53 protein-coding genes and 1 pseudogene (2 of these 54 only partly in view) are annotated in these 56706 nt (G+C 68.0%); 32 read left to right on the top strand and 22 right to left on the bottom strand.

Annotated elements, in window-relative coordinates; all coding sequences use genetic code 11:
• A protein-coding gene (locus ABD116_RS01025) for an electron transfer flavoprotein subunit alpha/FixB family protein (protein WP_343963751.1) crosses the window boundary here: on the top strand, positions 1-565 show its 3' portion. It extends 383 nt beyond the left edge of the window; only the last 565 of its 948 coding nucleotides appear in the window; its start codon lies off the left edge, out of view; its stop codon occupies positions 563-565.
• Between the two features lie 23 nt (positions 566-588).
• Here ABD116_RS01025 and ABD116_RS01020 read toward each other — a convergent pair whose 3' ends face one another.
• Entirely contained in the window at positions 589-798 is a 210-nt protein-coding gene (locus ABD116_RS01020; RefSeq protein WP_343963749.1) for a hypothetical protein, read from the bottom strand.
• A gap of 74 nt (positions 799-872) precedes the next feature.
• Positions 873-2537 (bottom strand): amidase, encoded by a 1665-nt coding sequence (locus ABD116_RS01015; protein ID WP_343963747.1) that lies wholly within the window; start codon positions 2535-2537, stop codon positions 873-875.
• Positions 2538-2745: 208 nt separating this feature from the next.
• Between ABD116_RS01015 and ABD116_RS01010 the strand changes: the two genes are divergently transcribed.
• Both ABD116_RS01010 and ABD116_RS01005 read left to right on the top strand, forming a co-directional pair.
• Positions 2746-3105, top strand: coding sequence for a hypothetical protein (locus tag ABD116_RS01010; RefSeq protein WP_343963745.1), 360 nt, complete (start codon positions 2746-2748; stop codon positions 3103-3105).
• A gap of 1 nt (position 3106) precedes the next feature.
• Positions 3107-3748: a hypothetical protein gene (locus ABD116_RS01005; RefSeq protein ID WP_343964227.1), complete on the top strand. Its 642-nt coding sequence runs from the start codon at positions 3107-3109 to the stop codon at positions 3746-3748.
• On the opposite strand, the gene ABD116_RS01000 is transcribed toward ABD116_RS01005, so the two are convergent.
• The 10 genes from ABD116_RS01000 to ABD116_RS00955 form a co-directional block, all read right to left on the bottom strand.
• Entirely contained in the window at positions 3716-5395 is a 1680-nt protein-coding gene (locus ABD116_RS01000; protein WP_343963743.1) for a PucR family transcriptional regulator, read from the bottom strand. The genes ABD116_RS01005 and ABD116_RS01000 overlap by 33 nt on opposite strands.
• Positions 5396-5490: 95 nt before the next feature.
• Complete coding sequence (gene menC / locus ABD116_RS00995) at positions 5491-6597, bottom strand: o-succinylbenzoate synthase (protein WP_343963741.1); 1107 nt, start codon at positions 6595-6597, stop codon at positions 5491-5493.
• A complete protein-coding gene (locus ABD116_RS00990) occupies positions 6597-7547 on the bottom strand; it encodes a GNAT family N-acetyltransferase (RefSeq protein WP_343963739.1) in 951 nt (316 codons plus the stop codon). The genes menC and ABD116_RS00990 overlap by 1 nt, the downstream gene beginning before the upstream one ends.
• On the bottom strand, positions 7544-8665 hold the full coding sequence (locus ABD116_RS00985; RefSeq protein WP_343963737.1) for a M20 family metallopeptidase: 1122 nt from the start codon (positions 8663-8665) through the stop codon (positions 7544-7546). Before ABD116_RS00985 ends, ABD116_RS00990 begins: the two co-directional genes overlap by 4 nt.
• A complete protein-coding gene (locus ABD116_RS00980) occupies positions 8662-12000 on the bottom strand; it encodes a serine hydrolase (RefSeq protein ID WP_343963735.1) in 3339 nt (1112 codons plus the stop codon). Before ABD116_RS00980 ends, ABD116_RS00985 begins: the two co-directional genes overlap by 4 nt.
• A complete protein-coding gene (locus ABD116_RS00975; RefSeq protein WP_343963733.1) occupies positions 11997-12773 on the bottom strand; it encodes an ABC transporter ATP-binding protein in 777 nt (258 codons plus the stop codon). The genes ABD116_RS00980 and ABD116_RS00975 overlap by 4 nt, the downstream gene beginning before the upstream one ends.
• On the bottom strand, positions 12770-14743 hold the full coding sequence (locus ABD116_RS00970; protein ID WP_343963731.1) for a dipeptide/oligopeptide/nickel ABC transporter permease/ATP-binding protein: 1974 nt from the start codon (positions 14741-14743) through the stop codon (positions 12770-12772). The genes ABD116_RS00975 and ABD116_RS00970 overlap by 4 nt, the downstream gene beginning before the upstream one ends.
• Positions 14743-15729, bottom strand: a complete 987-nt coding sequence (locus ABD116_RS00965) for an ABC transporter permease (protein WP_343963729.1) — start codon at positions 15727-15729, stop codon at positions 14743-14745. Before ABD116_RS00965 ends, ABD116_RS00970 begins: the two co-directional genes overlap by 1 nt.
• Entirely contained in the window at positions 15726-17309 is a 1584-nt protein-coding gene (locus ABD116_RS00960; RefSeq protein WP_343963727.1) for an ABC transporter substrate-binding protein, read from the bottom strand. The genes ABD116_RS00965 and ABD116_RS00960 overlap by 4 nt, the downstream gene beginning before the upstream one ends.
• 18 nt (positions 17310-17327) lie before the next feature.
• Positions 17328-18716: a serine hydrolase domain-containing protein gene (locus tag ABD116_RS00955; RefSeq protein WP_343963725.1), complete on the bottom strand. Its 1389-nt coding sequence runs from the start codon at positions 18714-18716 to the stop codon at positions 17328-17330.
• Between the two features lie 98 nt (positions 18717-18814).
• On the opposite strand from ABD116_RS00955, the gene ABD116_RS00950 reads away from it, so the two are divergent.
• The 8 genes from ABD116_RS00950 to ABD116_RS00915 all read left to right on the top strand — a co-directional run bounded on the left by ABD116_RS00950 (position 18815) and on the right by ABD116_RS00915 (position 26993).
• On the top strand, positions 18815-19552 hold the full coding sequence (locus tag ABD116_RS00950) for a nucleotidyltransferase domain-containing protein (RefSeq protein ID WP_343963723.1): 738 nt from the start codon (positions 18815-18817) through the stop codon (positions 19550-19552).
• On the top strand, positions 19549-20751 hold the full coding sequence (locus tag ABD116_RS00945) for a cysteine desulfurase family protein (protein WP_343963721.1): 1203 nt from the start codon (positions 19549-19551) through the stop codon (positions 20749-20751). The genes ABD116_RS00950 and ABD116_RS00945 overlap by 4 nt, the downstream gene beginning before the upstream one ends.
• Positions 20751-21839 (top strand): tRNA 2-thiouridine(34) synthase MnmA, encoded by a 1089-nt coding sequence (gene mnmA, locus ABD116_RS00940; protein WP_343963720.1) that lies wholly within the window; start codon positions 20751-20753, stop codon positions 21837-21839. The genes ABD116_RS00945 and mnmA overlap by 1 nt, the downstream gene beginning before the upstream one ends.
• A gap of 15 nt (positions 21840-21854) precedes the next feature.
• Positions 21855-22091: a DUF1272 domain-containing protein gene (locus tag ABD116_RS00935; protein WP_343964225.1), complete on the top strand. Its 237-nt coding sequence runs from the start codon at positions 21855-21857 to the stop codon at positions 22089-22091.
• Complete coding sequence (locus ABD116_RS00930) at positions 22088-23095, top strand: uroporphyrinogen decarboxylase/cobalamine-independent methonine synthase family protein (protein WP_343963719.1); 1008 nt, start codon at positions 22088-22090, stop codon at positions 23093-23095. Before ABD116_RS00935 ends, ABD116_RS00930 begins: the two co-directional genes overlap by 4 nt.
• A gap of 31 nt (positions 23096-23126) precedes the next feature.
• Positions 23127-25256: an NAD-dependent DNA ligase LigA gene (gene ligA / locus ABD116_RS00925; protein WP_343963717.1), complete on the top strand. Its 2130-nt coding sequence runs from the start codon at positions 23127-23129 to the stop codon at positions 25254-25256.
• Positions 25257-25337: 81 nt separating this feature from the next.
• The gene (locus tag ABD116_RS00920) at positions 25338-26762 is read left to right on the top strand and encodes a hypothetical protein (RefSeq protein WP_343963715.1); all 1425 of its coding nucleotides are present in this window, start codon (positions 25338-25340) and stop codon (positions 26760-26762) included.
• A 6-nt stretch (positions 26763-26768) separates the two neighbouring features.
• Positions 26769-26993 carry a hypothetical protein gene (locus ABD116_RS00915; protein ID WP_343963713.1) on the top strand — a complete coding sequence of 75 codons (225 nt, stop codon included), beginning with the start codon at positions 26769-26771 and terminating at the stop codon, positions 26991-26993.
• Between the two features lie 64 nt (positions 26994-27057).
• Here the strand turns inward: ABD116_RS00915 and ABD116_RS00910 are convergent, their stop codons facing one another.
• A complete protein-coding gene (locus ABD116_RS00910; RefSeq protein ID WP_343963711.1) occupies positions 27058-27702 on the bottom strand; it encodes an amino acid-binding protein in 645 nt (214 codons plus the stop codon).
• A 189-nt stretch (positions 27703-27891) separates the two neighbouring features.
• Here ABD116_RS00910 and gatC point away from each other — a divergent pair, with 189 nt between their 5' ends.
• From gatC to gatB, 3 genes are read left to right on the top strand one after another with little or no spacing between them, the layout of a single operon-like run.
• Positions 27892-28227, top strand: coding sequence for an Asp-tRNA(Asn)/Glu-tRNA(Gln) amidotransferase subunit GatC (gatC, locus tag ABD116_RS00905; protein WP_425552043.1), 336 nt, complete (start codon positions 27892-27894; stop codon positions 28225-28227).
• Complete coding sequence (gene gatA, locus ABD116_RS00900; protein WP_343963707.1) at positions 28227-29732, top strand: Asp-tRNA(Asn)/Glu-tRNA(Gln) amidotransferase subunit GatA; 1506 nt, start codon at positions 28227-28229, stop codon at positions 29730-29732. Before gatC ends, gatA begins: the two co-directional genes overlap by 1 nt.
• Positions 29729-31231, top strand: coding sequence for an Asp-tRNA(Asn)/Glu-tRNA(Gln) amidotransferase subunit GatB (gatB, locus tag ABD116_RS00895; protein ID WP_343963705.1), 1503 nt, complete (start codon positions 29729-29731; stop codon positions 31229-31231). Before gatA ends, gatB begins: the two co-directional genes overlap by 4 nt.
• 56 nt (positions 31232-31287) lie before the next feature.
• Here gatB and ABD116_RS00890 read toward each other — a convergent pair whose 3' ends face one another.
• Together ABD116_RS00890 and ABD116_RS00885 are read right to left on the bottom strand one after the other, a co-directional pair.
• A complete protein-coding gene (locus tag ABD116_RS00890; protein WP_343963703.1) occupies positions 31288-31755 on the bottom strand; it encodes a general stress protein in 468 nt (155 codons plus the stop codon).
• Positions 31756-31820: 65 nt separating this feature from the next.
• A complete protein-coding gene (locus tag ABD116_RS00885) occupies positions 31821-32930 on the bottom strand; it encodes a PQQ-dependent sugar dehydrogenase (protein WP_343963701.1) in 1110 nt (369 codons plus the stop codon).
• Between the two features lie 103 nt (positions 32931-33033).
• Between ABD116_RS00885 and ABD116_RS00880 the strand changes: the two genes are divergently transcribed.
• From ABD116_RS00880 to ABD116_RS00865, 4 genes are all read left to right on the top strand, one after another.
• The gene (locus tag ABD116_RS00880) at positions 33034-33507 is read left to right on the top strand and encodes a hypothetical protein (protein ID WP_343963699.1); all 474 of its coding nucleotides are present in this window, start codon (positions 33034-33036) and stop codon (positions 33505-33507) included.
• Between the two features lie 64 nt (positions 33508-33571).
• Positions 33572-34303 carry a peptide deformylase gene (locus ABD116_RS00875; RefSeq protein ID WP_343963697.1) on the top strand — a complete coding sequence of 244 codons (732 nt, stop codon included), beginning with the start codon at positions 33572-33574 and terminating at the stop codon, positions 34301-34303.
• Between the two features lie 76 nt (positions 34304-34379).
• The gene (locus tag ABD116_RS00870; RefSeq protein WP_343963695.1) at positions 34380-34763 is read left to right on the top strand and encodes a hypothetical protein; all 384 of its coding nucleotides are present in this window, start codon (positions 34380-34382) and stop codon (positions 34761-34763) included.
• Positions 34760-35314, top strand: coding sequence for a hypothetical protein (locus ABD116_RS00865; protein ID WP_343963693.1), 555 nt, complete (start codon positions 34760-34762; stop codon positions 35312-35314). The genes ABD116_RS00870 and ABD116_RS00865 overlap by 4 nt, the downstream gene beginning before the upstream one ends.
• A gap of 68 nt (positions 35315-35382) precedes the next feature.
• Here the strand turns inward: ABD116_RS00865 and ABD116_RS00860 are convergent, their stop codons facing one another.
• Positions 35383-36672, bottom strand: coding sequence for a class I SAM-dependent methyltransferase (locus ABD116_RS00860; RefSeq protein ID WP_343963691.1), 1290 nt, complete (start codon positions 36670-36672; stop codon positions 35383-35385).
• A complete protein-coding gene (locus ABD116_RS00855; RefSeq protein ID WP_343963689.1) occupies positions 36669-38048 on the bottom strand; it encodes an FAD-binding oxidoreductase in 1380 nt (459 codons plus the stop codon). The genes ABD116_RS00860 and ABD116_RS00855 overlap by 4 nt, the downstream gene beginning before the upstream one ends.
• Before the next feature lie 214 nt (positions 38049-38262).
• Here ABD116_RS00855 and ABD116_RS00850 point away from each other — a divergent pair, with 214 nt between their 5' ends.
• The 3 genes from ABD116_RS00850 to ABD116_RS00840 all read left to right on the top strand — a co-directional run bounded on the left by ABD116_RS00850 (position 38263) and on the right by ABD116_RS00840 (position 40647).
• Entirely contained in the window at positions 38263-39192 is a 930-nt protein-coding gene (locus ABD116_RS00850; protein ID WP_343963687.1) for a 2-hydroxyacid dehydrogenase, read from the top strand.
• Between the two features lie 79 nt (positions 39193-39271).
• Complete coding sequence (locus ABD116_RS00845) at positions 39272-40363, top strand: WD40/YVTN/BNR-like repeat-containing protein (RefSeq protein ID WP_343963685.1); 1092 nt, start codon at positions 39272-39274, stop codon at positions 40361-40363.
• Entirely contained in the window at positions 40363-40647 is a 285-nt protein-coding gene (locus tag ABD116_RS00840) for a ubiquitin-like small modifier protein 1 (RefSeq protein ID WP_343963683.1), read from the top strand. The genes ABD116_RS00845 and ABD116_RS00840 overlap by 1 nt, the downstream gene beginning before the upstream one ends.
• 44 nt (positions 40648-40691) lie before the next feature.
• On the opposite strand, the gene ABD116_RS00835 is transcribed toward ABD116_RS00840, so the two are convergent.
• Positions 40692-41219 (bottom strand): CHAP domain-containing protein, encoded by a 528-nt coding sequence (locus tag ABD116_RS00835; RefSeq protein WP_343963681.1) that lies wholly within the window; start codon positions 41217-41219, stop codon positions 40692-40694.
• A gap of 258 nt (positions 41220-41477) precedes the next feature.
• Between ABD116_RS00835 and ilvD the strand changes: the two genes are divergently transcribed.
• The 6 genes from ilvD to serA all read left to right on the top strand — a co-directional run bounded on the left by ilvD (position 41478) and on the right by serA (position 49904).
• Positions 41478-43163 carry a dihydroxy-acid dehydratase gene (gene ilvD, locus ABD116_RS00830; protein ID WP_343963679.1) on the top strand — a complete coding sequence of 562 codons (1686 nt, stop codon included), beginning with the start codon at positions 41478-41480 and terminating at the stop codon, positions 43161-43163.
• 238 nt (positions 43164-43401) lie between these two features.
• Positions 43402-45150, top strand: coding sequence for an acetolactate synthase large subunit (locus tag ABD116_RS00825; RefSeq protein ID WP_343963677.1), 1749 nt, complete (start codon positions 43402-43404; stop codon positions 45148-45150).
• Positions 45151-45813 (top strand): acetolactate synthase small subunit, encoded by a 663-nt coding sequence (gene ilvN, locus ABD116_RS00820; protein WP_425552032.1) that lies wholly within the window; start codon positions 45151-45153, stop codon positions 45811-45813.
• A 54-nt stretch (positions 45814-45867) separates the two neighbouring features.
• The gene (ilvC, locus tag ABD116_RS00815) at positions 45868-46887 is read left to right on the top strand and encodes a ketol-acid reductoisomerase (RefSeq protein ID WP_343964223.1); all 1020 of its coding nucleotides are present in this window, start codon (positions 45868-45870) and stop codon (positions 46885-46887) included.
• A gap of 111 nt (positions 46888-46998) precedes the next feature.
• A complete protein-coding gene (locus ABD116_RS00810) occupies positions 46999-48192 on the top strand; it encodes a S1 family peptidase (protein ID WP_343963675.1) in 1194 nt (397 codons plus the stop codon).
• A gap of 113 nt (positions 48193-48305) precedes the next feature.
• Entirely contained in the window at positions 48306-49904 is a 1599-nt protein-coding gene (serA, locus tag ABD116_RS00805) for a phosphoglycerate dehydrogenase (RefSeq protein ID WP_343963673.1), read from the top strand.
• 143 nt (positions 49905-50047) lie between these two features.
• On the opposite strand, the gene ABD116_RS00800 is transcribed toward serA, so the two are convergent.
• Positions 50048-50923, bottom strand: a complete 876-nt coding sequence (locus ABD116_RS00800) for a LysR family transcriptional regulator (protein ID WP_343963671.1) — start codon at positions 50921-50923, stop codon at positions 50048-50050.
• Between the two features lie 97 nt (positions 50924-51020).
• On the opposite strand from ABD116_RS00800, the gene ABD116_RS00795 reads away from it, so the two are divergent.
• Positions 51021-51662: a dihydrofolate reductase family protein gene (locus ABD116_RS00795; RefSeq protein ID WP_343963669.1), complete on the top strand. Its 642-nt coding sequence runs from the start codon at positions 51021-51023 to the stop codon at positions 51660-51662.
• Positions 51659-52411 (top strand): annotated as a pseudogene (gene rarD / locus ABD116_RS00790) (EamA family transporter RarD); the annotation flags it as partial. The gene ABD116_RS00795 and the pseudogene rarD, both read left to right, overlap by 4 nt.
• 103 nt (positions 52412-52514) lie before the next feature.
• Here rarD and ABD116_RS00785 read toward each other — a convergent pair.
• Positions 52515-53330: an aldo/keto reductase gene (locus ABD116_RS00785; protein WP_343963667.1), complete on the bottom strand. Its 816-nt coding sequence runs from the start codon at positions 53328-53330 to the stop codon at positions 52515-52517.
• A gap of 126 nt (positions 53331-53456) precedes the next feature.
• Positions 53457-54023 carry an O-methyltransferase gene (locus tag ABD116_RS00780; protein WP_328326545.1) on the bottom strand — a complete coding sequence of 189 codons (567 nt, stop codon included), beginning with the start codon at positions 54021-54023 and terminating at the stop codon, positions 53457-53459.
• Positions 54024-54281: 258 nt separating this feature from the next.
• Here ABD116_RS00780 and ABD116_RS00775 point away from each other — a divergent pair, with 258 nt between their 5' ends.
• The 3 genes from ABD116_RS00775 to ABD116_RS00765 are packed head-to-tail and all read left to right on the top strand — an operon-like array spanning position 54282 to position 56618.
• Positions 54282-54434, top strand: coding sequence for a hypothetical protein (locus ABD116_RS00775; protein WP_343963662.1), 153 nt, complete (start codon positions 54282-54284; stop codon positions 54432-54434).
• On the top strand, positions 54431-55480 hold the full coding sequence (locus ABD116_RS00770) for a 3-isopropylmalate dehydrogenase (RefSeq protein ID WP_343963659.1): 1050 nt from the start codon (positions 54431-54433) through the stop codon (positions 55478-55480). Before ABD116_RS00775 ends, ABD116_RS00770 begins: the two co-directional genes overlap by 4 nt.
• A gap of 46 nt (positions 55481-55526) precedes the next feature.
• Positions 55527-56618, top strand: coding sequence for a branched-chain amino acid aminotransferase (locus tag ABD116_RS00765; protein WP_343963656.1), 1092 nt, complete (start codon positions 55527-55529; stop codon positions 56616-56618).
• Positions 56619-56645: 27 nt separating this feature from the next.
• Here ABD116_RS00765 and ABD116_RS00760 read toward each other — a convergent pair whose 3' ends face one another.
• Positions 56646-56706, bottom strand: partial view of a hypothetical protein gene (locus ABD116_RS00760; protein ID WP_343963653.1) — the 3' end only. The gene runs 368 nt beyond the window's last position; only the last 61 of its 429 coding nucleotides appear in the window; its start codon lies off the right edge, out of view; it ends in the stop codon at positions 56646-56648.

Below are 56706 nucleotides of genomic sequence, written 5' to 3'. Positions count from 1 at the left end.
GTTCGCCGGCAACTACTCGGTCCAGGCCAAGGTCACCCACGGCACGCCGATCATCACGGTCAAGCCGAACGCTGCGACCCCGGAAGCGGCCGAGACCTCGCCGGAGGTGGAGGAGTTCGACGTCACGATCTCCGACGGCGCGAAGACGGCCCGCATCACCGACTCCAAGCCCCGCGAGGCGACCGGTCGTCCGGAGCTGACCGAGGCCGCGATCATCGTCTCCGGTGGCCGCGGTACCGGTGGTGACTTCAGCCCGATCGAAGCCTTCGCCGACTCGTTGGGCGCAGCGGTTGGCGCCTCCCGGGCGGCAGTCGACTCGGGTTGGTACCCGCACGCCTACCAGGTGGGCCAGACCGGCAAGACCGTGTCGCCGCAGCTCTACATCGCTGCGGGCATCTCCGGCGCCATCCAGCACCGGGCCGGCATGCAGACCTCGAAGACCATCGTCGCCATCAACAAGGACGAGGAAGCCCCCATCTTCGAGCTGGTCGACTTCGGCGTCGTGGGCGACCTCCACAAGGTCCTCCCCGCCACCACCGAAGAGGTCACCAAGCGCAAGTCCTGAACCATCTGAACCAGATGAAGTGATCAGCGCCCGGTCCGGCCCCGCCGACCGGGCGCTGTCGTCCGCGAGTTGCTGATGATCAGGCCGGTGGCGCTGGCGAACCTGATTCGTTCGACCGGGTCGGCGATCTCATACCGCGGCTGCTGCCAGTCCCGCTCGGCCAGCGGCGTCTGGTCGGAGGCGACCCCGCCGCTTCGCCTCGCGCGGAGCCAGTAGCCGGTCGCCGCCGCCATCGGCGCGAGTCGTCCGCGCCGCCGGCGAGCGTGCGGTGCCAGACGTTCCGGCGTTCGCGAGTTCGTGTGTTGGGTTAGAGGCCGATGTCGGCTGGGCGGTAGGTGGGGGTGTGGCGGGCTTGGGATTTTTGTTCGTAGGCGTGGGCCAGGCGAAGGAGTACTGGTTCGGACCAGGCTGTGCCGATGAAGGTGATGCCGACGGGGAGGCCGAAGGCGAAGCCGGCGGGGACGTTGATGGCGGGGTAGCCGGCCAGTGCGGCGGGGGTGGAGCTGCCGCCCAGGTAGTTGTCGCCGTTGATGAGGTCGATCTTGCCCGGGGGTGCGCTGGTCGGCATCACGAGGGCGTCGAGGCGGTGCTGGCGTAGTACGGCGTCGATGCCTTCGGTGCGGGACAGCCGGTGGTTGGTGGCCAAGGCCGCGCGGTACTCCGCGTCGGAGAAGTCGAGCGCCTGGATGGCCTCCAGCCCGTCTTGGCGCACGTAGAGCAGCTCGCGGTCGGCGTGCTCGCGGTTGAAGGCGATCAGTTCGGGCAGGCTGCGCGGGTGGTCGCCTGGAGTTGTGGACAGGTATCGGTTGATCGCTCGCTTGGCCTCGTACGCCTGCACGACGATCGAGGTCTCGGTGTCCTCGAGTTGCTGCGCTGTCGGGATGTTGGCTGGGTCGACGATTGTGGCGCCGGCCTTTCGCATCACCTCGATCGCCTGCTCGGCGATCTCGTCGGCGTGGCTGCTGTACCCGAAGTACACCTCACGCGGTACGCCGATCCGCGCGCCCCGCAAGCCGTCGTCGTCGAGGAACTGCGTGTAGTCCAGGTGCAAGTGCCCGCGACTCGCCTTCGTCGCCGGATCCCGCTCGTCGACTCCGGCCAACGCGCCGAGCACGATCGCGGCGTCGCGGACGGTGCGGGCGATGGGGCCGACGCTGTCCTGGCTCGGTACTCCTTGGATCATGCCGGCGCGGCTGATCAGACCCACGGTGGGTTTCACACCCACGACCGAGTTGGCTGCGGCCGGGTCGACGATCGAGCCGTTGGTCTCAGTGCCGATCCCCGCGACGCAGAGGTTCGCGGCGGCCGCTACCGCCGTACCGGAGCTGGATTCGCTTGGGGATCGGTCGAGCTTGTACGGGTTGCGCGTCTGGCCGCCGCGGGCGCTCCAGCCGGGGTGATGGGTAATCGAGATGCCGCCGGCCCACTCACTCAGGTTGGTCTTGCCGAGCAACACCGCACCGGCCGCCCGAAGCTTCGCCGCCACGGCCGAATCCACCTTTGGCCGTCCGCCCTCCAACGCGAGCGAGCCGGCCGTCGTGTGCATCCGATCCGCTGTATCGAAGAGGTCCTTCATCAACATCGGCAACCCATGAAGCGGACCACGAACCCCACGTGTACGCCGCTCCGCATCCAGCCGCCGCGCCTCGCGCATCGCATCAGGATTGACCTCAATCACGGCCCGCAACCCAGGGCCGCGCCGATCGATCCTCTCAATCCGCTCCAGGTAATACCGAGTCAGCTCCACAGCAGAAATCCGCCCCACCACCATCTGATGGGCAAGCTCGGCGATCCCAGGACCATCCGGCTGCGCTCCCGCAGCCTGCGTCGCCGTGCCCTGGGCCGCCCGGCCCTGTGTCGCCGTCCCGCCGGCTGCCGCGTCCGTTGCGGACGTCACCCAGGGCGCCGTCGCGGCGGCTAGGCCCATCGCCAGTACTCCGCGCCGCCCGGGCGTGCTTCGCTCAAGCCTCATGTCCCACCTCTGCAGGGTCGTCGAGATCCACTCCCTCAAGCACACCGTCCAGTCATGCCGTCGGACATCACCTGCCCGCTACGGCTCCGGTAGCCCTGGCGCTACCCGGGTCCGCCGGGTGGCTTGCCGTCCGCGCCGGCGTCGGGCGTGAGGTGGGTCACAGGAGTCGTGCGGGCCGGGGGCGGCCCGTGGTGGGGTCGAGGGAGCGGTGATCTCGACGAAGGGGAGCGGGATGGCGGATGTGGACGCGGGTATGAGCGCGGGTGCCGGTGTGGATGTGGGCGCGGGGTTGGTGTTGCCGGGGGAGGAGGCTGTTGGGTTGATGGAGTTTTGTGGGGTTGGTGGGCAGGATCGTGAGGAGATGCTGGCGGCTCGGCCGGATGCTGTGAGAGAGCCGGAGTGGTGGGCGGTTACGGCTGCGTTGGCGGAGAGTGTTGTGCGGGAGATGGAGATGGCGGTTCCGTCTACTGGGTTTGAGGCTTGGCCGGCGGTGCCGATGGAGTCTTCGGCGGCGGGGTTGTTTGCGGGGGGCTTGGGCGTTGCTGGCTTGTGTTTCTCGGTTGGTTGAGGTGCATGCGCGGCGTGGGGTGCCGGAGGCGGTGACCAGGGCGACGGTGTCGGCGCTGGGTGGGGTGATGAGTACGCATCGGCAGATCTTCGGGCGGGCGGGGGTGGGGCTGATTCCGTTGTGGAGTCCGCCGTTGCGGTTCCGGGGGACGGATTTCGAGATCGGGCGGCATGCTTTCACGCGGGCTCAGCTGGGGATCGGCGACGGCGTTTCAGGTCACGTACTGATGATGCACATCCCGCCGACCGGGCGGCTCGATGCGCAGGCGTCCGAGGAGTCGGTTGCCCAGGCGACACGGCTGTTCGAGCGGTGTTATCCCGAGGAGCCCGTCGCCGCGTTCGTCTGTCACTCGTGGCTTCTCGATCCGGATCTCGCCGACTACCTGTCCGCGGACTCCAACATCATCCGATTCCAGCGGCGCTTCGATCTGCTCCCGCAGCTGCCCATGAAGGACCCGAGCGAGGGCGACCGCGAGATGATGCGGCTCGGCCTGCATCTCTCGGTACCTGACGATGGCCCGCTCACGGAGGACGACCTGGATCGAGTGCCCCAAGAGACCTCGCTGCAACGGGCCTTCGTCTCCCACCTCCGCGCCGGCGAACACTGGCAACTACGAACCGGCGTCCTCCGCAAGCCGAGCTGAGGCCGCACCTCGAGAAGGCCGAGGTGGGCTGACGACGCGGAGTTGGAGCATGGCGGCGAAGCGGGCTTCGGGGTCGTCGAGGTCGAGGGCGCCGACTTCGGCGAGGCGGCGGAGACGGTACCGGAAGGTGTTGGGGTGCACGTAGACGGCGGCGGCCGCGGCGATGACGTCGCCGAAGGCGTCCAGCCAGGCTCGCAGGGTTTCGACCAGGTTCGTGTTGTGCTCGCGGTCGTACGCGACCAGGCGCGCGATCGGGCCTGTCGGTTGATCGCCACGGGCCTCGATGAGGTCTCGCAGTTCGAGCAGGAGCGATTCGACATGTACGTCGGCCAGCCGGGCGACCCGCTGTGAGCCGCGGGCTGTTCGGAGTACCCGGAGAGCCCGGTCAGCGCCGGCGCGGGCGTGGGGGAGACGGGAGGTTTCGCGTACCACCGGACCGACGCCGATCGTCGCGGTGACGCGTTCGCCGATCCGGTCGAGGAAGTCCTTGGCGATCCGTACTGCGTTCTCCTCGCCATCCGAGCGATCGGCGCGGACTGGCATCAACCCGTAGGCGACATCGCCGACCAGCGCGGCGGCCGAACGCGGATGGACGGCACCGAGATGCATCGCGAACGCGTCGGCCAGCCGCTGCCGCTCGGTGGCCAACCCGGCCTCGCCGACCAGCGAGTCGGAGACGGGAACAGCCAGAGCCAGTACTACGACAGGCTGGTCGGTCAGGCCCAGACGATCGAGCGCATCGCGGGCTCCGGCGCCGCCTTCGAGCGCAGTACTGACCAGATCGGCGCGGAGTCGGCGCTCGACGTCGGCGCCGGCGCGGATGCGGAGCATGTGAAGGGCGACGAGCTTGGCCGCGTCGCAGAGTGCCTGGGTGCGTTCCTCGCTGAGCGGGTCGCGGACGGCGGCCCAGATCGAGCCGAGGATCTCGTCGCCGGCACGGACGGCGACAGCGACGCGGGGAAGGGTGATTTCGCCTTTGGTGACAGGCAATGGGGGGATGTAGACCGGCTGATCGGTTCGGTACAGGTCGCGGAATACGCCTCGCTCGTTGAGCAGCCGGGAGTAGCGCTGCGGCACCTGGCGGCCGAGGACGGTCTCGACCCGGGCGGGGTCGGCTTCGTCCTGGCGGTTGGAGAAGGCGAGGACGCGGGAGCTGCGGTCCTCGATGGTGATCGGCGCGTCGAGGAGGGCGGCGGCCGCGTTGGCGAGGGCGAAGAGGTCGCCGGAGGGCATCCCGCCGAGGGTTTCCGGCTCGGCCACTCCGACGTCGCCGTCGGCGAGGAGCGATCTCAGGAGTACTGCGAGCTGGTCCCAGGAGGCGCCTCGGGTAAGACCGAGCAGGGCGACGCCGGACTCGGTGACCGCGTTGGTGATCGCCTCGTCGGGGGCGATCGGGGAGCGGACGACGAGTCCGGCGGCCTGCTGGCGGCCGAGGTCGCGCAGTACCCAGGAGATGACCGAAGGTTCCTGCAGACCGACGCCGAGGACGAGCGCGTGGCGGGGGAGCACCGGCTCGTCGAGTGGGTCGTGGATGACGACGCCACCGATCTCGGCCGGCTGGTCGGGGTCACCGTGGACGAGTTCGAGCAGGGTGGCGCCCAGATCGTCGAGCACCCGGCCGAGGCTTGCACGTGGTCGATTCGTCACGGAAGGCAGCACCTTTCCGAACTTAGAAGCCGGGAACCCAGTCTAGTTCGTCCAGGTGCACAATTTCAGCCCCTGATTTAGTCCGTTCCGACAACTTACAGCGGGAGCCACTCGGTGGTGGTGGTTGCTGCCGCCAGTTGGTCGGGGAGGGGGTCGATGCCGATGCCGGGGGTCGTGGGGACGGGGAGGTGGCCGTTGTCGAGCGTGAACGGGGTGGTGATGTCGGTTTGGTAGTAGCGGCTCGAGGCGGAGGTGTCGCCGGGGAGGGTGAAGCCGGGGAGGGCTGCGAGCGCAACGTTGGCGGCTCGGCCGAGGCCGGTTTCGAGCATGCCGCCGCACCAGACGGGGATGCCGTGAGCTACGCAGACGTCGTGGATGCGGACGGATTCGAGGTAGCCGCCGACTCGGCCGGGTTTGATGTTGATGATCGAGCACGCGCCGAGAGTGATCGCGGCGGCGGCTGCGCGGGCTGAGGTGATGGATTCGTCGAGGCAGACGGGGGTCTTGATCGAGCGGGCGAGTTCGGCGTGGCCGAGGATGTCCTCCTCGTCGAGGGGTTGCTCGATCAGGAGGAGGTTGAAGGGGTCCAGTCTGGCGAGGTGGCGGGCGTCGGACACCGAGTAGGCGGTGTTGGCGTCCACTTGCAGCAGGATGTCGTCGCCGAAGCGTTCGCGGACCGCGGCGACCGGGTCGATGTCCCAGCCGGGTTGGATCTTGAGCTTGATGCGTAGGTAGCCCTCGTCGAGGTAGCCGCCGACTGCGTCGAGTAGTTCGGGGATCGAGTTCATGATGCCGACCGAGACGCCGCAGGGGACGCGGTCGTGGACTGCGCCGAGTTCGCGTGCCAGCGGGCGGCCTTCGGCTCGCAGCTCGGCGTCCAGTACGGCGGTCTCGAGCGCGGCCTTCGCCATCCGGTGGCCGTGGAACTTGGCCAGCGCCGGCGCGACGCCGACGGCCGATAGGCGTTCGACAGCACCCAAGGCCGGTACGAAGAAGCGTCGCAGTACGTCGATCGCGCCGTCCACGTACTCCGATGAGTAGAGCGGCCCGCTCATCGCGACGCACTCGCCCCACCCCTCCGCCTCGGTGGACACGACGCGGACCAGCAACGCGTCGCGCGTCGTCTCGGTCCCGAACGACGTCCGGAACGGCGACACCAACGGCAACGAGATCCGCCGCAACTCGACTCCGGTCAGCTTCATCACACCAGCCCCTTTCCAGGACGTTCGACCACGTACCACCCAGCCCGATCGAACCCGGTCACCCGGGCCCCATCCGCCATCAACCCACCCAGCACCTCCCGCAACACCAGCCGCCACTCCTTCGCTGCTCCCGGATCATTTCCGCGCAACCCCTCAACATCAGCCGGTACGCCGACCAGCACCGTCCCCCCATCTCCGGCGGACTCGCCAACAACCGGTCGCCCGTCGCTGCCGCTGGTCAGCAAGACCGTTGCCTCCCGCAACATCTGGGCAAGGTGCCCACTCAAGGTGGAAAAGGCGGAGCCGGACGCGTGGCCGCCGCTGTCGGCGACGGCCGAGGTCGGGCGGGAGCGAACGCTCGAGCGGGCGGCCGCTTGGACGGCGTCCGCGTCGAGTTGCCAGCTGACCAGGAGGCGGTCGGAGTCGTCGGCGTTGTTGATGCTGTCGGCCATGGGGCCGTAGAAATTGGTGAGGTATTCGGTGGGGCGCGCGGCCAGCTTCGTCAGGTTGAAGTAGGCGTTGCGGCGGATCAGGGGGTCGAAGGTCCAGGAGATTGCGGTGACGCCGCGCTCCAAGGCCCAGGCTCGTTGGTGGAGTTTCAGCGCGAAGCCGACGTTGCGGCCGCGGGCGGCACTGGAGACGCCGGCTACGTGGCTGTGCATGGTCACCTCGGCGGGGGCGCCGAAGAAACCTACGCAGGCGCCGATGAGGGTGTTGCCGTCGTAGGCGCCGCCTACGTAATTGCCTGCTTTGGTGAGGGCTCGCAGGAGTTCCGTGGTCACCGGTGGGTTCTTCGGGTCGGGGCGCCAGATCGAGTTGTACAGGCGATAGACCTCATCGAGGTCCGCCAGTTCCCGCAGTTCCCGAATCTTCACCCCGGCCGAAGCAGCCGCGGCCAACCCGTCCCGCACAGCCTCGGAGACGACCGACTCCACCTCAGGGGCGGTCATGGTCTGTCCAGTAGGTCGGCGAGGAGGGCGGCCAGCAGGGCGGTCCGTGGGGCGATCTCGGAGACGACCACGTGTTCGTCGTCAGCGTGGGCGCCGCCACCGACGGCGCCCAGGCCGTCGAGGGTCGGAGTACCGACGCCTGCGGTGAAGTTGCCGTCGGAGCCGCCGCCGACGGAGATGTCCCGCAAAGGCGGTAGGCCCAGTGAGGCAGCAAGGTCCGACGCCTGTCGATAGAGATCCTCGGACATCTTGCGCTCCAGCGGCGGCCGGTTCGGGCCGCCGATGACCTCGAGCGTCGCCTCGGGAAGTACCGGCTTCAAGGCATGCAGCGCCGCGTCCACCCGGAGTTGCTCGGCGACCGAGCGCGCCCGTACGTCGATCAGGAAGCTGCCCACAGCGGGCACGGTGTTCCGCGTGGTCCCGGAGGTCAGGAGAGTGGGCGTGACGGTGGTGCCAACCGAAGGGTCACCGAGGTTGCTGACGGCAAGGATCTGGTGCGCGGCCTCGATGCTCGCGTTGACCCCGAGCTCAGGCTCGAGCCCGGCATGCGACGCGCGTCCGACGATCCGGATCTCGTAGTTGGAGACGCCCTTGCGCTCGAGCTTCAGGGCACCCTCCGCCGACGCCTCGAGCACCAAAGCGGCAACACACCCTGCCGCCTCTTCCTCGATGAGTGCACGCGACGACGGCGAACCCAGCTCTTCGTCACCGGTCACCAGCAACGTCACGCCGGCCGCCGAAGGCAGCGCGGCCAGCGCATGGAACGCCATCACCAACCCGGTCTTCATGTCGAACGACCCAGGCCCCCGCAGGACGCCGTCCTCAACCACGAACGGATGCGTGGCAAGCGACCCGATAGGCCACACCGTGTCGTGATGCGCGAGCACCAGCACGCGCGACGGTCCATCGCCGAGCCGCCAACGCAAATGGTTGACGCCATCGACCACCACGTACTCCGGTGCGACGCCGAGCCGCTCCGTCCCGAGCGCCGCCACCACGGCGGCACTAGCAGCAACCGCGGACAGATCCGAGGACGGCGACTCACACGTCACCAACGTCTCCAGATCCGCCAGCATCGACGGCAACGCAGCCTGCATCTGATCCACGAGTGATGTCATCCGCCCACCTTAGGAGTGGCGCGAACCCCGCAGTGCAGGTACTTCTCACCAGTCGGCAACGAGTAGAACGTCAGCGGAATCCAGGTCAGCGACCCCGGCTGCCGGAGTACGAACAGGTCGCCGGTCTCGTCGACCGGTGTCATCACGAACTCGTGCGACGGCTCCGGCGTCAATGCGGCCAGCGGCCCGGTGAGCGTCATCCGCAGTACCGCTTCACCGTCGCGCACGAACACCTCCTGCAGAGAACTGGCGCGCTCGTACCGGCCGACGTGCTTCTCGATGTCGACAACCGGCGGCTCCGCAGGCGCGGACAGCGGCGACGGCATGGCCACTCCGGCCAGTTCGAGGAAGATCTCGCGATAAAGCTCCTCGTACAAGTCCCGCGTGTTGCCGCCGTTGGTCAGCAGCGTCACCGCCAGCCCCTCGGACGGCAACACCCGCAGGAACGCGGCCTGTCCGATCGTGTTGCCGTCGTGCCCGATCAGCCGGTGACCGTCCCAGTCGAACCGGATCCAGCCCAGCCCCCACGAGTCGCCGAGCGAGTACTTGTCGGGCAGCTCCGCATGCTTCTCAGCCATCGCGGCCACCGACTCCGAGCTGAGCACCCGAGTCCCGTCCGGTGCAAGCCCGCCGGACAAGTGAAGCCGGGCAAAGCCCAACGCATCCGCAACGGTAGAGGTGACCAACCCGGCCGGCCCCAGCGATCGCGGCAAGCCCCAGACCGGAGCGACCGAAGGCTCCTCGCCACCCTCGCCTTCGTGCCCGACCGCAGCGCGATACATCAGCGCCTCCTCGGGCAGGGTGACGGTGTGGTCGAGCTTGAGCGGGACGATGATCCGCTCGCGCAATGCCTGATCCCAGGTCTTGCCGGTGAGCTTCTCGATCACCCGACCCGCTAGCGAGAAGCCGGAGTTGCAGTACGACCAGGTAGCGCCCAGTGGATGGTTCTGGCCGACCTCGGCCAGCCCGTCGACGTACTTCTCCAAGCAGTCGTCACCGCGCCCGGTGTCGGTGAACACATCCCCATCGATCCCGCTGGTGTGGGTGAGGAGCTGCCGCATCGTCACCTGCTTGGCGACGTCGGGATCGCCCAGTTGAAGCTCGGGCAGTACCTCGATGATCGGCGCGTCCAGGTCGAGCAGCCCCTCGTCGACGAGTTGCAGCGCGAGCGTCGCCGTCCAGACCTTCGTCATCGAGCCGATCTGGAACAGCGAATCGGTCGTCACCTCGACGCCGGTGTTCTTGTTCAGCACGCCGAAAGCCGCCTCCACCAGCTCGTCACCCCGCAGGATCCCCAGCGTGGCACCCGGTACGCCGTGCTTCGCCGCCAAAGTGCTCAACCTGCGCTGCCAATGCGAAGCGTCGATCCGCGCATGCCGAGGCCCGGCCGCGTCGCCGGCGTACTGCTCGACCCAGTCGAGGATGCGCCGGTTGAAGTCGAGCCGGTGCGACGGCCGCCCCTCCACGATGAACAGGTGGCTCGCCTCCGGGTAGAGCACCAATTGCGTCGGCACCCCCTGCTCGCGCAGCGCCGTGTGCCACTGTTGCGCCTGGCCGATCGGGCAGCGCACATCCGCGTCACCGTGCAGCACCAAGGTCGGCGTCTTCACCTTGTCGACCCGGCTGAACGGAGACATCGCGCTGACGTCGCCCGTCGACTCGAGCTCGTAGACGCTGAGGAAGTGGCCGCTGTCCGAAGTACCGGCCATGCTGGTCAGGTCGCTGACCACACCACCGGTGACAGCTGCCGCGAAGCGGTCGTCGCGACTCGTGAGGTAGCAGGTCATGAAGCCGCCGTAGCTGTAGCCGGCGACGGCAAGTCGTTGAGGATCAGCGATGCCCTCGGCAACCAGTTGGTCCAGCGGCTCGAGGAAGTCCTTGGCGTCTGACGTACCCCAGCCGCCGACCACTCCGTTGTAGAACGCCTCGCCGTAGCCGTCGCTGCCGCGCGGATTCACCAGCAGCACAGTCCAGCCGCGCGCAGCGAGCTCCTGGTGGTACAAGTGCACCTCATCGGCCACCGCGTTCCAGGCGTTGTGCGGGCCGCCGTGGATGTCGAGCAGCAGTGGCTGCGCGCCGGTCGCCGCAGGATCGCGGATCAGGTAGGTCGGCACCACGGTCCCGTCCGAGACAGTGAACTCCCGCTCCACCCGCGCGAAGTGCTCCACGTCGGCGAACTTCTCCCCGTACGACGTCCGCGCAGTCGCCTCGCCGCTCGCCAGGTCCAGCGTGACGACCTCGCCGTACGACGTCTCGGTGACCAGCACGACGGCCGCCACGTCGCCCGCGACGCTGAGGCCGGACACGTTCTGCCCCGGCTCGCCCAGCACGCGTTGCGGCGTGCCACCCGCAACAGGCACCGAGTACAGGTGACTGCACCCGCGGTCCCGGATGCAGAAGTAGACCGCGCTGCCGTCAGAGCTCAACGAAGGAAGGGCTCCCGGGTATGCCGGACCGCCCGGCATCACGTTTCGATCGAGAGTGGCCGCCAGGTTCACCAGCTCGCCACTGTCCAAGGTGAGCCGCAGCAACCCAGCATGTCCCACCGGCCCACTCAGGTTGCCGACGATCAGCAGTGCCGAGCCATCAGCCGTCCAGAGCACCGGACCGGCCAAGCCCTCCGCTAGCCCGACCTGCTGAGGCTTGGCCTTCTCATCCGTCGCATCGAGGACATGGGCCGGTGCTGTCGGGTTGAGGTCGGCATCGGGCGCAGTGCCGGCTCCGAAGGCGACCTTGGTGCCGTCGGGCGACCAGGCGGGATCACCGGCGTGCCAGTCGCCCTCGGTGGCCTGCCGGACCTTCTTCGAGCCGACCTCCAGGAAATGGACGTGCTGGCGCATGGTGCGCAACCAACCGGCTCCGTCGGCCTGGTAGTCGAGGCGCTCGCTGACGATCGGTGCATGGCCGCGGCGACCGCGTGCCTCATCGTCCTCGCCCGCAGCCGCAGCTATGTCGACCGGTGCGCTGAAGGCGATCCGGGTGCCGTCCGGACTCCACCGCGCTGCGCCTGCTCCCAGCGGGAGCGTGGTGAGCTGCTCTGGCTCGCCACCAGCGGCCGGTAGTACCCAGAGCTGCGCCGGGCCGTCCTTGGCCCGCAGGAACGCCAACTGCGAGCCATCCGGTGACCAGACCGGGGTGCTGTCGCCGGTGCCTCGGGTGACCTGTTGGGGCTCGCCACCGGACGCCGGCACTCGCCACAGGCTCCGCAGCGTCTTGTCTTCCTTGAGGTCGGTGGTTCGCAGGACGTAGGCGATCTGGGAGCCGTCCGGCGACAGGGCCGCCTGCTCCGGTACCGCGAACTCGGAAAGGTCGTCGATGCGCAGACGTCGGGTCACGAGGAAGTCCTCCTTGAAAGCGTGGGTAGCGAGGTCGTGCCGCGGCGGGGTACGGCCGCGAGAAGTTCTCTGGTGTAGTCGTGTTGGGGATTGCCGAGGACCTCGGCGGCCGGCCCGAATTCCACGATCCGGCCGAGGTACATCACGGCGATCAGGTCGCTCACGTAGCGGACGACGGCGAGGTTGTGCGAGATGAACAGCATCGACAGCTCGAGCTCGCGTTGCAGGGAGCGAACGAGGTTGAGCACGGTGCCCTGGATCGACACGTCCAGCGCCGAGGTGATCTCGTCCGCGATGATCACGTCCGGCTGGCCGGCCAACGCCCGGGCAATCGCCACCCGCTGCCGCTGCCCACCCGACAACGCCCCCGGGTACGCATCAGCCCGCTCTCCGTCCAGCCCAACCAGCTCCAGCAGGCGACGAACTTCTTTGTGACGGTCGGGAAACGGCCGGGGGATGGCTTCGGCGATGGTGTTGCCGATGGTCATGCGGGGGTCGAGGGAAGAGTAGGGGTCCTGGAAGACCATCTGGAGTGGGCGGCGCCGGCCGGGGCGATGACGTAGGGGTACGCCATCAAGGAGGATCTGGCCGGAGGATGGCGTCGTCAGGCCGACCGCGGCCCGGGCCAGCGTTGACTTGCCCGAACCGGACTCACCGACGAGCCCGACCACCTGGCCGGAGGGCACCGTCAGGTCGACTCCATCGACGGCGGTCACCGTGCGACTGCCTGTGCCGAACCGGACCGTCACGCCCTCGAAACGCAGTTCGCTCATCGCAGCCCCGTCCGGATCGATTTGATCGACTCGCCGCCCAGATACCGAGCTTGCCAGGCGCCCGCGCCGGCCGCAGTACCCGTGGCTGCCGTCCCTTGTGGGTGCCAGCAGGCCACCTGATGTGCCGGACCGTGACTGATCAGCGCCGGATCCTCAACCAGGCATTGGTCCTGGGCAAACTCGCACCGAGCCGCAAACGCACACCCAGCCGGGAATGCCGAAGGATCGACCGGTCGCCCCGGTATCACCGCCAACGGCTCGTCCAGCGGCGTCTCCAGATCCGGTACTGCGTCCAGCAACGCGCGTGTATACGGATGCCGAGCCCCCGCCGCCAACTCACCGGCCGGCAGGTCCTCCACGATCCGCCCCGCGTACATCACCAGCACGCGATCACAGACCTGCGCCACGACGGTGATGTCATGGCTGATCAACAGCACCGCGACGTCGTCCTCGACACGAATCGTCTCCAGCAGTTGAAGCACCTGCTGCTGCACGGTCACGTCAAGCGCAGTCGTCGGCTCATCCGCGACGATCAGCGCCGGCGTGCCCATCAGCCCCATCCCGATCATCGCCCGCTGCCGCATCCCGCCCGAGAACTCATGCGGGTACTGCCGCGCCCGTCGCTCAGCCTCCGGAATCCGAACCGCCCGCAGCCGATCAACCGCCCGCGCCATCGCACTCCGCCGCGTCAGCCCTTGATGCTCGCGAGCACCCTCGGCGAGCTGCGTCCCGATCCGCTTCGTCGGGTTGAACGACGTCATCGGGTCCTGGAACACCATCGCGAACGACGTCCCCAACAGCCGTCGCCGCGCGGCCGCAGTACTGCGAACCGCCAACCGCCCGAGCAACGGCGCCCCGAGAAAGGACAACTCAGCAGCCCGTACTTCCCCAGGCGGCTCGATCAACTGCGCAACGGCCAGCGCGGTGAGACTCTTGCCCGACCCGGACTCACCGACCACCCCGACGATCTCGCCCCGGCTGATCGAGAAGCTGATGCCGCGGACCGGCGTCACCGGCCCAGCCGCGCCGGGGAAGCTCACGTGCAGGTCTTCGACGACCAGCACGGCATCGTCGCCCACAGCCGCCGCGGGCCGTGTCTCCGGCAAGCGCTCGGGCGCTCCCTTCACAACCGGCGCAAAGCTCTTCAGGACCGGTACCCCGAAGCACTTCGCCACGGCCTCCCCGAACAGGTTGAAAGCCAACCCGGCGACGACGACCGCGACCCCGGGAGCCAACGCCGCGGCCGGATGCACGTAGATGCTGTTGAGGCTCTCGCCCATCAGCCGTCCCCAGTCGTACGCCGGTGGTTGCACACCCAATCCGAGGAACGACAAGCCGGCAAAGGCAAGCAATGCACCGCCCGCGCCGATCGTGGCGTTCACCACCAGCGGCTCGGCGATGTTCGGCAGGATGTGCCGCGCCAGAATCCGGAATCGCCCGACTCCGGCGATCCGCGCGGCCGCCACGAAGTCCCGCTCGGCGATCCCCGCGACCAACGTCTGCGTCAGCCGCGCGAAGGACGGCGCTCCCGCGAAGCCGATCGCCAGGACCGCACCCTTCGCGCCGACTCCGAAGATCACCGCGAAGAACAGGGCGAGCAGCAGCCCGGGGAACGCGACCGCGATGTTCACCACCGCGGTCGTCAACCGGCCGGCCCGCCGCCCGAGCAGCACCGGCGCACAACCCAATGCGAGCCCGGTGAGCACAGCGATGGAGATCGCCGCCAGCGCGAGCAGAATCGACGTCCGTGAGGCGACCAGCACCCGGTAGAAGATGTCGCGTCCGAGATTGTCGGTGCCGAGCCAGTGCGCTGACGAGGACCCTTCCAGCAAGTGCTCGGTGTCGATCGCACTTGCCTGGTGGGACCAGATGATCGGAGCGAAGAGCGCCAGCAGGAGCACCGCCAGCAGCAGCACGCCGGCGCCCAAGCCGACTGGTGTACGAAGTACTGCGATCCAGCGCTTCCTCATCAGCTCTCCCTGATCGTGGATCGGGGGTCGAGTAGGGCGAGAATCACGTCGACCATCAGGTTGACCAGTAGGACGCCTGCGCCGTAGACGAGCACTACGCCCTGCACGAGCGGGTAGTCCTTGGACAGGATCGACGACACGATCGTGCTGCCCAGTCCCGGCCAGCCGAAGACGTTCTCGACCAGTACGGTCCCGGCGACCATCCCACCGAGCAGCAGTCCGCCCAGCGTGATGGTGGCCGTCACTGCATTGGGCAGTGCGTGCCGCACGTAGACAGCAATTGCAGGGAGTCGCTTGGCTCGGGCAGTACGCAGGTAGTCCGTCTGCAGCACCGCTAGCAGCTCCACCCGGCAGATGCGTGCGAGTACAGCAGCTGGGCCGATGGCCAACGAGATCACCGGCAGTACGTAGGACGAGAAGCCCCCGCGCCCGGCCACCGGCAACCAGTGGAGCTTCACTGCGAACACGTACACGAGCCCGACCGCTAGGAGGAACTCAGGAATCGCAGCCAGGATGACCGTCGTCGAGGTGAAGCTCAGCTCGGCGCGCGGCCGACGCCCGGCTCGCGTGAGCACACCCATCGCCAGCCCGACAGGCAATGCGATCAGCATCGCCACCACGAAGGCAGCAAAGGCGAGCTGGACAGTGGCCGGTAGCCGATCCCGGATGACGTCCGAGACGGGCAGACCGGTAGTGATCGAAGTACCGAGGTTGCCGGTGAACAGGTGCTGTAGGTAATGCACGTACTGCAACCAGAGCGGGTCATTGAGCCCCAGTGACTCGCGCTGCGCGTCAACGAGGCTCTGCGCCGCCGCGGGGCCGAGTGCACCCCGGACCGGATCGCCGGGGATCAGATGGATCATCAGAAAGGCCGCGCTGACCAGTACGAAGACGGAGCCGACCAGCCGACCGAGTCGGCGAACGGCGAACCGCACCCAGGGATGGGTGGTGAAACCGACCCCCGGGACGCTGGTGGCTGTGGTCATCCGAGCATCCGGATGGTCTGGGGGGCGACGCCGTCGCTGAGCTCGAAGGTGGCGCCCTTGGCGAAGATCGGGACGGTCGAGTTCACGAACGGGACCACGTTGACCTCCTTGAGGAGAGCGCGTTCGGCCGTTGCCCAGTCGGCGCAGCCGTCCGAACCGGCGATCTTGGATGCCTTGGCGACCGCGGCGTCGTACGCGGGGTTCTTGATGGAGGCGAAGTTGCCGCCGTTGGGGGGGCCTGTGCCGGACATGAAGCTGACCAGTTGGCTGGGCAGGTTGACCGTCAGCGGGATCAGGCCGGCGTGCCAGGTGCCTTGGCCGGCCAGGACGACGGTGCTGATCTCCGCGGTGGACACCGCCTTGAGTGAGACGTCGACACCGAGCTCACCCCAGGCCTTCTGCAGCAGCTCCGCACCGGACTGGATCGTCGGTCCGAGGTTGGTCAGGTAGTAGAAGACGAGGGAGAGCTTGGTGCCGCCCTTCTCCCGGATCCCGCCCGCACCCGCCTTCCAGCCGGCCGCGTCCAGAGCCGCCTTGGCCGCATCGAGGTCATGGCCCGGGATGTTGCCGGTGACGGTGTCGTCGTTGCAGGGGCCGGTGCCAGGGACGACGAAGCTAGTGGTCGGCTTGCCGGTGCCAGCAGTGATCACCTTGCCCAGCTGGGTCAGGTCGAGGGCTTGCGTGAGTGCTTTACGGACGGCGAGATCGGCGGTCGGCAGACCGGGCTTCTGGTTGAACCAGAGCTCGCCGAGCGGAGTACCGGCGCTGCGGTTGAAGAGTTGCTGCGCCTGCAGCCGCTGCTTGTCCGGGCCTGAGATGGCGGCGATGTTGACCTGACCGGAGATCAGCAGGTTGGCCGCGGTGGTCTCGTTGGCGACGACCTTGAGCACCACCTTGTCCGCCAGGCCCGGCTGGTCAGCCTTGAAGTCGCCCGGCCCCCACGCGTAATCCTTGCGCCGGGTCAACGTGTAGTGGTCACCAGGCACGGCCTCGGCGACCTTGTACATCCCAGTGCCGTCCGAGCCTTGTTTCAGCAGGGAACGGTCCTTCATCCCCTTGGCGCACACGATGTGCAGGCCGCCGATGTTCCGGACCAGGAACGCGTCCGGGGCAGGGGCCGTCACGGTGACGGTGCCGGCAGCATCGTCGCCGACCGCCTTCACGCCGGCTGGGACGAAGACACCGATCCTGGTCGACTTGTTGGCCGGGTTGCCGACGAAGTTGAGGTTCTCCGCGACCGTGGTCGCTGTCAGCGGGCTGCCGTCCAGACAGGTGACACCCTTGCGCAGCGTGTACTTCGCCGTGGTGGTCGTGCCTTCCCACTTCTCCGCGAGGCCCGCCACTTGCTGCCCGTTCTGATCGAGGTTGATCAGCGAGTCGTAGAGGAACGCGTCGACCTGCTTGGTGATCGACAACGAGGTGAACTGCGGGTCGAGGTTGCCGGGGTCGGAGCCGAGCGCCATGGTCAGCGTTTGTCCCTCGACCGGTTTACCCACGCCGGCCGTGGTCGGCTCGCCCGAACTGCAAGCGGACAAGGACAAGCCGGCGACCAGCACCAAAGCGGTGAATGCGGATTTCATGGGTGCCTCCGAGAGGGATCAGGCTGAGGCGCGGCGGATGGCCCGGCCGCTGTGGATGAAGAGGGCCGGACCGCCCGATTCGTTCCCTACGAACACATAAGAAATGTGGACCCCGTTCTCGGCCTTCAGCGCGATCAGGCTCTCCTCGTTCCGCCCGACCAGTTCGACCGGGTCCGGCGCCGGACCGAGCTCGGCGAAGATCCCCTTGGGCGTCTGGTCCAGCCAGACCTTGCCGTCCTCGTCCTGCCGCACAGTCACATCGACGACCTCGCAGCTGTAGGTGCCGGCGAACCGGTCCACATCGATCGGCGCAGGCGTCGCCGGCGGAGTGGGCAGCGCGGGCAGGTCCAGCCCGGCAAGCTCCTTGACCACATGGCCGACCACGGTCTTGTAGAGCTCGATCGTGTCGCCGCCGTTGGTCAGTACGGTGACCGCCAGCCCATGCTCCGGTACTACGCGCAGGAACGCGTTTTGTCCGATCGTGCCGCCGTCATGGCCGATCACTGTCGTGCCGTCCCAGTCGAACAGCTCCCAGCCGAGCCCCCACGAGTCGCCCATCATCCCGAGCTTCGGCAGCTTGACTTGCTCCTCCTGCATCGCCTTGACGCTCGCGGGGCTCAGTACCGGCGTACCGTCCGCTGCTGTCCCCGAGTCGAGGTGGAACTTGGCGAAGGCGAGCAGGTCGCGTGGCCGCATCGCGAGCATCGCGCCGGCCGGGGCCATCCCTCGCGTCATCGCCCACATCGGTGCGGGTACCGGTTCGGCGTCAGGGGCGGGCCGGATGTGGCCGACCGCGGCGCGGTACAGGATCGCCTCGTACGGGTCGGTCGCCGCGTGGGTGAGGCCGAGCGGGGTGAAGAGGTGCTCGCGCAGGACCGTGTCGAACGGCTTGCCGCGGAGTACCTCGATCAATCGGCCGAGGACAGCGAAGGCGGCGTTGTTGTAGGAGAACATCTCGCCGGGCGCGAAGAGCTGGGTGACGTCGGCGATGCTGGCGACGAACTTCTCGACCGCGTCGTCGCCCTTGCCGGTCTCGTTGAAGATGTCGCCCTCGAACCCGGACGTGTGGCTGAGCAGCTGGCGGACGGTGATCACGGCCGCCGCTGTTTCGTCGCTGATCACGAATTCCGGGAGGTAGTCGCGCAGCGGTGTGTCTAGGTCGACCAAGCCGTCGTCGACCAGTTGCATGACCAGCGTCGTCGTCCAGACCTTCGTGATCGAGCCGATCTGGAACACCGTGTCGGGGGTGACCGGTACGCCGGTCGCCTTGCTCAGTACGCCGGCAGCGTGGTCGATCACCTCGCCGCCGAACAGCACGCCGACCGCCGTACCGGGGACCTGGTGCTCGGCGAGCAACGCCGGCAGCCGGTCTTGAAGCCACGTCTCGATTTCGCTCAGGGTCGCCATGTGCCGACGCTAGGACCGCCCGCCGTCGGAGTATTCGTCGCAACCGACAACTGACGAGCCCGTTTTCGTCCGGACCGACGAGGTGTCAGGATCGGACGATGGAGCAGAGGTACTGGTACGCCGACGGCCTGGAACCGGAGGAGCTGGCCTTCCAGCGGCTGTACGGCCCGGTCGAACCTGCGACCAGGGAAGAGGCGGCCGAGTTCTTCGGCGGACTCGGGCTGGACTGGTGGGTCGCGGGCGGTTGGGCCGTCGAGGCGTTCACCGGCGTCTCCCGGCCGCACGACGATCTGGACGTGTCGTTCTGGCGACGGCACGTGCCGGAGCTGGTCAACTACGCGGACGGCCGGTACCACGTGTGGTCGGCAGGTAGCCGGGCGATCTTCCCGATCTCACCCGACAGGCCGGAGATGCCGGACAACGCGGACCAGGTGTGGCTGCGCGAGCATGCGCTGGCTCCCTGGAAGTACGACGTGGTGCTGAACCCGGATCGCGACGGGCGCTGGATCTTCCGCCGGGATCCGTCGCTCGACTACGCGCTCGACGAGGTGACCTGGATCGCCGACGACGGCATCCGGTACATGAATCCGGAGATGGCGCTCGCCTACAAGGCCAAGGGCGATCGCCCGAAGGATCGCGCCGATCTGGCCGCCGCGTCCCGCTGCTCGGAGCGGCCAGACGTACCTGGCTGGCCGAGATGGTCCATCATCTGCACCCCGATCACGCCTGGCTGGAGCAGATCCGCGGCGGGTGAGCAGAAAATAGCCGGCCTGGCCGGGAATAAACGGCGCAGTTCGGGAACAAGCGGGCAGGACTTACCCTTGAGGGTGTTATGACCTCTTCAGGCCGTCGGACGGTCTACCTCGATCACGCCGCGACGACACCTATGCTGCCCGCGGCGATCGAGGCGATGGCGATCCACCTCGGACGGACCGGGAACGCCTCCTCGTTGCACGGGTCCGGACGGGCGGCGCGGCGCACGGTCGAGGAGTCGCGGGAGACGATCGCGGAGGCGCTTGGCGCCCAGCCGAGCGAGGTGGTGTTCACCTCGGGCGGTACGGAGGCGGACAACCTCGCGCTCAAGGGGCTGTGGTGGGCCCGGCTGGCCGAGGACCCGCGTCGGCGGCGGATCCTGCTCAGCGGGATCGAGCATCACGCAGTACTGGATCCGGCGATCTGGCTCGCGGAGCACGAGGGCGCCGAGATCGAGTGGCTGCCGGTCGACGAACTGGGCCGGGTGCGGCCCGAGGACGTCCAGCGGGCGATCGAGAAGGACCCTGAGTCTGTGTCCTTCGTCACGTTGATGATGGCCAACAACGAGGTCGGCACGCTGCAGCCGATCCGCGAGGTGGCCGCGCTCGCGAAGCCGTATGCGATCCCCGTGCACACCGACGCCGTCCAGGCGGTCGGGCAGGTGCCGGTGGATTTCGCCGAGCTGGGCGTCGACGCGATGACGGTGAGTGCTCACAAGGTCGGCGGCCCGTTCGGGATCGGCGCGCTGGTCGTCCACAAGGAGACCAAGCTGGCGCCGATCGTGCACGGCGGCGGCCAGGAGCGCGACGTTCGCTCGGGCACCCTGGATACCCCGGCGACGGCTGGGTTCGCGGCGGCGATCGAGCACGCGGTCAAGCACCAGGCCGAGCACGGCGCGCGGCTGACGGCCCTGCGCGACGCCCTGATCGAGGGCATCACCAGTACTGTCCCGGGCGCGATGCTGTCCGGTGATCCGGTACGCCGCTTGCCGGGTAACGCACACTTGTCGTTCAAGGACTGTGAGGGCGACTCGCTGCTCCTCCTGCTCGACGCGCGGGGCATCGAGGTCTCCACCGGGTCCGCCTGCAACGCCGGCGTCGCCGAGCCGAGCCATGTGCTGCTGGCGATGGGGTACGACGACCAGCGGGCGCGCGGGTCCTTGCGCTTCACCATGGGGCACACGTCCAGCCGGGCCGACGTGGACGCCGTACTGGACAACATCGGGCCCGTTGTCGAGCGGGCGATGTCCGCCGGATTGCAGAACGTAGGAAGGAACCACTGATGCGGGTACTCGCAGCCATGTCCGGCGGAGTCGACTCCGCGGTCGCTGCGGCGCGGATGGCCGAGGCCGGGCACGACGTGGTCGGTGTGCACCTGGCACTGAGCCGCAACCCGCAGTCGTACCGCAGTGGTGCACGGGGTTGCTGCACCATCGAGGACTCCCGCGACGCCCGCCGCGCTGCGGACGTGATCGGCATCCCGTTCTACATCTGGGACCTGGCCGAGCGGTTCCACGCAGATGTGGTCGAGCCCTTCGTCGCGGAGTACGCAGCAGGCCGTACGCCGAACCCGTGTCTGCGCTGCAACGAGAAGGTCAAGTTCAGCGCGGTGCTCGAGCGGGCGCTGGCCCTGGACTTCGACGCCGTCGCCACCGGGCACTACGCGCAGATCGTCGAGACTGCGGCCGGCCGTGAGTTGCACCGCGCGGTCGACCCGGCCAAGGACCAGTCCTACGTGCTCGGGGTGCTGACCCAGGAGCAGCTCAAGCACGCGTTCTTCCCGCTCGGCGACACCCCGAAGACCGAGATCCGGGCCGAGGCCGAGCGGCGTGGGCTGTCGGTGGCGGCCAAGCCGGACAGCCACGACATCTGCTTCATTGCCGACGGCAACACCCCGGGCTTCCTGGCCAAGCAGCTGGGCGAGTCGCCCGGCGACATCGTCGACGCCCAGGGCAACAAGCTCGGCGAGCACAAGGGCACCCACGGTTTCACCGTCGGCCAGCGCAAGGGCCTCAAGATCGGTACGCCGGCAGCCGACGGCAAGCCGCGTTTCGTGCTGGACATCTCCCCGGTCGAGCGGACCGTCACGGTCGGCTCGCGGGCGGAGCTGGCCGTCGAGAGCCTGACCGCGTCGAACCCGCGCTGGTGCGGCCCGGTCCCCACGGAGACCCTGCACGTCAAGGCCCAGCTGCGGGCGCACGGCGAGGAGATCGCCGTCACCGCACGGCTTGAGGGCGACCAGGTGCTGGTCTCCTTCGACGAGCCCGCAGACGCCGTCGCACCCGGCCAGGCGGTCGTCCTGTACGACGGCACCCGGGTGATCGGGTCAGCCACCATCGACTCGGTCGAGCGCGCGACTCAGAAGGTGTGAGCTCCCGTGCTGCGGATGAAGGAGACCTGCGAGCGCTGTGCCGCGCAGCTCGGTCCGACGGCCGACGCGGTGATCTGTAGCTACGAGTGCACCTTCTGCCCGGAATGCTCCGAGGCGATGGAACACGTCTGCCCGAACTGCGGCGGCGAGCTGGTCAGGCGGCCTACCCGTACCACCGGCGCTTCTGCAATTGCTTCGCGGACACCCGGCCGCATCACCAGGTATCTCCAAAGGAACAGGAACACCACGTGAGCAGTCCCTTCGGCCCAGCGGCGACCACTGCGATGGGCTCGCTGCCTGGCGAGGACATGCGCGAGTGGGCGAAGTTCGTGCTGGAGGGGGTGACGATCCCGTTCCTCCCGGAGCTACCGGCCCGCCCGTACGGCGACATGGTGAGCAGGGCCGCTGGGGTCATCGGTTCCCTCGCCCTCGACCTGCAGCCGGCCGGGTGGCGGCTGACGGGCGGCAACGACCCGCGGGCCAGCCTCGACCAGCGCCGGGCTCGGTCGCTGCTGCAGCAGGACCTGGATGTCCTGGAGGAGCTGGCGGAGGGGTATGAGGGTCCGCTGAAGGTCCAGTTGACCGGGCCGTGGACGCTTGCTGCAACCGTAGAGCTGCCGCGCGGGGACAAGGTGCTGGCCGACCACGGCGCTCGGCGCGACCTGGCCGAGGCGGTGGCTTATGGGTTGCAGGAGCATGTGGCTGAGCTTCGGCGACGGGTGCCGGGGGCCTCGCTGGTGGTGCAACTTGATGAGCCGGGGCTGCCCGCAGTACTGGCTGGGGCTGTTCCTACTGCCAGTGGGTGGGGCAAGCATCGCTCTGTCGATGGGCCGGGCTCTGTGGATCTGCTGAGCCGGGTGATCGAGGCTGTGGCGCCTGCTCTGACAGTGGTCCACTGCTGTGCGGCTCGGCCGCCTATTGAGGTGTTCCGGAAGGCAGGCGCCGGGGGAGTGGCAGTAGATGTCTCCCTGCTCACCGATGCCGCGTGGGAGCAGATTGCCTTCGCAGTGGAGGACGGGACGACGCTGTATGCGGGCGTAGTACCGACTACTGGAGCTGTGCCCAAGCCGGAGCAGGCGGCTGGCCTCCTGACCCGCCGCTGGCACGAGATCGGCCTGACCCAGAAGTCTCTGGTCGACGTCGTGATCACCCCAGCGTGCGGCCTCGCGGGCGCCCCGTCACCGTCCGATGCCCGCGCCAGACTCGAACTTCTCGGTCGTACGGCACAAGTCGTCGGAGACGCCGCAGAGGCCTAGAAATGTCCCTGGCTGGCGGTAAGTTCGGTCTATGAGTACGGAGATCCCCGAGACCAGTGCCGCCGACCAGCCTGCCGCGCCGCCGGAGGTGCGGGAGCGGCATGCCGAGCTGAGCCGGGAGATCGAGGAGCACCGGTTCCGCTATTACATGGCGACCTCGACCATCTCCGACGAAGACTTCGACGCGCTGATGCACGAGCTGCAGGCGATCGAGGCGCAGTACTCCGAGCTGCAGACGCCGGACTCGCCGACGCAGAAGGTCGGCGTGCCGATCTCGACGCTGTTCACCGCGGTCGAGCACCCGCAACGGATGGAGAGCCTGGGCAACGCCTTCTCCGCCGAGCAGATGGAGGCGTGGGCGAAGCGGCTGGAGCGCGAGGTGACCGTCGCGCAGATCCACGAGAGCGGATTCCTCTGCGAGCTCAAGGTGGACGGCCTGGCGCTCGACCTGGTCTACGAGAACGGCCGGCTGGTCAGCGGCGCCACCCGCGGCGACGGGCGGACCGGCGAGGACATCACGCTGAACGCCCGCACCATCGACTCGATCCCGAACGAGCTGCACACCGATTCGCCGCCGGCCTTCTTGGAGGTGCGGGGTGAGGTCTACTTCCGGGTCGAGGACTTCACCGAGCTGAACGCGCAACTGGTTGAGGCAGGCAAGGACCCGTTCTCCAACCCACGCAACAGCGCGGCCGGATCGCTACGGCAGAAGGACCCGCGCGTCTCGGCGAGTCGCCCGCTGCGCTTCGTCGTCCACGGTCTCGGCAAGGTCGAGGGCTATCACGTCGGCCGGCTGTCGGAGGCGTACGACCAGCTGAAGGAGTGGGGCCTGCCGGTCAGCGACCGCGCCCGCCGGGTCACGACGCTGGACGAGGTCAACGAGTTCATCGCGTACTACGGGGAGAACCGGCACTCGGTCGACCACGAGATCGACGGCGTGGTGGTCAAGGTCGACGAGGTCGATCTGCAACGCGCGCTCGGCTCGACGTCGAGTGCTCCGCGCTGGGCGATCGCGTACAAGTACCCGCCGGAGGAGGTCACCACCAAGCTGCTCGACATCAAGGTGAATGTCGGCCGTACCGGTCGCGTCACTCCGTACGGCGTGATGGAGCCGGTCCGGGTGGCTGGGTCGACCGTGGAGTTCGCGACCCTGCACAACGGGCAGGAGGTCGAGCGCAAGGGCGTGTGGATCGGCGACACCGTCGTACTGCGCAAGGCCGGCGACGTCATCCCCGAGATCCTCGGGCCGGTGATGGAGCTGCGGCCCAAGGACGCGTACCCGTTCCGGATGCCGACCGAGTGCCCGTCCTGCGGGACGACGCTGCGGCCGATGAAGGAAGGGGACATCGACATTCGTTGCCCCAACGCCCAATCGTGTCCGGCCCAGTTGCGGGAGCGGCTGTTCCATCTGGCTGGGCGGTCTGCCTTCGACATCGAGGTGCTGGGCTTCAAGGCGGCCGATGCATTGATCAGCAGCGAGTTGATCGCCGACGAAGGGGATCTGTTCTCGCTGACCGAGGAGGACCTGGCGAGCAGTTCGTTCTTCACCACCAAGGCCGGTGCGCTGTCGGCCAACGCTGTGAAGTTGCTCGCCAACCTGGAGCAGGCCAAGACGCAACAGTTGTCGCGTGGGTTGGTGGCGTTGTCGATCCGGCACGTCGGGCCGACGGCGGCGGCCGCGCTGGCGGCGGCGTACGACGACATCGATGCGATCGAGGCTGCCTCGGAGGAGGAGCTCTCGCAGATCGAGGGGGTTGGGCCGACGATCGCGCACGCGGTGATCGAGTGGTTCGAGATCGACTGGCATCAGGAGATCGTCCGGAAGTGGAAGGAAGCCGGCGTCGAGCTGCGGCAGGTGCGGACCGGGCCGACGGTCGAGCAGACGTTGACCGGCCAGTCTGTCGTGGTGACGGGCACGGTCGAGGGGTACAGCCGGGACGAGGCGACCGAGGCGATCGTGTCGCGCGGCGGCAAGGTGGCTGGGTCGGTGTCCAAGAAGACTTCGTTCGTGGTGGTCGGGGATGCGCCGGGGTCGAAGTACGACAAGGCGGTGCAGTTGGGGGTGCCGATTCTGGATGCGGCGGGCTTCGTCGTGCTGCTGACGGACGGGCCGGAGGCGGCTGCGGCGGTGGCGACGAATCGCGAGCCGGAGGAGGCCTGAGAGTCGACGGATCCAGGTGCTCCGCTGATCCGTCCGACTGTTAGTTTTCACCTTCTAGACGTGGTTTTCTAAGGAGCAGATATGACGACGCCGCCACAGGGACCGTGGGGTCCTGGGCAGCCAGGGGGCCAGCCGGGCGGACAGCAAGGAGGACGACCGCAAGGTGGTCGTCCTGGGCAGGGCCAGCCACCGCAGGGTGGTGGCGGATGGCAGCAGCCCGGCCAGCCGCAGGGTGGTCAGCCGCCGGCACAGCCGTATCCGCCGACCCGGCCGCCGCAGGGCCAGCCCCCGCACGGGCAGCCGCCGCACGGGCAGCCTCCGCAGCAGGGTCGGCCGCCGCAGTACGGGCAGCAGCCTCCTCAGCAGGGGCAGCCTGGTGGCTGGGGTCAGCAGCCTCCGCAGGGTCCGCCCCCGCAGTACGGGCAGCAACCGCCGTACGGGCAGCAGCCCGGGTATCAGCAGCCGTGGGGGCAGCAGCAGCCTCAGGGTGGGTGGCAGCAGGGGCAGCAGCCTTGGCAGGGTGGACCTGGACGCAAGCGGGGCGGCATCTCCAAGGACAAGCTGCCGCTGCTGGTCGGCGGCAGCCTGATCGGGCTTGTCGTGATCGCCTTGGTCGTGTTCCTCGGCATTCACTTCCTCGGCGACGACGACAAGACCACGACAACGAGCCCGAGCACGCAGCCGACCCAGTCAGCGGCAGGCGGACAAGCGCAGGGTGCGACCGACAAGCTGCAGAGCGCCGGGTTCCAGTGCAGCGACCTGTTCAACGGAGCCCAGGGTGCGCACCGCGGCTGCTTCAAGTTCGACGAGGTCAGCCAGGCCGAGGTGATCTTCCAGTTCCAGGCCGACGGCACGATCGTCAGCACGCTGATCCGGTCGATGAACCGGGAGAACGTCAACAACGCCGCGGTCTCCTTCGACGCGGCGCTGCAGGCGATCGGCAACGACACCTTCGGCGGCAGTGACGTGGCGAAGATCCAGGCGGCGGTGAAGACCGGCCAGAAGGACGCCAAGGTCGACAGCACCTGGGGTGACTTCACCCTGTTCAACAACGGCGACTCGGTGCAGATCTCCGGCCGCAAGTCCGGGATGGAGTCGTTCGACCTGCCGACCAAGGAGTTCTCGACCACCGTCGAGCAGATGACCACCGCGCTGAAGGCGAAGCAGTACGCGTGCACGCTGGCCTGCCGCAAGGACCTGGGCCGATCCGGCTCCCAGCGGATCTTCCCGCTCGGTGGCAGCAGCAAGGCGATCCGCTCGCTCGACATCGAGGCCTCGGGCGACCCCGCCGAGGTCAAGGCGGCCATCCCGGTCGCCATCGCGGACGCGCTGGGCGTGCTCAAGGGCCCGGACGTGGAGGCGATCAAGACCTTCCTCGCGGCACACACCGACGGGAAGCCGTACGCTGCTTATGTGGCCGGCTGGCGGATCGAACAGACCGGCACGGGCAACGACGACTACTCGTCGCAGTCGATCAGGATCAAGTACGAGTCGTACTACGTGTGAGGTGTGATGAAGTCCGACCCGGAGAAGCGGCCGGAGACTCAGGTGGCCAAACCGCCGCCTGAGTCGGTGTACCGGGTGGACGGCGGCGGTCCGTGGGGGCCGACGCAGTTCGACCTGCCGGAGCGTAACGGCGACAACACCCAGACGGTGGTGATCGTCGCCGCGATCGGCGTGATCCTGCTGCTGTTGCTGGCCGGCGCCTGGACTCTCTGGTACTTCAAGTTCAACTGATTGACCCACACGACGACGAAGGCCTCCCGATCGCTCGGGAGGCCTTCGTCGTCGTGTCCAGGTCTTAGGCGGTGGCGCGGATGGTGACGGCGAGGTTGGCCAGGTAGCTCAACCGGGCCACCTCGGACCCGAGGAACTCGGGTCCACCACGACGGCCGATCACCAGCACCCGGCGGTTGGACTCCAGCGGCGCGGCGACCAGCACCGACTCGGCCAGGCCCTTGTGGTCCGGCGCGGTCAGCGTCGTCGCCTTCTCCAGCGGCAGCCACTGATCACCAAGGTCGCCGAACTCCGGCGTCGCACTCGTCTCCAGCGCCACCTTGATCTCGCTGCCCGTACCGTCCAGCAAGGCGGCCCAGTCGGCGTGCAGCACCGCGGGTGCCTGCTCGACCAGGATGTCGACCGCTTCGGCCGGAGCAGACGTCATCTGCTCGACGGCTTCGAGGTCCATGTGCAGGCCGCCACCGGCGCCGTACCGGGAGAACCAGATCACCTCGACGTCGGGGACGCCGTTGCAGGCGGAGACCAGCCGGTCGGGCAGAACGCCCGGTGGCAGGTCGACCACGATGTCGTCGACGGCGGTGCCGTTCTCGCGCCGGTGCTCCACGATCTCGATCGCGTGGATGTCGGCGCTCACCTCGCCGAGTGCCGTTGCCACGGTGCCCAGCGAACCGGGTCGGTCCGGGATGATCAATCGCAGCAGGAACACCGAACGATCATCTCCCAGCCGAATACCACGCAAGTTACGCCCTGTCGCGGCCAATGTTACAGAGCGGAACAAAGTGACACGCCGGGCCCTCTCATCTGATGAACAGAGGGCCTGTGGAAACCGGAAATACATCGGACATACCGGCCCACTAGGATGAGCGCGTCCGTAGAGGTAGGTGCGAGCCGCACGCTGCCGGCAACTCGTTGTAGACCATTGGAATCCTTCATGCCATCGATTACCCGCGAAGAGGTCGCGCATCTGGCGCGGCTGGCGCGGATCGAGCTCACCGAAGACGAGCTCGACCACCTCGCTCCGCAGCTCGAGCAGATCATCGGCCTGGTCGCCCAGGTCAGTGAAGTGGCTGCCGAGGACATCCCGCCGACGTCCCACGCCCTGCCGATCACCAACGTGATGCGCGCCGACGTGAACGTCCCCTGCCTCACGCCGGAGCAGGCGCTGTCCGGCGCCCCGGCGGCCGAGGAGCAGCGTTTCCGGGTACCGCGGATTCTGACCGAGGAGGCGTGATGAGTGACCTGACGCGGAAGACCGCGGTCGAGTTGTCCGAGCTGATGAGCTCGGGCCAGGCGTCGTCGGTGGAGATCACCCAGGCGCACCTGGACCGGATCGGCGCGACCGATGGCGCCGTGCACGCGTTCCTGCACGTCGACACCGAGGGTGCTCTCGCCCAGGCGGCCGACGTCGACGCACGCCGTGCCGCGGGGGACGAGCTCGGTCCGCTCGCCGGCGTACCGCTGGCGCTGAAGGACGTGCTGACCCAGGACGGCGTCCCGACCACGGCGGGTTCGAAGATCCTCGAGGGCTGGAAGCCGCCGTACGACTCGACGGTCGTGAAGCGGCTCAAGGCGGCCGGCATCGTCATCCTCGGCAAGACCAACATGGACGAGTTCGCCATGGGCTCCTCGACGGAGAACTCGGCGTACGGGACGACCCACAACCCCTGGGACCTCAACCGGATCCCGGGTGGTTCGGGTGGTGGCTCGTCGGCGGCGATTTCGGCGTACCAGGCTCCGCTCGCGATCGGCACCGACACCGGTGGCTCGATCCGGCAGCCCGCTGCCTTCACCGGCACGGTCGGCGTGAAGCCGACGTACGGCGGCACCTCGCGGTACGGGCTGATCGCGCTGGCGTCCAGCCTCGACACGCCTGGCCCGTGCGCGCGGACGACGCTCGACGCGGCGCTGCTGCACGAGGTGATCGCCGGGTACGACCCGATGGACTCCACCTCGATCAACCAGCCGGTACCGGCCGTGGTCGACGCCGCTCGTCGCGGTGACGTGACCGGGCTGCGGATCGGCGTCGTCAAGGAGCTCGGCGGCGAGGGGTACCAGCCGGGCGTCGAGGCCCGCTTCCACGAGGCGGTCGAGCTGCTCACCAAGCTCGGCGCCGAGGTGGTCGAGGTGTCCTGCCCGCACTTCCAGTACGCGCTGCCGGCGTACTACCTGATCCTGCCGAGCGAGGCCTCGTCCAACCTGGCCAAGTTCGACGCGATGCGGTTCGGCCTGCGGGTCGGCGACGACGGCGAGAACGATGCCGAGAAGGTGATGAGCCTGACCCGCGAGGCCGGTTTCGGTCCCGAGGTCAAGCGCCGGATCATGCTCGGCACCCACGCGCTGTCCAGCGGTTACTACGACGCGTACTACGGCCAGGCGCAGAAGGTGCGGACGCTGATCGCCCGCGACTTCGCGGCGGCCTACGAGCATGTCGACGTGCTGGTGTCGCCCTCGACACCGACCACCGCGTTCGCGATCGGCGACCGGGTGAACGACCCGATCGCCATGTACAAGAACGACCTCTGCACGATCCCGTCGAACCTGGCCGGCAACGCGGCCGCGTCGTTCCCGGTCGGCCTCGCGGACGAGGACGGCCTGCCGGTCGGCTTCCACGTGATGGCGCCGGTGATGCGCGACGACCTGTGTTACCTGGTCGGTGCGGCGCTCGAGTCGGCGTACGCCGATCAGTGGGGTGGCGTGCTGATGTCGAAGGCTCCGGAGCTGGAGGTCACCCGATGACTGTGGTTGCTGATGTGCTGTCCATCGATGACGCTTTGGCGCAGTTCGACCCGGTGATGGGCCTGGAGGTCCACGTCGAGCTGAACACCTTGTCGAAGATGTTCTGTGGTTGCCCGACGGAGTTCGGCGCCCCGCCGAACACGCAGACCTGCCCGGTCTGCCTCGGCCTGCCGGGCGCGCTGCCGGTGGTGAACGCGCGGGCGGTCGAGTCCGCGATCAAGATCGGCCTCGCGCTGAACTGCGAGATCGCCGAGTGGTGCCGGTTCGCCCGGAAGAACTACTTCTACCCGGACATGCCGAAGAACTTCCAGACCTCGCAGTACGACGAGCCGATCGCCTTCAACGGGTGGACCGAGGTCGTCGTCGACGGGGAGACGTACCGGATCGAGATCGAGCGCGCGCACATGGAGGAGGACACCGGCAAGTCCACCCACGTGGGTGGCGCGACCGGCCGGATCCACGGTGCGTCGCACTCGCTGGTCGACTACAACCGGGCCGGCATCCCGCTGATCGAGATCGTCACCAAGACGATCGAGGTCCCGCCGGCCAAGGCTGCTGCTGTCGCCCGGGCGTACGTGAGCATGCTGCGCGATCTGCTGCTGGCGCTGGACGTCTCCGACGTCCGGATGGACCAGGGCTCGCTGCGCTGCGACGCCAACGTGTCGCTGAAGCCGTCGGGGTCATCGCAGCTGGGGACCCGAACCGAGACCAAGAACGTGAACTCGTTCCGCTCGGTCGAGCGCGCGATCACCTACGAGATCACCCGGCAGGCCGCCGTACTGGTTGCCGGGGGCAAGATTCTCCAGGAGACCCGGCACTGGCACGAGGACACCGGCGTCACCACCTCGGGCCGGGAGAAGTCGGATGCCGACGACTACCGGTACTTCCCCGAGCCCGACCTGGTGCCGGTCGCTCCGGCCCGCGAGTGGGTCGAGGAGATCCGGGCGACGCTGCCCGAGGCGCCGCCGGTCAAGCGGCTGCGGCTGCAGACCGAGTGGGGCTTCACGGATCTGGAGATGCGCGACGTCGTCAACGGTGGCGTGCAGACGCTGATCGAGCAGACCGTCGCGCTGGGCGTCGCTCCTGCTGCCGCGAAGAAGTGGTGGCTGGGCGAGCTGGCCCGTGCTGCCAACGAGGCCGGCAAGGACGTGGATGCGCTCGGTGTCGGGCCGGCTGAGATCGCCGAAGTACAGAGGCTGGTCGAGGCCGGCGCTCTGAACGACAAGCTGGCTCGCGAGGTCTTCGACGGCCTGGTCAAGTCCGAAGGCACCGTCACCGAGATCATCGAGGCCCGCGGCCTCGCCCTGGTGTCGGACGACTCAGCCCTGCAGGAAGCCATCGACCGGGCCATCGCGGCCAACCCCGACGTCGTCGAGAAGGTCAACTCCGGCAAGCCCGCTGCCGCCGGTGCCCTGATTGGCGCAGTCATGAAGGACATGCGCGGCCAGGCCGACGCGGCCAAGGTCCGCGAACTCCTGAACGCCACGCTCGGCATCTGAGGTTCTGCGCTGAGGTCCGGCACATCGTGCCGGACCTCAGCCCATAGCTGGATGGCTCAAGCCGCCTTGCGGGTGGGCGTCGGCTGGTCGATGCCGATCAGCCTTCTCGCCACCGAAGCGTCCGCTGCGGCGCAGCGCACCTCGTAGCGCACCGGCACGATCTCGGTTGCTTCGGCATCGGGGCGGTTCCTGAACAGTCCACGGAACAAACCGGCCAGCGCGCCCACGATCACGCCGTACACGGCACCCCATAGGACCACGACGAGGCCGGTCAGGCTCGTGTCGGCGACCAGCGTCACGAACACTGCCGCCAGCAACCCGATCCCGAGCCCGGCCGTGGAACTCCGCGCGGTCAGCGCCGCGGTCGACGGGCCACCGGGTCTCTCGGCCAGCACCAGCCCGGCCCCCACGACTGCCAGACTGTCACGCTCCATGCCCGAGGCGCGCAAGGTACGCACAGTCTCCTGTGCCTCCGCATACGTCGCCGTCGAGATGATCACCGTGTCGTGAGCCAGAACCCGCACACCCGTTCCTTTCTCTAGCCGGAGCCTCCACTAGTACCAGGTCCGCCCAATCGGAAACGTTCTGCTCACTGGGTGACCGTCACCCGCAGGATCCGATCGTCACCCGGCTTGGCATCCCCGCGGCCATCGGTGTTGGAGGTGGTGAGCCAGAGGGAGCCGTCGCGGGCTGCTTCGACTGTGCGCAGGCGGCCGTACTTGCCGGTGAAGAACGCGACCGGGTCGCCCGTGCGCTTGCCGTCGGCAACGGGGATCGCCCAGAGGCGCTCACCCCGGAGGCTCGCCATGAAGATGTGGCCCTGGGCGAAGGCGATCCCGCTGGGGGAGGCGTCCTTCGTCGGCCACTGGGCGATCGGATCGACCATGCCATCCAGGTTGCTGACACCTTCGGCGGCCGGCCACCCGTAGTTCGACCCGGGCGTGATCGCGTTCAACTCGTCCCAGGTGTCCTGCCCGAACTCCGCGGCATACAACTGCGATCCGCCGAACGCGAGTCCCTGCACGTTGCGGTGCCCCTTGGAGATCCACAACCGTCCGCCCGGGTTCCCCGGCGCAGGCTTGCCATCAGTGGTGATCCGCAGAATCTTGCCGCCGAGCGAGTCATCGCTCTGCGAGTTCGGCCGATCCGCTCCGTCGCCCGTCCCGGCGTACAGGAACCCGTCCGGCCCGAACCGCAACCGCCCACCGTTGTGGATCGCCGCCTGCGGAATCCCCTCCAGAATCACCGTCGGCTCACTGATCCCACCGTTGCTGTACGTCAGCCGAGCGATCCGATTGTCATCCCCGCTGGAGTAGTACACGTAAATGTAGGGCCGCTTCGGATACCCCGGATCCACCGCAATCCCCAGCAACCCACCCTCAGACGACGGATCAACCCCCTCCACCGTCCCCACCTCACTGACCTGCCCCGACCCCGTAACCCGCTTGATCCGCCCCGAATCCCGCTCAGTCACCAACGCACTGCTGTCCGGCAAGAACGCCAACCCCCAAGGCACCTCCACCCCAGTAGCCACCACCCCCACCACCGCCAGCGTCACGGCCTTCCCAGTCGCCGTCCCGGTAGGCCCATTAGGCGAGGCAGTAGACAACGACGGCCGCGCATCCCCACCCCCGTCCGCGCAGCCCGCAACCACCCCAGCCACCAGAACCGCCACCAAACCCCAGCGACCCTTACCCATGCCCACCACCCATCCCTAACCCATCCCCAGGCCCCCAAGGTATCGACCACTCCAACGCCACAAACTCCAGGACGTTATGCACGCCCCCTCGTAGACTCCTACCGTGCCCGACCTGGATTCCCTGAGAACCACGTTGCTCACTGCAACGGGCCTGACCCCGGACCTCACCACGGACGTCGGCCGCTGGCAGCTCTACCGAACTGCCGCCGAGGACACCGCAAACCACGCAACCCTCCTCCAAGCCGCCACCGCCGAGCCCGACCGCACCTTGGCCGCGGCCCTCGTAGTCCACATGCTCTCCCTCACCCCGACGGCTGATCACCCCACCTGGCTGGCGACGTTGGCCTCCTCAGAACGCGCGTACGCGAGCCAGCGCAGTACGGAGTACGGACTCCTCCGCACGCCGCCGTCCTGCGCCACCCTCGCTCAGGACCTCGACAACTACACGAACTGGCTCCAACGTCGCCTTGCGGAATCCCTCACCGACCCAACTTCGCTCCTGGAACTAGCTGCTCACGCCCGCGCCAAACGCACCCGCCACATCGCGAGAACCAGGGCGAGAGCCCTTCTGGACTGAAATACACCGCCGAGCCGGGATCTGATCCAATAGATGTCCGAGCGAATCGACAGCGGAGGGCTATGTGAGTATCACCAGGCGTACGTTGCTCGCCGGTACCGCGGCCCTGCCGCTCGCCGCAGCTACCCAGACAGCCTCAGGAGTTGGCCGCCCGCCTATGAACGACATCAAGGATCAGATCACGAAGCTGGTGGAGGAGCATCGCGACGGTGTTGCCCCGATCGTGTCTCTGGGGGATCCCGTACTACGCCAGGCCGCCGAGCCCTTCGACGGCCAGGTCGACGACAAGGTACTGACCGAGTTCATCGCCCTGATGCGCCGCACCATGCTGGCAGCACCCGGCGTGGGCCTGGCCGCCCCGCAGATCGGCGTACCGGTCCGGATCGCAGTACTCGAAGACCCCGCCACCGTCTCCGAAGAGGTAGCCGAAGCCCGCCACCGCTACCCCTTGGAGTTCTTCGCCACCATCAACCCGTCGTACCAGCCCCACGGCCACAAACGCCGAGGCTTCTACGAAGGCTGCCTCAGCATGCCCGGCTACACCGGCGTAGTAAACCGCCCGTACGCCGTAGCCGCCACCTACACAGACCCCGACGGCACCCTCCACCACAAGCCCTTCGAAGGTTGGCAAGCCCGTATCGTCCAACACGAAACCGACCACCTCCACGGCACCGTCTACGTAGACAAACTGGAAACCCGCTCCCTCTCCACCACCGACAACTACCTAGAACACTGGAACGACCCAATCCCGACCCGAGCAGCCCAAACCCTCCGCTTCCGCCTCGACCAGGGCTGACGGACTCCTTGCAATGGCGACTCCACTACGGGGCGAGTTGGCGGTACTGATTTACCTGGGCTGGTACGACGGTCCCGTGGAGGGTGTACTCCGTGGTGGCGGAGAGCCAAGTTGCTGGTACTTCAAGCTCTTCGCGGAGCGCTGGGAGACCAATCTGCCGGATGACCGACTCTTCGCGCTGCGGCGCCTGTCCGACGCAGACAGCTTGATCTTGGGAACCGAGTTCGGATTCGGCGATATGCAGAACTGGATCGAGATCGAAGCCCAAGCGACACCCGACGCCCGTCGCATCATCGACAACCTGGGATTCGCGCCGCGGGCGCATCCTGATCTGATTCTGCGAACTTCAGACTTCGTGACCGCGTCAGACGTCTGGTCGGTCACGCCCGCTGATCGCTACGGCGCCGGTGGTTTGCAGGCCAAGCAGCAGCGCCGGTCTGCGCTGGACGGTGCCGAGTGAGTTCGCGCTTTGAGTACGAGTTTCAGAAGTTGATGGAACACGAGCAGGTTGCCGACCCTCAGGTGTTCAGTCAGGTTGGGGATTTCGATGAGGTGCCGATCTACTCGCGGTACAGCCAACTGGGTTTCCTGGACGGGTTGTCGTTCGCTGAGAAGAACCGAGAGCTCATCCTGGCGGCGGTACGGCAGATGGACCGAATCCATCAGCATTTCGGTGGGCCGGTACCGGCTGGATCCACAATCCTGAGGATGGTGGCCGTTTCCAGCTGGGCGGTCGAGGACGAGCAGAGCTGGCAATGGCGGTGTGGCGACGGTACGACGGAGTTCGTTGCGCCGTACCTCTGGCTCTGCGACCTCAGCCATCCGAATCTGGCCAACTTCAGAGTCCATCGGCCGCGATCGCGGCAGGCGGCGATCGTCGCAGAGGTTGTCGATAGCGCCCGGTACCAGGTTTTCGAGGACCGGCCACCTGAGTACATGCCGGACTGCCCCGTTCGCGTCTACGTGACCCGAACCGAGCAACTCCCTCTGCTGCCGATCGCCGAAGACTGAGGTGATGCGGCTCAGCCTCTGCCCGTTGGTTTCGGCAGAAGCTGAGCCGGTCGGTCGGGCGCGGTGACTTAGCTGCCCCAGGTAGGGCGGAGGGGGAAGTGGGCGTTTGCCTGGTCGTCCAGTTTTACGGCTAGTACTTGGTGGAGTTGGGTGTTGTTGCGTTCGAAGCCCACCTGGCAAGCCGCTAGGTAGAGGCCCCAGACTTTGGCGGTGGGGTAGCCGACTTCGGCTACGGCTTCGTCCCAGTGAGCTACCAGGTTGTTGGACCAGGCGTTGAGGGTCAGGGCGTAGTGCTCTCGGAGGTTTTCTTCGTGGCGGACTTCGAAGCCGGCGTCTTGGGCGTCGGCGATGATGCGGCCGGAGCCGATCAACTCGCCGTCGGGGAAGATGTAGCGGTCTATGAAGGCGCCGGTGGGGCGGAAGCGGTTGTCTGGGCGGGTGATGGAGTGGTTCAGGAGGCGGCCGCCGGGCTTTAGGTGGTCTAGCAAGAAGCCGAAGTACGACGGGTAGTTGCGGACGCCTATGTGTTCGGTGAGGCCGATTGAGGAGATGGCGTCGAAGTTGGTTTCGGTGACGTCTCGGTAGTCGGAGAAGCGGACTTCGGCCAGGTCCTCGAGGCCTTCTCGTTTGATGGCGGCTTGGGCCCACTCGGCTTGGGCGGCGGAGAGGGTTACGCCTAGGGTCTTCACGCCGTACTCGCGGGCTGCGTGGCGGACCATGCCGCCCCAGCCGCAACCTACGTCCAGGAGTCGTTGGCCTGGTTTGAGGTCCAGCTTGCGGGCTACCAGGTCGTACTTTTCGAACTGGGCTTCTTCCAGGGTGGCGTCGGCGGTGGGGTAGACGGCGCAGGTGTACGTCATCGAGGGGCCGAGGATGTACTCGTAGAAGGTGTTCGAGACGTCGTAGTGGTGGTGGATCGCGGCCTTGTCGCGGCTCTTCGAGTGGCGGAGGCCCTCGAAGGTGCGGCGCCACTTGGGCAGGTGCTCCTGCGGTGGCGGGGGCGGCGGTTTGAGGTGGCTCCAGCCGAGGCCGCGGACGATGCGGAGCGCCTCCGACGGGGTCGGGCGCTCGAAGTGGACCTGGTTGAGCATCATCTTCATCAGGTCGTACGGGTTGCCCGGATGGATGCCCTCGATCTCCAGATCGCCTTGTACGTAGGCGCGAACGAGTCCGAGGTCACCGGGAGCCGTCAGCACATACGACAGGCCGCGCTCGGTGGCCAGGTGCATGTGGATCGGGGAGTCCTCGGGGCCGGTCGCGCTGCCGTCGTACGCGGTGAAGCGGAACGGGAGTCCGTCCGGTGCCACCGCCGTGAGCGCTCCTGCGATCGAAACCTGCGTCGGGATCGTTGCCGTCATCGGCGCGTCACCGCCTTCTCGTAGAGCCCGGTGAGCCGGGCGTCGGGGTCGTAGCGTTCTTTCACCAGCGTGAGGGCCGGTACGTTGTAGAGCCGGTCGAAGGTCTCTCGGTCGTAGTACGCGTCGGAGTACAAGGACTTGTGGCCGTCGAACTCGGCGACGGCCGCCTCGATCCGACGGTTCACGTCGCCGTCAGCGGCACCCGGGGCGATCGCGACGGTGCCCCAGAAGCCCACGTTGACGTAGGTCTCGGCTGGCTCGAGCGGATACAGCGGCCAGGACGACGAGCCGCGCAGGCGCAGCGGGCACAGCCAGACCGGTCGCATCCCCACCTCGGCGTCGAACCAGCGCAGGAAGCCGGCTAGTCGCGACGCCGGGATCTCGACGTCCTGGACGACCCGCTCGCGGTCGGGGTTGCCGCGCTGGCGATTGATGCGGGCGGCAACTTGGTGGCGGTTCTCGAGGCCGATGATCTTGTGGTAGACGTCGCTGCGCCGCAGCCGGCGTGGCCAGATCCGCCGGATATAAGGGTTCTGCGCGCCGAACGCCGCCGAGCACCAGAACCAGTCGGTGTCCCAGCGCCACAGGTAGTCGTGAGCGGTCAGCGCATCGGTCGACCGTTGCTGGATCGACCGGTAGAAGATCTGCTGGCCGGTGTAGTCACTCACCTGTACGGCGGTGTCGCTGTTTCGCCCCAGCGTCAGGTACGCCTCGTCGGGGCTGAACGCGACGCCGTCGATGAAGTCCACCGGCTGGCCCGCATACGTGCCGTCGGCAACGATCGAATCGATGGCCGGGCCGAGCTCGTCCAGGCCGAGCCGGACGTGCCGCAGAGCGACGTACGGCGAGATGCGGTCGAGCTCGATCCGCAGGCGCGTCGCGTACCCGAGGGAGCCGTAGGAGTTGGGAAAGGTGCGGAACAGGTCGGCGTGCTCGCCGTCCGGGCGCGCGGTGACGATCTCACCGGCGCCGGTGAGGATGTCCATCTCGAGCACCGACTCGTGCGGGAGACCGGCCCGGTACGACGAGGACTCGATGCCGAGACCGGTCACGGCGCCACCGAGCGTGATCGTGCGCAACTGGGGGACCACCATCGGCACCAGGCCATGGGGGAGGGTCGCGGCGACCAGGTCCTCGTAGGTGCACATGCCCTGGACGTCGGCGGTGCGGCCGGCCGGATCGACCGAGATCACCCCGGTCAGCCCGGAGACGTCGAGGCCAGGTGTCTCCAGCGTCGTTCTGGGCCTGAACAGGTTGGAGCTGCGCTTTGCGAGGCGGACCGGAGCTCCCGCCGGGATGCGCTGGTAGGACGACCGCAGCCGCCCTACGGCCTGATCGTGATCGAGAGTCGAGGCCAGATCCGATGTCGTAGGCACCTGTTCAGAGTACGACTCCAAAACGTCCTCGGCACGGAATTCTCAGTGCACCCGCGGTACACCGAGAGTGCACTTTGGGACCACTCAGTGCAGTGGTCCTGTCTACTAGGAGGAGTGCGGGAGCGGGATGTCGAGACTCGGGCATCGGCTCCGACGTTGCGGGCGGAGGACGAGCCGGTTCGGCTTGTCGGAGGGAGCGAGTAGGTTGCCGGGCATGGGTGAATTGGTGAAGGCGTTGCTGCCGTGGGAGGACCCGGACGGGTTCCTCGGAGGGCTGCCTGCGGGCGTCGAAACGCAGTACTACGCCGGTGGCGAGCCGCCGGCGCTGGATGCTGTCGAGTTCTACGTGCCGAGCTACATGGGCTCGTCCGAGGTGATCGAGGTCGTCGCCGCGATGCCTGCGCTGAAGGTCATCCAGACCCAGACGGCGGGATTCGAGAACCTGCTGCCGCATCTGCGCGACGGCGTCACCTTGTGCAACGCGCGGGGCGTGCACGACGCGTCGACGGCTGAGCTGGCGGTCGGGCTGATCCTGGCGTCGTACCGGCGGTTGGCGCGGGCGGTGAGGAACCAGGAGCACGGCGAGTGGCCGTCGTCGTATCAGGAGCTGGACGACTCGCTCGCCGATCGGACGGTGCTGATCCTCGGCTACGGCTCGATCGGAGAGGCGCTGGAGCGGCGGCTGGACGGGTTCGAGTGCGACATCACCCGGGTCGCGCGACGGGGCCGCGAGGGGGTCCACCCGATCACGGATCTGCCCGAGCTGCTGCCGCGTGCGGACGTCGTGGTGCTGCTGACGCCGGCGACCGACGAGACGCGTGGGATGGTCGACGCCAAGTTCCTCGCGCAGCTCAAGGACGGGGCTCTGCTGGTCAACGTCGCTCGCGGCGTCGTGGTCGACACGGACGCGTTGCTCGCCGAGCTGGCCACCGAGCGGATCAGTGCCGCCGTCGACGTGACCGATCCCGAGCCGTTGCCCGCCGGACACCCGCTCTGGTCGGCGCCGAACATCCTGATCAACCCTCATCGTGGAGGCGCTTCGACGGCCTTCGCGCCACGCGTCGCCCGGCTCGTACGCGCTCAACTCGAGCGGTACGTCACCGGCGTACCGCTGATCAACGTCGTCGCGGGGCCGCCGCGCTGACCTGAACCGTTGCGCGGCTGCCACCGCCGCGCTGACCGACCGCGCGGGCCGCCGCGCAGACCGATGGAGATGGACGACGATGTCCGAGACCGTACTGCTGATCGGTACCAAGAAGGGCCTGTGGATCGGCCGCAGCGACACCGAGCGCCGCAAGTGGACGCTCGACGGGCCGATGTTCGAGATGCAAGGGATCTACTCGGTCGGCATCGACACGCGCGGCGATCGGCCGCGGCTCTTCGCGGGCGGCACCAGCGAGCACTGGGGACCAGCCGTTTTCCACTCCGATGACCTCGGGCAGAGCTGGGACGAGCCGCCGGAGGGGTCGATCGGGTTCCCGGCGGGCGAGGACGCGTCGCTCGAGCGCGTCTGGCAGATCCAGCCGGCGCCGGGGGACCAACCGGGAGTCGTGTACGCCGGTGCGCAACCGTCCTCGTTGTGGAGGTCGACCGACGGCGGCGTCCGGTTCGAGCTGGTGCGCGGGCTCTGGGATCACCCGCATCGCAAGGACTGGGGCGCCGGGTTCGGCGGTCAGGCGATTCATACCGTGCTGCCGCATCCGACCGATCCACAACGGATGAGCGTCGCGATGTCGACGGGCGGGGTCTACCAGACCGCGGACGGCGGCGAGTCGTGGGAGCCGGCGAATCACGGGATCAAGGCGTACTTCATGCCTGACCCGGATCCGGAGTTCGGTCAGTGTGTGCACAAGCTTGCGGGGCATCCCGACGTACCGGAGCGGTTGTTCGCACAGAACCATCACGGGGTCTATCGCTCCGACGACGGTGGCGCGATCTGGAAGTCGATCGCGGACGGGCTGCCGTCGGACTTCGGCTTCCCGATCGTGGTGCATCCGCACGAGCCGTCGACCGTCTACGTCTTCCCGTTGATTGCCGACGGCAACCGGATCCCGACGGATGCGAAATGCCGGGTCTATCGCTCCCGCGATGCCGGCTCGACGTGGGAGGCGCTCACGAACGGTCTGCCTGACGTCCCGTCCTATGCACCGGTACTACGAGACGCACTGTGCGTCGATCAGGCGGACCCGGCCGGGGTTTACGTCGGTACGCGCGACGGCTGCGTCTACGCGAGTGCCGATGCGGGGGACTCGTGGATCGAGGTGGCGCGTCATCTCCCCGACGTACTGACCGTGCGCGCGGCGGTGGTGAGCTGATGTCCGTCGCGGTCAAACTCCCGACGGTTCTGAGACCGTTCGCCGGGGGAGCGGAACGGGTGGAGGTCGACGTCTCCGGCGAGCCGACCGTCGCCTCGGTCTTCGCCGCGCTGGAGGCCGAGCACCCCGCTCTACGCCGCCGCCTGACCGACGACCAAGGTGCTCTACGCCGTCACGTCAACGTCTTCCTCGGCAACGACAACATCCGCGACCTCAACGCCCTCGACACCTTACTGTCAGATGGCGACGAACTCCTCATCCTCCCCAGCGTCGCCGGCGGCTGAGTGTTCGGGCGGCCATCCAGGCACGTTGGATGGCTGCCGGTGGACTACTGCGCGGCTACCCAGCCATAGATGTTGCCGGGGCGGCCGGCTGCTTTGGCGTGGGTCGGGTCGAAGGGGCCGAACTTTCGGACCGCGTTGCTGGCGTTGCCTTCGACGGTGGTGATCTTGCCGTTGCCGACCGCAACTACTACGCCGGTGTGCACGCTGGTGTCGGTGTTCTGCGGGCCGGTGCCGTAGAGCACGATGTCGCCGGGCTGCATGCCGGTGTTGGTGGAGTGGGCCCGGCCTTTGCCTTGGCCCCAGGTGTAGATGTCGCCGGTGAAGCCGTAGTTGGGGATGTTGATGCCTGCCTGCCGCCAGGTCCAGGTGGCGAAGTGCGCGCACCAGGCCTCGCATGGACCGTACGGGGTGCAGTTGCTGCCGGGCGGTGTCTCGCCCTGCCCGAGCTCACCGTTGGCGGCGTCGACGATCGCCGTACGGGTGTCGACGGCAGGTGCGGCCGCAGCCGTTACGGCGCCGGTGGACAGCAAGGTGCTGGTCAGCAGAAGCACCGGAGCTAGCTTGAAAAGCATGGAAACTCCTTCACGGTCGGTAGTGGACAGCTGCCACTCTGTGACATAGCTACCAATCTTCGCAACCCTTGGTAATTCATTTACTACGGAATGTGGGCTTTACGCCAAGCCGCAAACCCGGCGCTGTCGTACACCGGAGTGCGCTGGGCGTACGCCGGAGGCGTGGCCGGCTTCGCGATGGCGGTTGCCAAGCAGATGGGGTAGTACTGGGGAGGGGGTCGGGAGTCTTGTTCGGGGTTCGCTCTTACAGTGAGCGGTATGTCGAACACGCCTGATATCAAGCCGCGGAGTCGTACGGTCACCGATGGGCTGGAGGCGACGGCCTCGCGGGGGATGTTGCGGGCTGTTGGGATGGGTGACGACGACTGGGTCAAGCCGCAGATCGGCGTCGCCTCGAGCTGGAACGAGATCACCCCCTGCAACCTGTCGCTCGACCGGCTCGCCAAGGCGGTCAAGGACGGCGTGCACGCGGCGCAGGGGTATCCGCTCGAGTTCGGCACGATCAGCGTGTCCGACGGGATCTCGATGGGCCATGTCGGCATGCACTATTCGCTGGTCAGCCGCGAGATCATCGCCGACTCGGTCGAGACGGTGATGGAGGCCGAGCGGCTGGATGGATCGGTACTGCTGGCCGGCTGTGACAAGTCGCTGCCGGGCATGCTGATGGCGGCCGCCCGGCTCGATCTGGCGTCAGTCTTCCTGTACGCCGGATCGATCATGCCCGGCAAGCTCGGCGACAAGGACGTCACGATCATCGACGCCTTCGAGGCGGTCGGCGCGTGTGTGCGTGGTCTGATCACGAGGGACGAGGTCGACGCCGTCGAGCGCGCGATCTGCCCGGGCGAGGGCGCCTGCGGTGGCATGTACACCGCCAACACGATGGCCTCCGCGGCCGAGGCGCTCGGCATGTCGCTGCCCGGCTCGGCAGCGCCGCCCGCCGTCGACCGACGCCGGGACGGCTTCGCCCGCAGGTCCGGCGAGGCGGTCGTCAATCTGCTCAGTAAAGGGATCACCGCACGGCAGATCCTCACCAAAGAGGCGTTCGAGAACGCGATCGCCGTCGTGATGGCGCTCGGCGGTTCGACCAACGCCGTACTTCACCTGCTCGCGATCGCCCGCGAGGCCGAGGTCGACCTCACCCTCGACGACTTCAACCGGGTCGGCGACAAGGTCCCGCACCTCGGCGACCTCAAGCCGTTCGGCCGCTACGTGATGACCGATGTCGACCGCGTCGGCGGCATCCCGGTCGTCATGCGCGCGCTGCTCGACGCCGGCCTGCTGCACGGCGACTGCCTGACCGTGACCGGCAAGACGATGGCCGAGAACCTCGCCGACATCGCCCCGCCGGACGTCGACGGCACGATCATCCGCGCGCTGGACAAGCCGATCCACGGCACCGGCGGGATCACCATCCTCAAGGGCAGCCTGGCCCCGGACGGCGCCGTGGTGAAGAGCGCCGGCTTCGACGAGGACGTCTTCGAAGGCGCTGCGCGCGTGTTCGACGGCGAGCGCGGCGCGATGGACGCGGTGGAAGACGGAACGCTCAAGGCCGGCGACGTCGTGGTGATCCGCTACGAGGGCCCGAAGGGCGGCCCGGGGATGCGCGAGATGCTCGCCGTCACCGGCGCCATCAAGGGGGCCGGTCTCGGCAAGGACGTACTCCTGCTGACCGACGGACGGTTCTCCGGCGGTACGACGGGACTCTGCGTCGGCCACGTCGCGCCCGAGGCGGTCGACGGCGGCCCGATCGCGTTCGTCCGCGACGGCGACCGGATCACCCTGGACGTCAAGAACCGGACCCTCGACCTGCACGTCGAGCCCGAAGAACTCGAGAAACGCCGCCAGGGCTGGACCCCGAAAGAGCCCGCGATCACCAGGGGCGTGCTCGGGAAGTACCGGCGTCTGGTCACCTCCGCCTCCCAGGGGGCTGTCTGCATCTCCTAAACTGGCTTAAACGTAAGACACGCATCTCATCCACTGAGATGGATGAGTGCCAGGCTTGACCGGATCGAGAGGAGTCGGCGAAGGTGACTGCATGCGATCGATTCTTCTCGTACTTGTGCGGCGCGCCGACTGACGCGACCTTCGAGTCGAGCGCGCCCCCTTCAGCCCACCCGGCGGAGGGGGCGTTTTCTTTTGTCTGGCAGTAGCAAAGCAGCAGTGACGACCAAGGGAAGGCACCATGAGTGAGCAGCTGACCGGGGCACAGGCTCTGATCCGCGCACTGGAACATGCCGGTGTGGACACCGTCTTCGGCATCCCGGGTGGCGCGATCCTCCCGGCGTACGACCCGATGCTCGACTCGACCCAGATCCGCCACATCCTGGTACGTCACGAGCAGGGCGCCGGCCACGCGGCCCAGGGCTACGCCTCGGCGACCGGCAAGACCGGCGTCTGCATGGCGACCTCCGGCCCGGGCGCGACCAACCTGGTGACGCCGATCGCCGACGCGTACATGGACTCGGTGCCGATGGTCGCGATCACCGGCCAGGTGGCCAGCGCCGCGATCGGCACGGACGCCTTCCAGGAGGCGGACATCCGCGGCATCACGATGCCGATCACCAAGCACAACTTCCTGGTCAACGACCCGAACGAGATCGCCAGTACGATCGCCGAGGCCTTCCACATCGCGAGCACCGGCCGTCCCGGCCCGGTCCTGGTCGACGTGACCAAGGACGCCATGCAGGCGATGGTCGACTTCCGCTGGCCGACCGAGCTGTCGCTGCCCGGCTACCGCCCGGTGACCCGCCCGCACCCCAAGCAGGTGCGCGAGGCGGCCCGCCTGATCGCCGCCGCCGAGAAGCCGGTCCTGTACGTCGGCGGAGGCGTGATCCGTGCCAAGGCACACGCCGAGCTGAAGGAACTGGCCGAGCAGCACGGCATCCCCGTCGTCACCACGCTGATGGCCCGGGGCGCGCTGCCCGACACGCATGAGCTGCACTTCGGCATGCCCGGCATGCACGGTTCGGTCTCCGCCGTCGGCGCGCTGCAGCGGTCCGACCTGCTGATCTGTCTGGGCGCCCGCTTCGACGACCGGGTGACCGGCAAGCTCAGCTCGTTCGCGCCCGAGGCCAAGGTGATCCACGCGGACATCGACCCGGCCGAGATCGGCAAGAACCGGCATGCCGACGTGCCGATCGTGGGTGACTGCAAGGAGGTCGTCGTCGATCTGATCGCGGCGCTGAACAGCGAGATCGCGAGCAACGGCAAGACCCCCGACTACTCGACCTGGCGCGCGCAGCTCGAGGCGGTCCGGGCGAAGTACCCGGTCGGTTTCGACGAGCCGGAGGACGGCAGCCTGTCACCGCAGTACGTGATCCAGCGGATCGGCCAGATCGCCGGACCGGACGCGATCTACACCAGCGGCGTCGGCCAGCACCAGATGTGGGCCGCGCACTACCTGCCGTTCGAGAAGCCGATGCACTGGCTGAACTCGGGTGGTCTCGGCACGATGGGGTACTCCGTGCCCGCCGCGATGGGCGCCAAGGTGGCCCGGCCGGACAAGACCGTCTGGGCGATCGACGGCGACGGCTGCTTCCAGATGACGAACCAGGAGCTCGTCACCTGCGCGCTGGAGGGGATCCCGATCAAGGTCGCGGTGATCAACAACCAGTCGCTGGGCATGGTCCGGCAGTGGCAGACGCTGTTCTACGACAAGCGCTACTCCAACACCGACCTGCACTCGGCCCGGATCCCGGACTTCGCCAAGCTGGCCGAGGCGATGGGCGGCGTCGGGCTGCGCTGCTCCGACAAGGAGTCGGTCGACGCCACCATCGACAAGGCGATGTCGGTCACCGACCAGCCGGTCGTCGTCGACTTCGTCGTGCACCGCGACGCGATGGTCTGGCCGATGGTCGCGGCCGGCAGCAGCAACGACGACATCCAGTTCGCCCGCGACCTGGCCCCGCAGTGGGACGGGGAGGAGCTGTAAATGTCCAAGCACACGTTGTCGATCCTGGTGGAGAACAAGCACGGTGTTCTCGCCCGCGTCGCCGCGCTGATCTCGCGCCGCGGATTCAACATCGACTCACTCGCGGTTGGCCCGACCGAGCACCCCGAGGTTTCCCGTATGACCATCGCGGTCAGCGTGGACGAGCAGCCTTTGGAGCAGATCACCAAGCAGCTGAACAAGCTGATCAACGTGATCAAGATCGTCGAACTCGAGCCGACCGCCACCGTGCAGCGTGAACTGCTGCTGGTGAAGGTCAAGGCGGACACCCTCAGCCGCGGGCAGGTCCTGGAGACCGTCCAGCTGTTCCGTGCGAAAGTGGTGGACGTCGCTCCGGACGCGATCACCATCGAGGCCACCGGTAACCCCGAGAAGCTCGAAGCCATGCTCCGGGTGCTGGAACCCTTCGGCGTCCGTGAGCTGGTCCAGTCCGGCATGGTCGCGATCGGCCGGGGCAGCCGCTCCATCTCCGACCGCACGCTGCGCCCGGTCCCGGTGCCGCCACCACACGTGGCGTCCGGATCCCCGACGCTGCAGGCCCGCCCGGCCGGTACTGCGAACAGCGCGCCGGCCCCGGCCAACCCGACCCACCCGGTGCCGCACCCGCCGCCCGGGCATCGTCCCGCTCCCGCCCGCCAGGCCTGAGCTGTAAACCTCATCACAAGAAATCAAGGAGACGAGCTCCAAGTGGCAGCAGAAATGTTCTATGACGACAACGCCGACCTGTCGGTGATCCAGGGCCGCAACGTGGCCGTGCTCGGCTTCGGCAGCCAGGGCCACGCCCACGCGCTGTCGCTGCGCGACTCCGGCGTCGACGTCCGGGTCGGCCTGCCGGAGGGCTCGAAGAGCCGCGCCAAGGCCGAGGCCCAGGGCCTGCGGGTGCTCACCCCGTTCGAGGCGTGCGAGGAGGCCGACGTGATCGTCGTGCTCGCCCCGGACCCGGCGCAGCGGTCGCTGTACAAGGAGGCCATCGAGCCGAACCTGGTCGACGGCGACGCGCTGGTCTTCGGGCACGGCTTCAACATCCGGTTCGGCTACATCAAGCCCCCGGCCGGCGTCGACGTCTTCATGGTCGCGCCGAAGGGCCCGGGACACCTGGTCCGTCGTGAGTTCTCCGAGGGCCGCGGCGTACCGGTGCTCGTCGCCGTCGAGCAGGACGCGTCCGGCAAGGCCTGGGACCTCGCGCTGTCCTACGCCAAGGGCATCGGCGGCCTCCGCGCCGGCGGGATCAAGACCACCTTCACCGAGGAGACCGAGACCGACCTGTTCGGTGAGCAGGCGGTCCTCTGCGGTGGCGTCTCGCAGCTGATCCAGTCCGGCTTCGAGGTGCTGACCGAGGCCGGCTACCAGCCCGAGGTCGCGTACTTCGAGTGCCTGCACGAGCTCAAGCTGATCGTCGACCTGATCTACGAAGGCGGCATCGCCAAGCAGCGCTGGTCGGTCTCCGACACCGCCGAGTACGGCGACTACGTCTCCGGCCCGCGGATCATCGACGCGTCGGTGAAGCAGCGGATGAAGGAGGTCCTCGGCGACATCACCGACGGCACCTTCGCGGCCCGCTTCATCGCCGACCAGGACGCCGGCGCGCCGGAGTTCGCCGAGTTCCGCAAGAAGAGCGCCGAGCACCCGATCGAGGCGGTCGGCAAGGAGCTGCGCGGTCTGATGGCGTGGGTCAAGTCGCACGACGACGACTACGTCGAGGGCAGCGCCGCTCGCTGACCCGCTTTGGCTGTACGCCGACGCCCGGCCGCGCAGGTGGCCGGGCGTCGGCTTTTTCTTTGGCACAATCAGTGACGCAACGGGCCGGAGCGGGTGATCAGGGGGTAGCGGATGGACAGCGGCAGGCGTGAGCTGCCGAAGCCGCCTCGGCGCATCCCCGCCGGAGTGCTGACTCCGCTGACCTCGATCGAGACGCCGCCGCCGCGGTTGCCAGGGGTGACCACCCAGCCGCCGTTGCCGCCGAAGTTCCGGCCGCGGTTCGTCGTCCCGCTGATCGTCTTCGTACTCGTCCTGGGCGCGGGCGCCGGCTGGCTGATCCGCGAGGACAGCCTGACCTTGGACACGGCCGAGGTGCTCCGGAAGTCCGGTCCTAGTGTCGTCAAGATCCTCGCCACCACCTGCGAGGGCACCGGCATCGCCAGCGGCGTACTGCTCGACAACGGGCTGGTACTGACCGCGTCCTCGGCGATCAAGCAGCCGATGTCCGTCGCGCTGGTGACATCGACCGGTGACGTACGCCGGGCCAACGTGCTCGGCAGCAGCGCGGACGGCGTCGCGGTACTGCGAATGATCGGCCAGCTCCCCAACCCGACGGCTCAGCTGGCGTCGAAGGAGCCACCGCGGGGCGCCGACCGGGCCGTCGTCGCCTACATCGCCAACGGGCTGCTGAGCGTCCTGTCGCTCGGCTCGGCGAAGGACCCGGCACCGCTGACCTCGGTGCTCAACGCAACCAAACTCGGCGGGCCCGCCCTGGACCGCTCCGGCCGGGTGGTCGGCCTGATCACCGGCGACACGGTGCCCAAGGCCACCATCGTCCCGCTCGCAAAACTGCGCCAGTACGCCGGTACAGGCCAACCCGGCATCACCCCGGAACCCGGTGGGACCTGCGTCCGCTCGCGCGGACCGTCGGCCGCGATCGTGCCCGAGCTGACCGTGGCCAACACGCCGCTCGCGGCTGAGGTACAGACGCTGATCGGCACCTACATGACCACCACGAACCGGCACGATTTCGTGGGCCTACGGGCGCTCTACTCGGCGCGACTCGCCAAGAGCCTCACCCTGGCGGAAGACACCGAGCACCACCAGACGACGTATCTGTTCGGTCCCCGGATCATCGAGGTGACCCAGGTGGGGGAGACGGTGAACGCCCGGGTGAACTACAGCGTGCTGTTCTCGCCGAACAGCGTCGGAGCGCTCGGCCAGAGCTGCAACCGGCTCGACAACCGGTACCAGTTGGTCCGCGAGAAGGGCCGGCTGCTGGTCGACCGGGCGGTCGCAGTACGGGCTCCGCAGCCCTGCGACTGAGATGAGACCCTCCGGGCGGCCGGATCGGGGACCAGGTAGCATCGTGTTCAGCGGGCACAGCGCGGTGCTCTGACTCTTCGAGCCCCCAACCGCTTCTGCAGGAGACATCTCTCATGACTGACGCTCAACGGCCCGTCGTCCTGATCGCCGAAGAACTGTCCCCGGCCACCGTCGAGGCACTCGGCCCCGACTTCGAGATCCGGCACGCGAACGGCGCCGACCGCGCCGAGCTGATCCCGGCCATCGCCGACGTCGACGCCATCTTGATCCGGTCCGCCACCAAGGTGGACGCCGAGGCGCTCGCCGCCGCCAAGAAGCTCAAGGTGGTCGCCCGCGCCGGCGTCGGCCTCGACAACGTCGACGTGAAGGCCGCCACCCAGGCCGGCGTGATGGTCGTCAACGCGCCGACCTCCAACATCGTCAGCGCCGCCGAGCTCGCCGTCGCGCTGCTGCTGGCCGCCGCCCGCCGGGTGCCGGCCGCCGACCTGTCGCTGAAGAACGGCGAGTGGAAGCGGTCGAAGTTCTCCGGCGTCGAGCTGTTCGAGAAGACCGTCGGCATCGTCGGCCTGGGCAAGATCGGCGTCCTGGTCGCCCAGCGGCTGGCCGCCTTCGGCATGAACGTGATCGCCTACGACCCGTACGTGCAGGCCGGCCGCGCGGCCCAGATGGGTGTCCGGCTCGCGTCGCTGGACGAGCTGCTGGCCGCGTCCGACTTCATCTCCGTGCACCTGCCGAAGACGCCCGAGACGATCGGGCTGATCGGTGACGAGCAGCTGCACAAGGTCAAGCCCGAGGTGATCATCGTCAACGCCGCCCGTGGTGGCATCGTCGACGAGGCCGCTCTCTACAGTGCTTTGAAGGAAGGCCGGGTGGCCGCGGCCGGGCTGGATGTCTTCGCCAAGGAGCCGTGCACCGACTCGCCGTTGTTCGAGTTCGAGAACGTCGTCGCCACCCCGCACCTGGGCGCCTCCACCGAGGAAGCGCAGGAGAAGGCCGGTATCGCCGTCGCCAAGTCCGTGCGGCTGGCGCTGTCGGGTGAGCTCGTGCCGGACGCGGTCAACGTCCAGGGCGGGGTCATCGCCGAGGACGTCCGGCCGGGGATCGCGCTGACTGAGAAGTTGGGGCGGATCTTTACCGCTCTGGCCGGTGGCGTCGCCCAGCAGCTGGATGTCGAGGTGCGCGGTGAGATCACGCAGTACGACGTGAAGGTGCTCGAATTGGCGGCGCTGAAGGGCGTGTTCGCCGATGTGGTCGAGGACAACGTGTCGTACGTGAACGCGCCGCTGCTCGCGGCCGAGCGTGGGCTCGAGGTCCGGCTCGTCACCGACCACGACAGCCCGGAGCACCGCAACCTGATCACCCTGCGGGGCACGCTCGCCGATGGTGGGCAGGTGTCCGTCTCCGGCACGCTGGTCGGCGTCAAGCAGTCCGAGCGGCTGGTCGAGATCGACGGCTTCGATCTCGAGGTCGAGCTGGCGGCGCACCTCGCGTTCCTGAGCTACGAGGACCGTCCCGGCATCGTCGGCCAGGTCGGCGGCATCCTCGGCAAGTCCGAGATCAACATCGCCGGCATGCAGGTCAGCCGCGACCGCAAGGGCGGCAAGGCACTTGTCGCACTGAGCGTCGACTCCAGCATCCCGACGGCGGTCCTGGACGAGATCGCGACCGCAGTACAGGCCGACACCGCCCGCGCGGTCGACCTCGAGGTCTGAGAAGTTAAAACACCCCTGGGGTCGCTTAGGGCCCCGGGGGAAGGGCAAACTGTGTGAACAGGTCCGGCCTGCCGCCCGCAGGCGCATGGCGGCCGGCCAGGGCCCAGGTCCTCCCACCGGGAGCACCTGGGCCCACCTGCTTTTCAGCTTGGTACTGCTGGTCCGAAGGCTTTCAGGGCTTCTAGTACGGCGGCGACGGCGGGGGGATCGGGGGGATCGCCGTAGGTCGCGACGTGGAGTTGGCGGGTGTGGTTGGGGATCTTGGTGGCGTGGATGTCGGGGTGACGGTGCGCCTCGAGGGCGAGGCCGGGGAGGGTGGTGACGCCGATGCCTGCGGCCACGAAGGCTTGTACGACGGTCATGTCGTCGCTGAGTGACCCGATCCGTGGCGTGAAGCCTGCTCGCCGGCAGACGGTGACGAGCTCCTCCTGGCATCGCTCGCAGCCGCCGATCCAGGCGGAGTCGCGATGGCTCTCCAGAGTGTCGTCCGGGCGTTGGCTGATCAGATAGACCGGATCGTCGCCGATGCGGACCAGGCGAAACCCTTCGTCCTCGGCGGGCGCGTCGGCATACCGGAAGATGAGGGCGACGTCGATCTCGCCGTGACGCAGCAGCTGCAACGCTTCGACGGGGTGGCGCTCGATCAGGCTCAGCTCGAGTCCCGGGTACGTCCGGGTCAGGATGCCGGCCGCTCTGGGCGCGATCGTGCTCAGGACGGACGAGTTGCCGGCCAGCCGGACCTTGCCGGCCTGTAGCCCGACCTGCGCCGCCAGCTCGTTGGCCGCCGCGTCCATCCGTCCGATGATCTCGGCGGCCCGGTTGGCCAGCAGCCGACCTTCAGGGGTCAGCCGGATCCCTCGGCCGACCCGCTGCAGGAGCTTGACGCCGGTCGATGCTTCGAGGCGGGCCAGGTGGTGGCTCACCGTCGGTTGCGAGTAGTGCAGCTCCTTGGCCGCCTCGGTCACGGAGCCGTGGCGCGCCACCGAGGCCAGGATCTGGAGATGGACCGGATTGAGCATTGATAGAGAATATCAATGGATCGGCCAGAATATTGGCATTAGACGTCATCTCTCCGCTCCTCCATGCTCGGATCACAACCACAACCGAGGAGGAACGATGAGCAAGCTCAGGTGCCACATCTCGATCTCGCTGGACGGTTTTGTCGCGGGCCCGAACCAGAGCGTGGAGAACCCGCTCGGCGAGGGTGGCGAGCGGCTGCACGACTGGGTGGTACCGCTGGCGAGCTGGCGCGAGGGCCACGACAAGGAAGGCGGCGAGGTCAACGCGAGTGACCGGGTCGTCGAGGAGGTGCGGGAGAACATCGGTGCCGCAGTGATGGGCCGGAACATGTTCGGCCCGATCGGCGGTGGCCCGTGGGTGGACGAGGACTGGAAGGGCTGGTGGGGCGACAACCCGCCGTACCACTACCCCGTGTTCGTGGTGACCCACTACCCGCGCGAGCCGGTCGAGATGGCCGGGGGTACGACGTACCGGTTCGTCACCGACGGGATCGAGTCGGCCCTCGACCAGGCGAAGGAGGCCGCCGGCGGGAAGGATGTGATGCTCTGGGGTGGCGGCGACATCATCGGGCAGTACCTGGCCGCGGGACTGCTGGACGAGCTCGAGCTGCACGTCGTACCGATCCTGCTGGGCGGTGGTGCTCGCATCTTCGGCGCCACCGGGGATGTCCGGCTGGAACAGATCCGCTCCGTCGAGGCGCCCGGTGTCACCCACCTCAAGTACCGCGTCCTGAAATGAAGCGCGGCCTCCTGTACGGCGCTTCGACGTACGGGATCTGGGGACTGCTGCCGCTCTACTGGCGGCTTCTCGACGGCGCCGGTGCGGTGGAGGTGCTGGCTCACCGGTTCGTCTGGACCCTCGTGTTCATCGCGTTGCTGCTGTGGTTGCGCCCGCAGTCCGGTTGGTGGCGGGCGCTGAGGCAGCGGCCAGCCGCGCTGCGGTACCTGGCCGCTGCCGCGACGGTGATCGCGTTCAACTGGTACCTCTACATCTGGGGCGTGAATCACGGGCGGGTGGTGGAGACCTCGCTCGGCTACTTCATCAGCCCGCTGATCACGGTCCTGTTCGGAGTGGTTCTGTTTCGCGAACGGCTCCGGCGAGGGCAATGGCTCGCGCTCGGTCTGGCGGCTGCTGGAGTGGCGTGGCTGGCGATCGATTACGGTCGCGTGCCTTGGGTGGCGGCCGGGTTGGCGCTCAGCTTCGCGGCGTACGGCGTACTGAAGAAGAAAGCGGTGACACCCGCGGTCGAGGGACTCGCGGTCGAGGCGACGGTCGTGCTGCCGTTCATGGTGGGGTATCTGGTCTGGCTCGAGTACGCCGGACGTGCCGGGTTCGGGCACGCGGGCTGGTCGACGTCGCTCCTCCTGGCGGCCGCCGGCCCGGCCACGGCGATTCCGCTGTTGTTCTTCGCCGGGGCCGTCCGCCGGATCCCGCTGACCTATCTCGGACTGCTGCAGTACCTCACGCCGACCGTGCAGTTCCTGCTGGCCGTCTTCGCGTTCGGCGAACCGATGCCCGCCGAACGCTTGGCCGGATTCCTGCTGATCTGGACCGCCTTGACGATCTTCGTGGCCGGCAACGTCGGCCCGGTCAGGACCACCACTTCTGGCCAGGGGCTTTCGCGTCGGGGGTGTGGCCGGTGGTGTCCAGGGCGTCCAGGGCTGACATCGCGTCCTCGTCCAGTTCGAAGTCGAGGGCTCCGAAGTTCTCCTGGATGCGGGATGGGGTGGAGGACTTGGGGATTACTGAGACGCCTCGTTGGAGGGACCAGCGGATGAGGACCTGGGCGGCGGTGCGACCGGTGGTGGAGGCGATTTTGGCTACGACCGGGTCGTCCAGGTGTTCGCCGGTGCCCAGCGGGCTGTAGCCCTGGGGGACTACGCCTGCGGCTACACAGGCGTCGACCAGGGCTCGACGGTCCAGGAACGGGCTGTACTGGAACTGGTTGGCCATCGGTGCGACCTCGGCAGTCCGTGACACTTCGGCGAGTTCGGCGGCGCTGAAGTTGGAGACGCCGATCGCCTTGGCCAGGCCGGCAGCGTGGGCGGCTTCCATGCCGGGCCATGCCGCCGTCGGGCCGCCCTGGGGCCAGTGGACCAGGTACAGGTCGACGTAGTCGGTGTCGAGCCGCCGCAGGCTCTTCTCCATCTCGGCCAGCGGGTCGCGGCGGCTGGGGAGGAACTTCGTTGTCAGGAAGATCTCTTCCCGCGGTACGCCGCTGCTCCGGATCGCCCGGCCGACGCTCGACTCGTTCCCATAGGCCTGGGCCGTGTCGATCAGCCGGTACCCCGCCTCGAGCGCCGCGGCCACCGCCCGCTCGGTGACCGGCCCGTCCGGCACCTGCCAGACCCCCAGACCGAGGGTGGGGATCTCAGTGCCGTTCGAAAGCTTCAGCGATGTCTGCATGTCTACTCCAAAGTTCAGATGAGCGGTCCAGCACCGCCCATCATGCAACCTCTACGAGTAGCTGGGGGTGGGGAGCAGGCGAGGTACGAGCCGGCGTGGGCGGAGTATTGCCCCTCGGAGGTGTACCTACCGCTTGGTGGCGAGGAGGACTGCGGCGTCGGTGGCGACCATGATTTCGACGGTGGTGAAGCGTTTGTCCTGGAGCCATTCCTGGCGCAGCGTGTCGACCCGGCCTTCGTACATGGGGGGCCAGACCGCGGACGGGGTGAAGTCGTCGAGGACTACGAAGCCGCCGGGCTCTACTGCTTCGGCGATCACGTCGCGGGCGGAGAGCTTGGCCTCGCGGGCGTCGACGAAGAGCAGGGAGAAGGGGCCGCGCTCGATCAGGGCGGTCCAGTCGGCCGAGAGGACCTCGATCCGGCCGTCGTCGGCGAACAGTTCCTTGACCACCTGGGCCAGCTGCGGATCGCTCTCGGCGGTGACGATCTTGGTGTCGTCGGTGGCGCCGTGCCGCAGCCAGGCCGAGCCGACGCCGCAGCCGGTACCGACCTCGCCGAGCGTTCCGGTCCGGGAAGCCGCCAGGGTGGCGAGCAATCGGCCGGTCTCGTTGCGCGTCGCGCTGACGAATCCACGGCGTCCGGACAGGCTGAGGGCCGCTGAAACCAGCGGCGGCAGTTCTGGGGGAGCACTCACCGGTTGAGAGTTGCACAGCATTGGTCCAGTTGTGTCACTGGTATCTCACATACCGGGACAGGATGCCCGCATTGTGGCGAAATAGTCGGACGCCAGAGTATCTTCGGACCCATCATGCAGTTCGTGGTACGCCTTATTCGCTGCCGCGCCGGGGTCCGCTAAGGCCGACCTCCCCGGCGCGGGTTTCGGCGTACCTCCCGCCCGGTAGTGCCAGTCGTCGGCCGTTTGTGACAGCACCAGACCAAACGGGAGAGCAGCATGTACGACATGTATCCGGCCAACTGGAAGGTCGTCGACGGACGCGAGCGCAAGGCCGCCCGCCGTCGCCGTCCCGCCCCACGTACGCCTGAGACCCAACCAGTCCAAGAGGCCATGAACCGCCGCGACAACGGGGGAGAACCCAAGAAGTGAGCACCAACAAGTCGTTCAAGCTGGCCGTTGTCGGTGGCGACGGGATCGGTCCCGAGGTCACCGCCGAGGCGCTCAAGGTCCTCGACGCGGTCAGCGCGAACTACGGCGTCACGTTCGAGCGCACGGAGTACGACCTCGGCGCGAAGCGCTGGCACGAGACCGGCGAGACGCTGCCGGACGCCGAGCTCGAGGAGATCCGCGGCCACGACGCGATCCTGCTCGGCGCGGTCGGCGACCCGACCGTACCGTCCGGGGTGCTCGAGCGCGGTCTGCTCCTCAAGCTCCGTTTCGCACTGGACCACTACGTGAACCTGCGCCCGTCGAAGGTCTACCCGAGTGTCGGCTCGCCGCTGGCCAACCCGGGCGAGGTCGACTTCGTCGTCGTCCGCGAAGGCACCGAAGGCCCGTACACCGGCAACGGCGGCGCGCTCCGGGTGGGCACGCCGGCCGAGATCGCCACCGAGGTCTCCGTCAACACGGCGTACGGCGTGGAGCGGGTCGTCCGTGACGCGTTCGCCCGGGCGCAGGCGCGGCCGCGCAAGAAGCTCACACTCGTCCACAAGAACAACGTGCTCGTGTACGCCGGTCATCTCTGGAAGCGGACCGTCGACGCGGTCGCGACCGAGTTCCCCGACATCACCGTCGACTACCTGCACGTGGACGCGGCGACCATCTTCCTGGTCACCGACCCGGCCCGCTTCGACGTGATCGTCACCGACAACCTGTTCGGCGACATCATCACCGACCTGGCCGCCGCGATCAGCGGTGGCATCGGGCTGGCCGCGAGCGGCAACATCAACCCGGACAAGACCGCGCCGAGCATGTTCGAGCCGGTGCACGGCTCCGCGCCGGACATCGCCGGCCAGCAGAAGGCGGACCCGACGGCAGCGATCCTGTCCACCGCCCTGCTCTGCGACCACCTCGGCCTGACCGAGGCGGCCGCGGCGATCGAGGCGGCCGTCACGGCCGACATCGAGGAGCGGACCGGCGCCGCCCGGACGACTTCCGAGATCGGTGACGCCATCGCGAAGCGCGCCGCGGGCTGACAACGGAGGCTCGCATGACCACTTCCTCAACAGGTACGGTGCGCTTATGAGCGCGGATTTGCAGTTCACCGTTGAGCCAAACACCCAACCGGCCAGCGACGACCAGCGCGCCCAGATCCTGGCGAACCCAGGGTTCGGGCAGTACTTCACCGACCACATGGCGATCGCCACCTGGACCCGGGACAACGGCTGGCACGACGCGAGGATCACCGCCTTCGGACCGCTGGAGCTCTCTCCGGCGACCTCGGTGTTCCACTACGCCCAGACCATCTTCGAAGGGATGAAGGCCTACCGGCACCCTGACGACTCGATCCACATGTTCCGGCCCGAGGCGAACGCGGCGCGGTTCAACCGCTCCGCGAAGCGGCTCGCGCTGCCGGAGCTGCCCGAGGAGGCCTTCCTCGACTCGCTGCGCAAGCTGATCGAGATCGACAAGGCCTGGGTCCCCACCGGCGGCGAGACCTCGCTGTACCTGCGGCCGTTCATGTTCGGCTCGGACCCGTTCCTCGGCGTCCGTCCGTCGGCCCAGGTCACGTACTGCGCGATCGCCTCACCGGCCGGCTCGTACTTCGCCAAGGGCGTGAAGCCGGTCCGGATCTGGCTCAGCGAGGAGTACACGCGAGCCGCCCCGGGTGGTACGGGCGCAGCCAAGACGGGTGGCAACTACGCCTCGTCGCTGCTCGCCCAGGCCGAGGCCATCGAGCAGGGCTGTGACCAGGTCGCCTTCCTCGACGCGGTCGAGAAGAAGTGGGTCGAAGAGCTCGGCGGGATGAACCTGTACTTCGTCCTCGACGACAGCACCGTCGTCACGCCGGAACTGTCCGGCACCATCCTCGAGGGCATCACCAGGGACTCGATCCTGAAGCTGGTCACCGATCTCGGCTACACCGTCACCGAGCGAAAGATCTCGATCGACGAGTGGCGCGACGGGGCGGCGTCCGGCCGGATCCAGGAGGTGTTCGCCTGCGGTACCGCCGCAGTGATCACCCCGGTCGCCTCGCTGAAGTGGAACGGCGGCGAGGTCCAGGTGGCCGACGGCGAGGGTGGCAAGGTCACCGCAGCCGTCCGCTCGGCCCTGCTCGACCTGCAGTACGGTCGCGCCACCGACACCCACGGCTGGATGACCAAGGTCTGCTGAAAGCCAGCGCAGGAGCCCCGGCGAACCTCAGAGTCGCCGGGGCTTCTTGCTGGGCGGCTGCGCCCGGCGGCAGACGACGACCGCGACC

It is taken from the genome of Kribbella koreensis (assembly GCF_039525325.1).
Taxonomy (GTDB): domain Bacteria; phylum Actinomycetota; class Actinomycetes; order Propionibacteriales; family Kribbellaceae; genus Kribbella; species Kribbella koreensis.
The sequence above is the reverse complement of the archived record's forward strand: the minus strand, read 5'-3'. Positions and strand labels throughout refer to the sequence as shown.

Coding starts and splice junctions, on each gene's coding strand:
- ABD116_RS01020 (WP_343963749.1), bottom strand. CDS start 798: ATGGCGGCGGCGACCGGCTACTGGCTCCGCGCGAGGCGAAGCGGCGGG.
- ABD116_RS01015 (WP_343963747.1), bottom strand. CDS start 2,537: ATGAGGCTTGAGCGAAGCACGCCCGGGCGGCGCGGAGTACTGGCGATG.
- menC (WP_343963741.1), bottom strand. CDS start 6,597: ATGAAGCTGACCGGAGTCGAGTTGCGGCGGATCTCGTTGCCGTTGGTG.
- ABD116_RS00990 (WP_343963739.1), bottom strand. CDS start 7,547: ATGACCGCCCCTGAGGTGGAGTCGGTCGTCTCCGAGGCTGTGCGGGAC.
- ABD116_RS00985 (WP_343963737.1), bottom strand. CDS start 8,665: ATGACATCACTCGTGGATCAGATGCAGGCTGCGTTGCCGTCGATGCTG.
- ABD116_RS00975 (WP_343963733.1), bottom strand. CDS start 12,773: ATGAGCGAACTGCGTTTCGAGGGCGTGACGGTCCGGTTCGGCACAGGC.
- ABD116_RS00970 (WP_343963731.1), bottom strand. CDS start 14,743: ATGAGGAAGCGCTGGATCGCAGTACTTCGTACACCAGTCGGCTTGGGC.
- ABD116_RS00965 (WP_343963729.1), bottom strand. CDS start 15,729: ATGACCACAGCCACCAGCGTCCCGGGGGTCGGTTTCACCACCCATCCC.
- ABD116_RS00960 (WP_343963727.1), bottom strand. CDS start 17,309: ATGAAATCCGCATTCACCGCTTTGGTGCTGGTCGCCGGCTTGTCCTTG.
- ABD116_RS00955 (WP_343963725.1), bottom strand. CDS start 18,716: ATGGCGACCCTGAGCGAAATCGAGACGTGGCTTCAAGACCGGCTGCCG.
- ABD116_RS00950 (WP_343963723.1), top strand. CDS start 18,815: ATGGAGCAGAGGTACTGGTACGCCGACGGCCTGGAACCGGAGGAGCTG.
- ABD116_RS00945 (WP_343963721.1), top strand. CDS start 19,549: ATGACCTCTTCAGGCCGTCGGACGGTCTACCTCGATCACGCCGCGACG.
- mnmA (WP_343963720.1), top strand. CDS start 20,751: ATGCGGGTACTCGCAGCCATGTCCGGCGGAGTCGACTCCGCGGTCGCT.
- ABD116_RS00935 (WP_343964225.1), top strand. CDS start 21,855: ATGAAGGAGACCTGCGAGCGCTGTGCCGCGCAGCTCGGTCCGACGGCC.
- ligA (WP_343963717.1), top strand. CDS start 23,127: ATGAGTACGGAGATCCCCGAGACCAGTGCCGCCGACCAGCCTGCCGCG.
- ABD116_RS00920 (WP_343963715.1), top strand. CDS start 25,338: ATGACGACGCCGCCACAGGGACCGTGGGGTCCTGGGCAGCCAGGGGGC.
- ABD116_RS00915 (WP_343963713.1), top strand. CDS start 26,769: ATGAAGTCCGACCCGGAGAAGCGGCCGGAGACTCAGGTGGCCAAACCG.
- gatA (WP_343963707.1), top strand. CDS start 28,227: ATGAGTGACCTGACGCGGAAGACCGCGGTCGAGTTGTCCGAGCTGATG.
- gatB (WP_343963705.1), top strand. CDS start 29,729: ATGACTGTGGTTGCTGATGTGCTGTCCATCGATGACGCTTTGGCGCAG.
- ABD116_RS00885 (WP_343963701.1), bottom strand. CDS start 32,930: ATGGGTAAGGGTCGCTGGGGTTTGGTGGCGGTTCTGGTGGCTGGGGTG.
- ABD116_RS00860 (WP_343963691.1), bottom strand. CDS start 36,672: ATGACGGCAACGATCCCGACGCAGGTTTCGATCGCAGGAGCGCTCACG.
- ABD116_RS00850 (WP_343963687.1), top strand. CDS start 38,263: ATGGGTGAATTGGTGAAGGCGTTGCTGCCGTGGGAGGACCCGGACGGG.
- ABD116_RS00845 (WP_343963685.1), top strand. CDS start 39,272: ATGTCCGAGACCGTACTGCTGATCGGTACCAAGAAGGGCCTGTGGATC.
- ABD116_RS00840 (WP_343963683.1), top strand. CDS start 40,363: ATGTCCGTCGCGGTCAAACTCCCGACGGTTCTGAGACCGTTCGCCGGG.
- ABD116_RS00835 (WP_343963681.1), bottom strand. CDS start 41,219: ATGCTTTTCAAGCTAGCTCCGGTGCTTCTGCTGACCAGCACCTTGCTG.
- ilvD (WP_343963679.1), top strand. CDS start 41,478: ATGTCGAACACGCCTGATATCAAGCCGCGGAGTCGTACGGTCACCGAT.
- ABD116_RS00825 (WP_343963677.1), top strand. CDS start 43,402: ATGAGTGAGCAGCTGACCGGGGCACAGGCTCTGATCCGCGCACTGGAA.
- ilvN (WP_425552032.1), top strand. CDS start 45,151: ATGTCCAAGCACACGTTGTCGATCCTGGTGGAGAACAAGCACGGTGTT.
- ilvC (WP_343964223.1), top strand. CDS start 45,868: ATGTTCTATGACGACAACGCCGACCTGTCGGTGATCCAGGGCCGCAAC.
- ABD116_RS00810 (WP_343963675.1), top strand. CDS start 46,999: ATGGACAGCGGCAGGCGTGAGCTGCCGAAGCCGCCTCGGCGCATCCCC.
- serA (WP_343963673.1), top strand. CDS start 48,306: ATGACTGACGCTCAACGGCCCGTCGTCCTGATCGCCGAAGAACTGTCC.
- ABD116_RS00800 (WP_343963671.1), bottom strand. CDS start 50,923: ATGCTCAATCCGGTCCATCTCCAGATCCTGGCCTCGGTGGCGCGCCAC.
- ABD116_RS00795 (WP_343963669.1), top strand. CDS start 51,021: ATGAGCAAGCTCAGGTGCCACATCTCGATCTCGCTGGACGGTTTTGTC.
- ABD116_RS00785 (WP_343963667.1), bottom strand. CDS start 53,330: ATGCAGACATCGCTGAAGCTTTCGAACGGCACTGAGATCCCCACCCTC.
- ABD116_RS00775 (WP_343963662.1), top strand. CDS start 54,282: ATGTACGACATGTATCCGGCCAACTGGAAGGTCGTCGACGGACGCGAG.
- ABD116_RS00765 (WP_343963656.1), top strand. CDS start 55,527: ATGAGCGCGGATTTGCAGTTCACCGTTGAGCCAAACACCCAACCGGCC.